Raw genomic sequence first — 57,671 nt, 5'->3', positions numbered from 1 at the left:
GAAAATTTTCATAGTGCAACTACCAGTGCTGACACCGTATTCATTACAAAGTTAAACCCAGATGGCTCCAAGATCGTGTATTCCACTTTTTTAGGTGGCAATGGTGATGATCAAGCCAATAGGATTGTAGTAGATAAAATGGGCAATGCCTATGTTGGAGGAGAAACCACATCCTCAGATTTTCCTGTTACACGAGGAGCTTTTCAAGAAGATTTTAGAGCCGATGGGGATGCTGGATTTGTTACAAAACTAAATCCAGATGGCACTGCCCTAATTTACTCAACATTTTTAAATGGTAACGATGGCGATAATGAAGTTCAAGGTATTGCTGTGGATGATATGGGTAACGCCTATGTGGCAGGATTTAGTGATTCTCCGGATTTTCCTGTTACATCAGGAGCTTTTCAGGAAGATTACCAAGGAGCAGCTGATTCAGAAACTAAAGATGTTTTTGTAGCAAAGCTAAATCCCGATGGTTCTATTCTCCTTTACTCTACCTTCCTTGGAGGAAGTGAAGATGATATAGCACGGGATATAGCTATTGATGAAGAAGGTAATGCTTATGTAATAGGCTATACGAATTCTTCGAATTTCCCCATTACATTAGGAGCTTTTGATGTGGATTTCAAGGGAAATAATATCTTGTTTGATACTTTTGTAGCTAAGATAACGCCTGATGCTACACCATAAATGAGACATTGATTACGCTAAATAACCCCTTCTAAATCATAGAAGGGGTTAAATATGTTGCCAATTATATTTAATGGTTAGCATTTTTTTACTGTACAACAATCCGTACATTCTTGCAGAGCAAATCCGCTCATACTAGCTTTTGTAACCCTCGCTTCTTCAACATTTATAAAATCTGAGGTTGTAAAAAGATTAAATTCATCATCCGCTACTTGTTCAAACAGCGGTTCAGAGGTTGAAGTAGCAGTAACGGTTACAGCATATTCACAACAATCGCAGTCGCAACGAATTAGGGATTCGCAGTGTACAACTGAAAATGGCACTGAAATGGTTCTTTCATTTACAATATTGGATATACCATCAAGTAATCTAAAACTCTTTTCATATTCCCATGTGCGTACGGTTTCTTCTGGTCCATTGTCACACTTTCGAGTCAATATAAATTTCAATCTAATTCTAAACAAACCTGCAGCTTGAGGTAAATCAACTGTTGGCTCTGTCTGCACATTGAAAAAGATTTGACTTGAAAACTCAATAAAGACGAAGGGTCTTACTAATCGTCTTGCATCAATGAGAACATTGCCTAGGGGAAAGTTCTCAACGATTCTTTGACTTTCTGGAACGTCTGTAGGATCGGAAAAAGATACTTGTACGGGTTCTAATATTTCAAATACAGCTTCTTGGGGAGCGCTATCACATTCAAATATTATCTTTTTAGGATTTGGATGCTTTGTGTCTTTTCGGCAGCTACATCCTTTTTTATGAAATTTATCTGTCATAAGATTATTTTCCTCCTTATTTATATTTTTGTGATTCTAAATCAATGGTTATAAGCCTAATTAATGACAATTTCTACCTTGTGCAAAAGCACCTAGGCTAAGATTGTTGACTTCTGCTGTTCCAAGGTTTGCAAAATTAACAGGATTTCCAGATACCTCCATGATATACTCACAACATCCAGGACAAACGAGGCATTCACAGAAAGAAATCGTAAAGGGTTCACTGCTAATAATTTCCTCAACAATGTTATCCGATAGTTGCGTTTCTTTTTTATACACCCTTGTCAGCACGGTTTCAATTTCTCCATTATTGCAGCTTCTTTTCAATCTAAATGTGAGTTCAATGGTTGTACCAGTTGAATTACCAGGACTCGACTGAAAAAAAACAATGCTGGAAAACTCAATCTTAACTTCTGGCTTGTTTAGACAGCTGGTATCCACAATGACACGACCTAAAGTAAATGTTTGTTCCGTAGTACTTGATAAATCAAATCTAGCAGACTCAAGATTTTGTCCACACTCTAACAGTATCTTTTTTGGTTCACAATCCGTCATCTTGGTACAGCAGTCTAGACCATTATCTTGGTATTCTTTATCACAATTACGTGCTTTCCTATTACTACTCATAATATTAAACATTCTCCTTTCAATAATTTTAAGCCATATACCCTATAAAATCCCATAAGCTTGACTCAAATGATTAATCGCAGCATACACCTTTTGCAAATGCACTCATGCTCGCATCATTATTTGGATTCACAGATGCTGACATAATATTGACAAAATCAGTAGATGGATTTGCGGTTACTACAAAAGAATATTTACAGCAGCCTGGGCATTGTAGGGGTTCGCAGAATGAAATGGTAAATGGTTCACTAACAGATCTTGTGGTAAAAGTAAAATTCTCCAAATCAAAGCTATTCGTGTATTCCCATTCACGTATTGTTACTTCTAGACCATCATCACACTGTCGTTTTAAAGCAAATGTCATGTTAAGATTAACAGGGTCTACATTAGTGCGAGATGCAAATGTAACGAGAGTAGAAAATTCAATTTTAACTTGGGGTCTGCATAAGCAACTGCTATCCACAAAAACCCTAGCTAACGTAAATGTCTGTGAAACTCTTGAAGTTGTTGAAAAATTTGCTGCTTCAATGGATTCACCACATTCAAATATGATTTCTTTTGGGTCAGCTATCTTTTTTTTAAAATCATTATTCTTGCAATCAGAACCATTTTTTATATAACCTGTCATGATAATGAATTTCTCCCTTCCTTTTTTTAAAATCCGATGATATATAAAATTAAAAATGGACTAATTATATATCTTGCCTATCTATATATATTATTCTAAAAAGGACGAGAATGTTAAAGAATATAGCATAGAATCACAGTTCATTTACTTTTAATTTAGTCATTGCGTAACTTAATTAACATGAACTCATGGGTTATCATTTGAAGAAAGTGGTAATAGGCTAAGGTTGGACAAAATGACAATATATATAAAAGAGATAGCGAGAGGGTAATATAGATATAAAAAAAGTGAGTGAAGAAAGTATATGGATTTATGGTGAAGGAATTGGGCAAAAAGTGAAAGGGTTAGAAGAGGTATTGGTTCAAAAGATAGCCTTAAAATGATTAAAGAATTAGCTGATATCATGGGCACATCCATAGGGGGATTATTACATGGAACATGGTAAATGTTTTTTAAGTTCTGGTAGTGAGGCTGTTAATGATTTTTAATAGGATATAAACGCCCTGCGAGACTGTTCAGGTTCTATCCACCTCTTATAATTGAAACAGAAGTTATTGATGTCATGGTCAATGCATTGGATAGATTGATTGCAAATAATAGGTTTTAGTTTGTAAATAGATTCCCTCACCCTAGTAATAACAATAACTTTGTCTTTTAAACAAACAAAACAATTATTAGCCTGATTCAAGAGACCTTAATTTTTACAATTTTGTCTTTTGATATTAACAACATTGTAAAAATCTTTTATCTTTAAGAGGTCAATATGCCGTAGTTCGTTGCATGACACATAGCTATCTGAACACACAGATATGGTGTAGTCGTTCTTGGGAAAAATACTAAATTTACAAGAATACAAGTCAAAATAATTGGCTTCATACTTGGAGAAATCCAGATCAAATATTTGACGATTAATACCGGTTCCATGGTATTTCACATAGCTTTCTTTTAAACTCCATAGACGTGTAAAATACAGTTCTGGGTTGGCAGCGGATGTCACCCGTTTTTTTTCGCCTTTACTGCATACATAATCAATTAAACCTTCGTCGTAAGATACTGTATTTTGAATATCAATCCCAACTGCTGTGTTTTTTTGTATGGCACAAACCACACCCTTTTCGCAATGGCTCATATTAAAATTCACGTGAGGATGTTCTTTTAGACAAGGCTTACCATGTGCGTTTTTTACAAAGGTGTCATGTGGCGATAGTACAATACCATGTTCAAGATAAAGCCCATAGGTCAATAAGGCATAGGCAGTTAATGACATGATTTGATCAATCGTTCTTTTATAACGCTTAGCTTTCTCGCATCGCTCTATGGAAACCTGTTGACATAAATAATCTATATCATCAGGATTAACTGCAGAAAAATCTTCAAAAATATAAACCATATACTTACCTCTTTTCTCGCACCATAAGTCTTATGATGTTATCCATAAATCATCTATTATTATGCCATAAGATTATCTGTTTTTAAATAGTTAATGCAAAATTTTAAGATTGGAAACTATTTTAAAGTTAGTTAGTACCTTTTATGTTTGCAACATATACTTGGTCCTATAATAAAATAACCATGTTGGTATGAGGTATCATCTGTTCTTTAGGAATGATACATGGGAAAGTAGGCATAGAATAGTATAAAATAAAAGGATGAGGTATATGATGGGTAAAAAGAACAAGGCAATCAATATTCAATTTGTTTTCCCGGAAGGAAAAGAGGTAGAGACAAAAGAAGAGATGATTCAAGTATTAAAAGAAAGTTACTTAAGGGCTGTTGCTAAAGGCAAGAAGAAGCAAGAAAATAAAAAGGCTAATGATACATGACATAGGATGGGGTACTATTCATTGACGGATAATATCTAATCTCTTATAATGAACTGTATGAACATTAAATCATCTTAGAAAATCTCATGAGGAAATTCATGTTTGATTCATAAGGGGGATCATTAATGGATTATACGATAATACTAATAGTTTTAGTTATAATAGGGTGGATTATATGGATATGGAAGAATCCAAAAACCTGGTTTTTTAGAATTCCTTTTTGGGGTATACTTATAGCACTTTTAAGTAATTATGTCATAACATATACAGATTCAACACAGGATGTGATGATGATTGTTATCTATACGATGATTGCACTAGGCACTGCATTTGGATTGGATTACATCATCAAACGGAAAAACATCACATGGCGATATATATCCATGGTGGTTGTTTTTCCATTAGTTTTAGGTTATTTGTATCTCATAAGTCGCTATTTCTTAATGGCAATGGGCTATCAGATGCTCTTATATTTTGCAGTAGGTTACGTATTTATGGCCATAAAAGAGAAGAATAGCATGTATGCAGCATGCGGTTTAATGGGTGTGGTTATAGCGATTATACTTTTTTTAATATTGGATGAGCCTTTTAGTGGCGTGGCGAAACAAGAACGTGTCGTGAAACAATATATGATAGAAGTGGAAGGCTATCAAGAAGATGATATTCTATACATGACAACACTGACTTCTTATCCCAGAGACAGCAAAAAAAAGACTGTTTTTGTAAAAACGAAACAGTCAGGACCAGGATCACTTATGTATGAATATGCCTCAGGGAATGTCATTGATGTCATTGAGTCCAACGTGGATTAGTGGGGTTAGAGCAAGGCTACCATAATTTGACACAATACCCATAATATTATACAATGATGCAGTAGGATAAGGTCTAAAAAGGTGAGACTCGATTTAACATCATGGGTAAAACACAACAACCATCAAATAATATACTTATCAGGGATATTAAGGGATTTGTTTGGTTTTAAAGGAGGAGAAAGCGGTTGATAAAAAGGATAGTTATACTATGTATGACCATTATCATGTTAACGGCTTGTACGAAGGGTACAGAAAGCAAAAATACAGATGAAGGAAAATATAAAACTTTATATGAAGAATTGTTAGCACAACAACCACCTACAATCGAGCGTATAACCATAGAGGATGCAGCAGGTAATGTGATTGTTCAAGATGAATCAGGTTGGTATGCTATATCAAATAATACTAAAATGATTGCAAAAGTTAAAGGGTCTGCAACAGAAGCAGAGGTCTATTTTGTGCCTAGTGGTACAGAGACAGGAAAGTATCAGCAATTAATTGCTTCAAGTGTTGTAGAAGGTGACCAAGTGCAGTTTACGTTTACCACGGATCAATTTACAGATGGGTTGGGCTATTTATGGATGGTTATCTATCATGAGGACTTAGGTAGAAAATCCGATGAACTACGCCTGATTATTTCTGAAGAATAGTCATACGATGAGGAGGTTATGTGTATGAAAAAAGGTTATTTATTAATTGATTATATCTTTGATTTTATTGATGACCAAGGTGTTTTATCTTTGGGACAGAGAGGTCAAGCCATAGCTTCCAATATTTTAAAGGTCATTCATAAAGCAAAAGACGATCAAGATGCGCTGTTTATTTGCAGCGATAATCATGAGGAAGAGGTCTATGCGCTATCCCCTGAGGCCAATTTGTTTCCACTTCATTGTTGTGAAGATGGGCATTGCTTGGTGCTGGATGAGACAGCTTTTGAACAGGCCAAACCAGACATGACATTTTCCATAGATAAACATATGTATTCAAGTTTTAATGGAACTAGATTAGAATTACTACTAAGACAATTAGATATTAAAGAAGTCATTATTATGGGCGTATGTACAGATATATGTGTTTTACATACGGCTATTGATGCTTATAATCGTGGGTTTAAGCTTGTTATATTAAGTGACTGCTGTTGTGGATTGACAGATGAAGGTCATGCCTTTGCACTGAACCATTTTAAACATACTCTTGGTGCAGAAGTAATGACCAGTGATACGTGGTTAGCAAGATAATCAGCATGATACTGGAGGACGTAATAGATGAAAAATTTTAAGGATTTTTGGTCGAATGATGAGGGGTTCTCTTATGTAGAAGTAATCATTATATGCGTGTTAATAGCAGTCATATTGTTTTTGACAATTCCTAGTCAGATTAAGAAGATGAACGAGGCAAAGTGGGAAATAGACAGGAATCATGCCAATATTATAGGCAACGCTATCAATAATCTTTTAATCACAGATGAATCCTTTAGAGACTATACGGTTGAGCGGTTAAATCTTAATGAAGATCCACCAAGCCATACCATGGATCGGACATTTTTATCATCCGTAAAACAAGAACTTAAGCTATTTCATATTGAGCGTATACCAAAGGTAAGCTATAAAAAAGGTACATACAAGTATTTCAGTGTTACAGTAACGGAAAGTAACGTGTATGTCTATGTAGATAGTGGTGGGGATAAGGTGCTACAACTTTATCCAACGGATGCAGTAACCAATTGAGAAATAAGGGGGAACACACCCCTTTTCTTTTTTGTCTTATAAGATCGCTTGTTTTACGTATGCTAAAAAGGAAAAACCTTGTATTGTAACCCTTTAATTGATATAATCATAATGATATGATGCCTAATATATAAGCTGGTATCAAATAATGCAAAGGTGAGATTATGCTAAAAAGATTATTTCCATCCATATATGTGAATTCTATTTACGACATTAAGTTTGAGGAACTCTATAATGAAGGGTATCGTGGCATTATATTTGATATCGATAATACCCTTGTTTCATACGATACAAAGCATCCAGATGAACGTATTGTAACACTTATGGAGATGTTAAAAGGTGTTGGTTTTAATGTAGCTTTGGTTTCCAATAACAATCGTATACGTGTACAAACCTTCAATGAAAAATTGCAGTTAAAGGCTTATCATAAAGCATTAAAACCCATGACGCGGAAAATTAAAATAGCCATGCAGGCTATTAGCACAGATAGGTCCAATACGATTTTAGTTGGTGATCAGATATTTACAGATATTTATGGTGGAAATCGTTTGGGACTAAAAACCATTCTGGTTATACCCATATCTGAAAAAGAAGAATGGATAACAAAAATCAAACGCAACACAGAGAAGAAAATAATAAAAGCTTATTTAAAGAGGGTAAATAAAAATGCAGCAAAACATTAATGGAAAAACCCAAGTACTCGGTGTCATTGGGAATCCAATTGAACACACCATATCACCAATTATCCATAATACACTAGCCAAGTTACTCCAGATGAACTTAGTCTATGTACCTTTTAAAGTGGAACAAAATGGTCTTGATAAAGCCATTGAAGGGGCAAAAGCTTTGGGTATTGTTGGCCTTAATGTAACAGTACCCCACAAGGAAAAAGTCATAGCCACTTTATATGATATAAACCCTTTAGCCAAGCAGATAGGTGCAGTGAATACCTTAAAACTTACTGAAAAAGGTTATGTTGGCTATAATACAGATGCAGATGGTCTATTTAGATCCCTTAACAAGCATGCTATTAGACTAAGAGGCAGTGATATTGTTATTATAGGTGCTGGTGGAGCGGCAAGAGCTGTTGCTATGTTATGTGCTAGGGAAAAGGCCAATAAAATAACCATTATGAATAGGACACTAGCGAAAGCTAAGGAACTTGCACATCAAGTTAGGCAACATTATCAGACACAAGTAGAAGTCATAGGCTTTCAAGAGACAGAAGGGATAGATACCTTTGATGTAGCCATTCAAACAACACCTATTGGCATGTTTCCTAATATACGTGATAATCCCATGACTGACGATAGCTTTTATGACAAATTTCATACTGCTGTAGACTTAATATACAATCCCGGAAAGACTGCATTCTTAAAAAAAGCTGAAGAAAAAGGCATCCAGATTTTAAACGGCTTCGAAATGTTGCTTTATCAAGGTATTAAAGCATACGAGATATGGCATAATCTAGAAATATCCGATAATGCACTGGAAGAGGTCATTGGACAAATTAAGCATCAAAATGGATAAAGGAGTGTGTCAATGATTGATAATATTTTATTGATAGGATTTATGGGAAGTGGTAAATCAACTGTTGGGAAAGAGCTGTCAAAAGCTTTGGATTGTAAATTTATTGATATGGATTATGAAATCGAACATAAAGAAAATCGAAGCATATGCGATATATTCAATACAGATGGTGAAGATCATTTTAGAAAACTGGAAACACATTATTTACAATCCTTGTTAAAGACGGATAATGCCATTATTTCAACAGGCGGCGGCGTGGTGTTAAAAGAAGGAAATCGAAAACTATTAAAGGCAATAGGAAAGGTTATTTTCCTGCATGCAGATGTAGAACATATTGTTAAAAATGTAAAAGATGATACGACAAGACCCCTGTTACAATCGGATGATTATATGAAGACGATCACAGATATGTTGGAATCACGTGAAGATAAATATCTGAGTTCAGCAGACATTATTATACAAACATCTGGAAAAAGTGTGGCCTGTATCGTAGATGAAATCATGACGTTATTATAGAATTTTGAGGTATATATATGAAGAAAATAGTTGTCATTAATGGACCGAATTTGAATTTCTTAGGTATCCGTGAAAAAAGTGTTTATGGACAAAAAAATTATAAGGATCTCGTAAAAATGATTGAGCATAAAGCCCAAGAGAAACAGGTTGCTATAGACGTTTATCAGTCCAATCATGAAGGGCATATTATTGACCGTATTCAACAGTGTTACGAGGACCAAGTAGATGCTATTATTATTAATCCTGGGGCTTATACCCACTATAGCTACGCTATTCGGGATGCTATAGCTTCTGTCAATATTAAAACGATAGAAGTACATATTTCCAATATTTACGAACGAGAACCTTTTCGCCATGTATCTGTTATTAAACCTGTTTGCTGCAAACAAATATACGGCAAAGGGTTAGAGGGCTATTTATTAGCCATTGATGATGCCATGTGCTTATAAAGGTTCTTATTATTGTGATATTATCATATAAGATAAGAAATAACCAGATATATATAAGATATAAAGAGGGTATAACCATACCTTAAAAGAAGGAGAAAGTGATATGAAAAGATTAGAAAAGTTGTTAGACAAACTAAGTACCATGGGTTTAGATGCTGTGATCATCCATGGAGAGTATAACCGAAGATATTTAAGCGGCTTTACAGGTTCCAATGCCTATCTATACATATCGAAGAAACATACCAAGTTATTAACTGATTTTCGCTACATTGAACAAGCAACAGGACAGTGCCCAGACTTTGAAGTGGTAGATTATTTAAAAGGTGGCGTTACATTAAATGACACCTTGAATAAAACCATTGAAGCAGATGGTGTAAAAATCATTGGATTTGAAGACAGTGTTCTAACCTATAAAGCCTATCAAACATTTCAACATGGATTGGATGGTGTTGAACTTAAGCCAATAGGTGATATGGTTGAGCAGATACGTATGATTAAAGATTCGGGAGAGTTAGAAGCCATAAAAAAGGCAGCTTCCATTGGTGATAAAGCTTTTTCACATATTTTGACATACATCAAACCCGGTGTAACTGAAATTGAAGTTGCACTAGAACTTGAGCGTTTTATGAAGCAAAATGGTGCCAGTAAATTATCCTTTGACTCCATTGTTGCCTCAGGCACACATTCTTCCTTACCTCATGCAAGACCAACAGACAAAGAAATTGCAGTAGGTGATTTTGTAACCCTTGATTATGGTTGTGTGTATCAAGGTTATTGTTCGGATATGACCAGAACAATTTTTGTTGGTAAAGCAAGTGATCAACAAAAAGAAATCTATAACACAGTTCTTGAGGCGCAATTAAAATCCCTTGAAGCTCTAAAAGAAGGCTGTGTAGGTAAAGAAGTGGATAAGGTGGCAAGAGATATTATTACAGATAAAGGTTACGGCGATTATTTTGGCCATGGTCTAGGACACAGTGTTGGTTTATTTATACACGAAGAACCACGTCTTTCGCCAAAAGATGATAGCGTGTTTACAGAAAATATGGTTGTAACCGTTGAACCAGGTATCTATGTTCCTGATTTTGGTGGTGTTCGCATTGAAGATCTTGTATGCGTCACAAAAGAGGGTATTATTAATTTCAATACTTCGTCAAAAGAGTTAATTGAGCTGGTATAACCCAAAGCAGAAATATCCATAATAAATAATAAAACTATTGAAAAAATACCATTATTAGTTTACACTATAGAAGATAAAAGTTAGGGAGGAAATAGATATGGTATCAGCTGGAGATTTTAGAAACGGTTTAACGATTAAATATGAAAATCAAATCTACGTGATTCTTGAGTTCCAACATGTTAAACCAGGTAAAGGCGCTGCTTTTGTAAGAACAAAAATCAAAAATTTAAAAACAGGTTCAGTTGTTGAAAAAACATTTAGACCAAATGAAAAAATGCCAAAAGCGCATATCGAAAGAAAAGATATGCAATATTTATATAATGATGGAGAACTCTATCACTTCATGGATGTGGAAACATATGATCAGATTGCCATTAATAAAGATCAGATTGGTGATACATTAAAATTTGTAAAGGAAAATGATATGGTTAAAATCCTTAGTCATGAAGGTGCTGTATTCGGTATTGAGCCACCTCTATTTGCTGAATTAGACATTATTCATACAGAGCCTGGTGTAAAAGGTGATACAGCTACTGGTGCGACTAAGCCAGCAGAGGTTGAAACTGGCGCTAGTGTTAACGTACCTTTATTTGTTAATATTGGTGATAAAATTAAAATCGACACACGAACAGGTGAATATCTGTCTAGAGTTTAAAAATAGTTATTATTAAATAAAAAATAGTTAAAACAACCCGTTTATTCCTAGAATGTAACGGGTTTTTGTATTGTATACAGTAGCAAAAACTTAATAAAACGAAGTTTATAACAACCGTCCATTCATACGTCTTCTATTAAAGTTCGTCTCTTTCTTACATAAAGAGATAAATGCAATGGAGGTAAGAGGAATACTAAGAACTAAACCAATGCTACCACACAGTGCTCGCAAGATTTCACCGGCTACATGATCAGAGTTGATAAACTGTACAAATGAGCGGTCATATAAAAAGAAGACAAGAATCATACTGATGGAATTACCAGCGTAAGCAAGAATTAGGGTATTGGACATGGTGCCCATAATGTCTTTTCCAATGTGCATACCTGAACGAAGCAACTGTTTCTTTGTAATCCGTGGGTAATTTCTTTGAATCTCATCCATAGATGAAGCTATGGACATGCTCACATCCATGATGGCACCTAATGCGCCAATGATGATGGCTGCATATAACAAGTCTCTAAAATTCAATTTACAGCCTTTAGGAAAATAGGACAAGAGTTCCACATTGTCATCACCAATCCCTTGAATATGGGTTAATGCCCCAAACCAAAACGTTAATATACCCGCTGTGACTACACCGCCTATGGTGCCAATAATGGCAGCCAAGGTTTTTTTATTGTAACCACCAATAAACGTTAAGGTTACCAGTGTTGCTACAACACTAATGATGCTTACCACGACGATGGGGTTAATGGACTTAAGAATAAGGGGAAAGAACACAAATAAAATCAAGCATACACTTATGGTAAGGCTGATAATGGAATAAAAACCATTTTTACCACCTATAAGTATCAGTACTCCCATGAATAATAGGAGTAAGTAAAGTAAGTATTTATCTCGACCATAAGAGTAGATGCGTCCATTTTCCAGCTTATTATTGACTTCATTCACCACAATGATCACATCATCACCAGGTTTTACAATAATTTTATAAATCGTTGCAATATTAATGGTATTTTCCACTTCTAACTCACCTGACATCTGAGGCTCTGTTAATTCTACCATGACTTTTTGATAACGCATGTAATTTTCCTCATCAACTGTATCCGATAGGATGGATGTTACCCGAGCATGGATATATTTCCAATTACGAATGCCATCATCTGAGGCTGCCAGACCCCTAGTCCCTATGATTAACATAAATATAATGCATACGTATATTTTTCTCATGTGAAAATCTCCCATCCTATAGCTAAAATAAATCAGTTACTGATACAGCTTATTCATTTTAGGACAAGATTATGATTAAGATTATGTCCCTAATATCATGGTCTATTTAGGCAAAATTTATTGCATAATTCATCATGGACAATCATATATTGTTTTAAAGAAAGGTGGACAAGAGATGAAGAAAGAATCCATTGAAAAGATATTACCAGCCCCTTTAAGAGACTGGTTCCAAACAATGAAAAAGAGAGACATTAAAGGCTTACAGGAAATTCGATTAAGAGTAGGTAAGCCAGTCATTATCTATATGCATAACCAAGAATATTATGTGTCTGAAAATGAACTTGTATCATGGGGAAAAAACCGGTACGTGGTAACCGATAAAGATATAAAAGAAACCATGGAATTCATTAGTAATTACTCCTTATACGCCTTTGAAGATGAAGTTCGTCATGGGTATATCACCATAGAAGGTGGGCATCGTGTCGGTTTATCAGGGAAAGTAATCGTTGAAAACCGTCAGGTAAAAACCATTAAATACATATCCTGCATTAACATTCGCATATCCCATGAAATCAAAGGGTGTTCAGACAGCATTATGACTTACTTATTTGAGGACCATCAAGTGCTTCATACCCTTATCATTTCACCGCCAAAATGTGGTAAGACCACTTTATTAAGAGATATTATTCGACAACTATCCAATGGTTACGAAGACCAAGAAGGCATCACTGTTGGTGTAGTGGATGAACGTTCAGAATTAGGTGGTTGTTATCGGGGTGTTCCTCAAAACGATATTGGTATGCGGACGGATATTCTGGATGGCTGCCCTAAAACAGAAGGTATGTTGATGTTAATTCGCTCTATGTCACCTGCTGTTATTGCTGTGGATGAAATAGGGAGTAGTGAAGACATCGACGCCATTGATTTTGTCATGAACGCTGGCAGTAAAATCATCTGTACCGTTCATGGTGCTAATGTAAATGAAGTCAAGGACAAACCTATCTTGGGTAAGCTCATGGATAAAGGTGTGATTGAACGTTTCATTGTATTAGAGAATAAGAATGGCATTGGCGATATGAAGAAAGTTTATGATAAGCAATATAAATTAATTGGTATGGTTGTAGAACCTACAACAAACAAGCACTAGGAGGTATGTCCATGTTTGCTAAAATATTAGGCTCATCCTTAATTTTACTATCATCATCCTTTCTAGGCTTTTACTATAGTAAAGGTTTTCAAAGAAGGATTGATGATCTTAGGGTACTAAAAAAGGCACTCATTTTATTAAGAGGTGAAGTGAACTATGCATTGTCGCCTATGCCAGAAGCCTTAGAGAACGTCAGTGAACGTTTTGATCATGAAATCGCTCATTTTTTTAAATCCATAGCTGATGAACTGAATCTTAACCAAGGGAAAACGCTGACACAAGTATGGAAAAAACATGCCGTAGAGGTTCTTGAGAAGACATATCTGAACGGATTGGACATTAAGAATCTCATCATGTTTAGTGAAAATATTGGTTACTTAGATAAAGAGATGCAAAACAACAACATACACCTCTTATTGGAGCAATTAGATGAAGAGATAAAAACAGCTATAGAGAATGATGCAAAGTACAATAAGCTGTATCGGAGTTTAGGTGTATTGGCTGGTATATTTATTATAGTTGTTATGTTGTAAAGGTTTAATAAATCAAAATACCTGTGTTTGAGAGGAGGCGCTACATGGATATAAACATCGTTTTTAAAATAGCAGCAGTTGGTATTGTTGTTGCTGTATTAAATCAATTATTAAAGAAAGCTGGAAAAGATGAACAAGCCATGTTAACAACCTTGGCAGGTTTAGTCGTTGTACTCTATTGGATCGTAGAGTACATTAATAAATTGTTCAATACAATTCAGACATTATTTCAGTTATAGGATGAAGGGAATGTTTGTATGGAGGTTGTACAAGTTGTTATTATTGGAATCGTATCATCCATATTAATCGTTGTATTAAAAAAGAATAATGCAGAATTCGGTATATACATAGGTATTGCTGCCAGTGTTGTCATTTTTTTTATCATACTGGATAAGCTTGGTGTGATTCTGGACTTGCTGTCTACGCTCACCAATCTCATCAATGTCAGTGATATATACCTTAAGATTTTACTGCAAATTATAGGCATCGGATTCATTACAGAGTTTGGTGCCCAGTTATGTAACGATGCTGGGCAAAAAGCCATAGCCAGTAAAATTGAAATGGTAGGCAAAATCATGATATTAGTAATCTCCATGCCCGTTATTTTGTCTATTGTTAATCTGATAACAGATATATTAATATTCTAGTAAACGTCGTTATGCTGTCATAACGCATTAATATGATCATGTTTACTTTATTAGAAAGATTAAGTTAAACGTAACAAGATAAAAAAGGTTTAATAGAGGGGACATAAGGATGAAAATAATAAAAGGGTTCATAGGCATGATGATCGTGGGCTACCTATTGACAATACATACATATGCCTCCGACATAGACCAAGTGATATCTGCACAAGAAAAAGTGATCGCTTATGATGATATTCAGCATACAATGGACGAGCTTTTAAGAGACAGTCAAGTGACGATTGATTTTAGAGAAACCCTCCATCAGATTATAAAAGGCGAATTAGCCATGGACGCTAATGAGCTCCTTGAAATTTTAATGAAAAGTATCTTTAATGAAGTAAAGGTGAATTTCCACCTTATTGTACAACTCATAGCCATTGCTTTAGTAGCTGCCATCTTCACGAATTTCACCAATGCATTTAAGCAGCAGTATGTTGGTGATGTGGGTTATTTTGTGGTGTTTTTACTCATGTCAACCATTATCATGAAGTCCTACCAGATATTAAGTCAGGTAACAGTTGATGTGCTAATTAGCCTTCAGAATTTTATTCGTACGTTAATGCCCAGCCTTTTTGCAGCGGCTACATTATCAGGGAATTATACATCGTCTTTGCTGTTTAGCCAGATTATACTTGTTATTATTAGTATTGTGGATAACATCATCATTCGATATGTGATTCCTTTTGTGTATATCATCATTGTATTAGAGATTATTAATAGTATTACTGAAGAAAGCATTCTATCAAAGATGGTAGAACTATTCAAAAGTATTGTAAGTATGAGTATCAAAGTGTTAATGATTATCTTCGTTGGTGCTTTGACCATGCAGAGCTTTACCACCCCAGTGATTGATGGTATTGCTAATAAATCGGTGAAAGTTGCCGTATCAGCCATACCTTTTGTAGGGGCTACCCTTAGTGGTGTTGCAGACACGGTCCTTGGGTGTGCGGTGCTCATTAAAAATGGTATTGGCGTGGTAGCCCTTATTGTCATTGTCATCATATGTCTGATACCCATTATTAAAATTGTCATCGTGACTTTGTTATATAAGTTTGCTGCTGCCATTATTCAACCGATATCTGATAAACGTTTAGTCACCTGCTTATCCAGTGTAGGTGATGTGTGTTTTATACTCCTTGGGATTGTGGTCATCACAGCCTTTTTATTTATCATAGCCATAACCATTACGTTGAGTGCAACGAATGTGGCAGCCTATATGCGTTAACCATTTTGTTATATACGTTATCAAGAAACTATATATTTTAGACACCTGTAGTCGTGATTATATGGATTTACTGAAAACATGATGGGGATGAAAAGATGGACGTTATTTATAGTGTGATTAAGAGTGTTGTAATTTTTTTACTACTCACTAAAATTTTAGAGCTCCTTATGCCCGACGGCAACATGAAAAAGTACATGCGTTTGTTTTCGGGTATTGTTTTGATGCTTATTATGTTAGGTCCCATTATTAAGTATAGTGGATTATTGCCACACATGAATTTTGAAATTATAAAGAAGGAGTTTGAAATCAGTTCAATGGGAGAGGGTATCGATTATGGGGATTATGCGACATTACGTGAAGACATGACCCTTAACATTTATAAAGATAAACTGGCAAAACATATAGAGTCTTTACTCATAAGTGATGATATTCACGTCAAAAAGACCCGTGTTCTTGTAGAAGAAGATACTCAGAGTGACACATATGGCATGATTAAAGAAGTGTATTTGACAATAGGACAAGAAAAAGCAGATGAACATGTGGAAAAAAGCCATGTGGATATTGTAAAAATAGATAGAGTAGCCATTGGTGAGCAACAATCAGAGATGACGGTTAAATCAGCTGATGCTATTATGATGGAAAAAAAAATAAAAAAAATAATGAAAAACTTCTATAATTTGTCCTCGGATAATATACATATAACTATAGAGACATGTTAACAGGTTTAATGGTCAAAATGAACACTAAATCAAAGGATATAGTGTACAACACGCAGGAAAAAATGAAGTGTACAGGAGGATAAAGATGAAATTTGATTTTTTTACAAAAGGTAATATGACAAGTAAGGATAAAAGAACATTCAACCTTCTCCTTATTGTGTTTTTGGTTGGGCTATTGTTGCTTATATTGTCCAAATCTTTTATAGGTCCTCCTAACACACCAAAGGTAGAGCCAATTATTGCGCCAAATACATATAAAAACAGTAATCCCCAGTCTTACGAAGAAAAGCTTGAAAAGAGATTTGAGAGGGAATTTGCTAAGATTGAGGGTGTTGGGGAAGTTGAAGTGATTATTATGCTTAAGACAAGCGGCGAGATTGTCATTAATAAAGACATTCCTATATCACAATCACAAACAGACGAAGTGGACAGTGCAGGCGGAACAAGGCAAAGCGTGGAATCAGATTCAAATGAAGCTACCGTGTTAATTAGCAACGCAGATGGTTCCACAAAACCCATTATAGTGAAAGAAATGGAACCAGAAATAAGTGGCGTTGTTATAATTGCTGAAGGCGGTGATGATATAGTTGTTAAGCAAAACTTAATGAAGGCAGCTAAGGTATTATTAGACGTTGACGCGCATAGAATTGAAGTAATGAAAATGGTTGAGAATAAGGGGGAATGAGAATGCAAACATTCAAAAAGAATCAAATCATCATTACTGCTCTCGTTATAATGATTGCAATAGCAGGTTATCTTAACTTCACAGATAAAGGGGTAGATGGTACAAGAGAGGCACTTAATCAGCAGGAAAAGAATAAGGATGAGCAAGAGACAACACCAACAGCACTGGTGCCTAATAGCGAGAAGGCAGATGATGCCACCATGGACAAAGAGGGGGCACAAACAACCACTGATCCAGGTGAAACAGCTCCACCAGCTGAAGGCGATAAAACAGCTGAGGCAACTACAGAAACTCAAGACGCTAATGATAAAACAAAAGAAACCACAAGTGATGAAACAGAAGGTAATGCTGGTGAAGCAGTATTTACCAGTACAAATAGTGTAGAAGCAAATCATTTCCTAAAAGCAAAGATTACACGAGAGCAAAATTATGCCATGTTAAAAGATGGTTATTTGGCATTAATTGATAACAAAAATCTTAAAGATGAACAAAAAGTTGATGCCGTTAAAGAAATGATTGATTTACAAGATCGGATTGAAAAAGAGGCAGCTGCAGAGAGTTTACTGGAGACAAAAGGCTTTAAAGATGTTTTTGTCAGAATGCTCGACGGTAAAGTGGATGTGGTGATTAATGCAAAAGAATTATCTCAGGCTGAATTCGCACAAGTGGAAGATATTGTGAGAAGGCAGACAGGTGTAGATGCTGAAAGCATCGTTATTACGTTATTAGATGTAAATAAGGCCAAGTAATGATGTGAGCTATCTCCATAAGAGGTAGCTCTCATTTGATATCTGGACACTTAAACAAGTGACTGTTTTTTTATTTTGTGTCCATATGACAGATGACACCCATGTTTTTAACGAAACTTTAACAAATGGTGTTAAAAACAATTTGCAAAAAATGTGAGATTTGTTATAATAAACCTATGTAAGGTGAATTTAATATGCGTGTCAATACAACATTTATTAAATGACACTTTGCTTTTTGGGATTTAACTGGATTTTTTGTATAAAATAAATAGATAGGGCATTAATATAATAAATAGACAGGAGGCATTGTAATGGATCGTCAAACGTATAAAATTCATGAAAAAGATAAAGTTGGTGAAGTTCACATTGCAGATGAAGTCATAGCAATCATTGCGGGTTTAGCAGCGACTGAAGTCGAAGGTGTAGCAGGTATGGTAGGCAACTTTACAGGTGACCTTGTAGAAATGCTGGGGAAGAAAAACCTTGCAAAAGGTGTTAACGTAGAGGTGGGAGACAAAGATGTATCACTTGATCTTGCCATCATTGTTGATTTTGGAAGTAGCATACCCGATGTAACCGTAACTGTACAAGATAAGGTTAAAAATGCGGTAGAAACCATGACAGGATTAGAAGTGGATGAAATCAATATTCGTGTTGCAGGTGTGAATGTAGAGAAATAGGACAATAATTATAATATTCGCTTGTACATTAGATTAAATATAGTATAATAAAGATACCCTTAAATAATGATAATTTAAGGGTATTAGAATGTAATCAATCATTTCAGATTGACCAATATATAGAATACCAGGAGGTACACCATGAACAGAAGAACCATGAGAGAGCATATTTTTAAGGCTATCTTTTCAATAGAATTTAATGATGAAGCATTTGAAGAGCGAATGGAAGTTTATCTAGGTCATTTAGAAGCAGATGAAGATGCTAAGACCTACATTCGACATAAAGGGTTAAATATCTCCAATAAGTTAAGTGATATTGATCAGGTGATTAGCCAGCATGCAACAAAATGGTCCATTGATAGAATGGCCAAAGTAGATGTGAGTATCTTACGGTTAGCTGTTTATGAAATTAGGTATGATGAAGATATCCCAACCAATGTTGCCATTAATGAAGCCGTAGAGATTGCAAAAAAATATGGCGGTGATCATTCAGCTTCCTTTGTAAATGGTATATTAGCAAAAGTAGTTAATTAAACATGTTAATCGCTAATATGAACTGTTAAACGATATAGGGATAGCCAATATTGGAGGTGAATTTCATGCCAAAAAGTATTTTTTCTGTTTCACAAGTCAATGCTTATATTAAGAAGATATTTTCAGATGATTTTGTCATCAATGATTTATGGATTAAAGGTGAAGTATCCAATTGTAAAATACATCGTTCGGGGCATATCTATTTTACATTAAAAGATATGAATAGCGCTATATCGTGTGTTGTTTTTAAAAATTATCGGGATTTTGTTGCTTGTGATTTGAGAGATGGTATCAAAATTACAGCAAGAGGGTATGTGTCCGTATATGAACGAGCTGGTACCTATCAAGTATATGTCCAGCAAATAAAGCCAGATGGTATAGGGGATCTGTACCAACGTTTTGAAGCTCTGAAACAAGAGTTAGAAAAGAAGGGATACTTCAATTCTTCTCTTAAAAAACCCATACCCACTTATCCAAGAAAAGTAGGTGTTATTACTTCTGATACAGGAGCAGCCATTCGAGATATTATGAATGTATCCAAGCGGCGTAATCCATATATTGGGTTGGTATTATACCCATCACTTGTACAAGGGGATGGTGCAGCAGCTAATATTGTCAAAGGCATTAACTACTTAGATGCCATGGATGAAGTAGATGTTATAATTGTAGGACGTGGAGGCGGGTCCATTGAAGACCTTTGGGCATTTAATGAAAAAGCAGTTGCTAAAGCCATCTATCAGGCACATACACCAATTATATCTGCTGTGGGCCATGAAACAGATTTTACAATAGCAGATTTTATCTCAGACCTTAGAGCACCTACACCTTCAGCTGGAGCAGAATTAGCTATTCCAGTCCTTGATGATTTAGAAGCTTTATTAGATAAATACAGAGACAAGCTAAACCAGCACTTGAAGCAAAAGCTGGACTTCTTTCGAAGTACCATGGAACTAAATCGTATAAAACTAGACTTTAATAGTCCTGCACTAAGGGCCCAGAAGGAACGTCAGTACCTGCACGAGTTGGAAGAACGATTAAGTCGAGCGATAGAAAGCCGTTTAAATAACATTAAGCATCATATCAGCCTAGTTGGAGAAAAACTACATGTGTTATCACCTCTAAAAAATTTAGAAAAAGGTTTTGCTTATGTGGAAACAGAAACAGGTATTGTAAAAAGTGTTAAGGATGTAGTAGCCGGTCAGACCCTGTATATTCAGCTGCAAGATGGAAAAATCAGCGCCGATATAACACGTATTGAAAAAGGGAGAGGTATGGATCATGAGTGATAAAACAACGTTTCAAGATAATTTGAACCATCTGGAAAACATTGTAGAGCAATTAGAATCAGGAGAAGCATCCCTTGAAGATAGCTTCAAATTGTATAAAGAAGGCATGAAGGCTCTCAAAACCTGTCATGACCATATTGATAAAATCGAAAAAGAAATGGAAGTTATTAAACATGATGCAGTAACGCAATAAGAGGCTAATCTATAAGCATGACCTTGATATGTCCAGGAAGGAATTGAAAGACAGTGGATTTTAATCAAAAACGACTAGAAAAACAACAGTACGTTGATGACATCTTAAAGCAATATATGGCATCAAGTGATTATAAGTACGATCAAATCATATATGAAGCAATGAGTTATAGTTTAATGGCTGGTGGTAAGCGGGTAAGACCTATTCTTATGCTGACAGCTTATGAAATAAGTGGTGGTCAGAATACGACAGAAGTAGAAGCCTTCATGGCAGCTATGGAAATGATTCACACCTATTCGCTTATACATGATGATTTACCAGCTATGGATGATGATGATTATCGAAGAGGTAGGTTAACTTGTCATAAGAAATTTGGTGAAGATATAGCCATATTAGCAGGTGACGCCCTATTGAATCATGCGTATGAAATCATGACTGAAGCTTGTATCCATAGAGAGCCTTCTCTTATCGTAAAGGCTCTATTAGCCATGAAAGAGATAGCAACTGCTGCAGGCACCCAAGGCATGATTGGTGGACAAGTTGTTGATATGGTGGATAAAAGCAACATAAATCTTAATATGATTGAATTCATTCATTTGCATAAGACATCAGCTATTATTGAGGCTTCATTAACGGCTGGAGCTTACCTTGCTGGAGCTTCTGAAGAAGAAGTGGAGCATTTTCGTTCTATTGGTCGATGTATCGGCTTAGCTTTTCAGATTCAAGATGATATATTAGATATTACCAGTACCACGGAAGTATTAGGCAAACAAGTAGGTAGTGACCACAAGAATGGAAAAGCCACTTATGTAGCCTTAAAAGGATTAGAGGCATCTAAAAGTGAGGTTGCACACTTAATGAAAAAAGCACTTGAAGAGCTTCAGCAACTACAAGGTGACCGAAAAGAATTTTTAAAAGCATTCATTCTGTACCTTAGAAACAGAAAAAAATGAGGTGTGTAATACGTGGAGAACTTTTATACAATTACAGAAAATAAAGTGCTGCTAGCGGCAGTTATTGCTTGGTGTATGTCTCAAGCCATTAAGTTTTTTACTTGCTTGATAAAAACCAAGAAAATGCACATGGACCGGATCATGGGATCTGGGGGTATGCCCAGTTCCCATTCCGCATCTGTTATGGCAGCAACAATTTCATTAGGCGAAATAAATGGCTATGGGCATCCATTTTTTGGTGCGTTTTTAATATTTGCATTTATCGTCATGTATGATGCAGCAGGTGTTCGAAGGGCAGCTGGAAAGCATGCAAAAGCCATTAATCATATCGTTGAAACCTTAGAAACTTATTCTTTGGAAATCGATGAGCGACTAAAAGAATTATTAGGTCATACATATTTAGAAGTTATTGTTGGTGCTGCATTAGGTGTTGTCATAGCACTGATTATTAATTAGCCATGTAACGATGATAACACCATGGTAAAACATAGGAGAATGCTTAATGATTTGTGAAAATAGAACATGAACAAACATGGTACATCCTATCTATTTTATCAAAGAATGGATAAAATAGCATAAATGAACGTTATAATTTATAAAAACAAGGAAAATATGTTGAATTATTACATATTAGTAAAAGATTAATTCATCATATACTCTTGATTTATTTTAGAATATGATATAATATGGGAGTACTAAAGATGCAGTATTCTAGTTGGTATTGTTAATCTTGAAGACGGGCCTAAAAATCCGTTAAAGGGCATATCGATGAAGTTCCTGGTGTTGGCTGGTGACGCCCAGTTGCGGGCTTATGCTGGGAGTTAAGACTTAAGGGCGATCCACAATGGCATGTGGGCGTGGACCCTTTAGTCGTGGAGACCTGCGTATGTGGGCACTGTGAGATACAGTTGCTTACGGCGCGGGAGTAAACCTGTCATGCGGCGAAAGCTGTGGTCAGTGTAGCCTGCCTTGCGTGAAGTTAAGGGGATAGCAATTTAAGAGCAAAGCTTTTGGCCAAAAGCGATGAGGATATTGTTGCTTGAAACTTATTTTCGCTAAAGAGGCTAGGGATTATGCAATATCATTGGGGAAAACCCCTAGACTGTTCGATTAGAAGCTTATTTAGGATTACGGTGTGGTTATAAGGTGATCCAGCTCTACTTATGGTGACGTAGTAGGTTTTGATTTAAAGGGGAACCGCTCTATTGGCGACAACAGAGTATCAATTCGGGAAAACCTGCTGGACTATAAGCCGCAAAATTTACTAAATGAGCTATCTTTAGTACTAATTCATTACTCGAGAAAAAATGAGGTTACGATATTGGGTAAACACAAACCAAAAGTTAAATTTAGAAGTATTTATACACATAAAAAGGTAAATAAAAAATGGATTATAACAATAACCATTGTTACATTAATAATGGCTATATTGCTTGGATATATATCCGATATCTTTATGGATAAGGTCATTTTATGGGGTGCTGCACTTATTGTATTTTTAATTGTGTTAATGGGCATCTTTTTTGATTTATTGGGTATTGCCGTAACGGCAGCCGAAGAGACGCCTTTTCATTCCATGGCAGCTTCACGTGTAAGGGGAGCAAAAGAAAGTATTTTAATTATTAGAAATGCAGGAGCAGTAGCCAATTTCTTTAACGATGTGATTGGTGATATTGCAGGTATTATCTCTGGTGTAGCTGGAGGAGCTATTGTTGCAATGGTAGTCAAATACGGTCTTGACAAAACCGTTGTGACCATTAGTCTAACAGGAATCATTGCTGCCATTACCGTTGGAGGCAAGGCAATAGGTAAGGAAATTGCGCTTCGTCATGCCAATTTAATTGTCTATCGCCTAGGTGTTATCTATAGTTATATGAGAAAACAAAACAACAAATAGACTTCGTACGCGTTAGAAAACTATACTAACGGACAAATCCCCTTGGCGAAACGAGGCACAGCCCCTTTTGCCAGGAACCAAAGCAAGTACAAATGATGTGTAAAGGTGTTGAAATTTGTGAGTAAATTATTAGATGGTATTCATAGTCCTGGTGATATCAAGGGTTTGAATGTGAACCAACTGAATCAATTATCAAAAGAACTTCGAGAATATTTAATCAGTGTAGTCAGTGATACTGGCGGACACTTAAGTTCCAATCTAGGTGTCGTTGAATTAACTTTAGCACTTCATTACTGTTTCCAATCACCGTATGATAAATTGATCTGGGATGTGGGACATCAAACATATATCCATAAGATTTTAACGGGAAGAAAAGAAGAGATTAAAACCATAAGAAAATATAAAGGGTTAAGTGGTTTTCCTAAAAGGTCAGAAAGTAAACATGATGTATTTGAAACAGGTCATAGTACCACGTCACTTTCAGCTGCCCTTGGATTCGCTAAATCAAGAGAAATACTTCAAGAAAATAATTATGTAGTACCCATCATTGGTGATGGTTCCATGACAGGTGGTATGGCTTTTGAAGCCATGAATAATGCCAGTCGGTTACACGCTAATTTTATTGCCATCCTTAATGATAATCAGATGTCTATATCTAAAAATGTAGGGGGCTTATCCACCTATTTGGACTCTATACGAACGGGTACTGTTTACAAAGAAATGAAAGAAGAAGTGGAAAAAACATTGATTAAAATACCAAAAATAGGTAGAGATGTGGTCCGGGTCATTCGGGATGTAAAATCCGGTATTAAACAGCTCTTAATTCCTGGTATGTTGTTTGAGGAATTAGGGTTTACCTATTTAGGTCCTATAGATGGGCATAATATATCTGCCCTTATCCGTACTTTAAATCAAGCAAAACGTATGAATGAACCGGTATTGATTCATGTGAATACAACCAAAGGGAAAGGTTTTAAACCTGCTGAACAGAATCCTACTAAATTTCACAGCATGAAACCCTTTCATATTAAAAATGGAAAATGCAAAAATAAACCTTGTCGAGAAAGCTATTCTCAAGTCTTTGGAGACAAGCTTGTTAGTATGGCCAAAAATAATGACCGTTTGGTAGCCATATCCGCAGCTATGCCAGAGGGAACAGGTCTTAGTGAATTTGCTAAGAAATTCCCTAATCGTTTCTTTGATGTAGGTATCGCTGAGCAGCATGCTGTTACGTTTGCAGCAGGACTTGCTTCTAATGGTATTAAACCAGTTGTAGCACTCTATTCATCGTTTTTACAAAGGGCTTATGACCAGATTATTCATGATGTTTGCATGCAGAAGCTGCCAGTTGTATTTGCTATTGACCGAGCTGGATTAGTAGGTGAAGATGGTGAAACCCATCAAGGCGTATTTGATGCCTCTTTCTTAAATCATATACCAAGTATGACCATTGTTGCTCCAAAAAACGGACAAGAATTAGAAGCCATGTTAGAATTTGCTGTGGCCTATGACGGTCCTATTGCAATACGCTATCCAAAGGGCAAGGCATCAGGTATGGCAGATCATCCACAAACACCTATTGCTTATGGTCAATGTGAATGGATTAGAAAAGGTGAACATGTAGCCCTTATCAGTATCGGAACCATCACAGAAACTGCTGTTAAAGTGGCAGAGCGATTGGATAAGCAACATATACATTGTTCAGTGATTAATGCAAGATTTATAAAACCTATGGATAAACAGATGGTTGAGGATGTGGCAAAAGCGCATAATGTGGTTATTATAATAGAAGAGAATGTTTTAACAGGTGGATATGGTAGTCGTTTCCTTCAACATGTGTCTGATTTACAATTAGATACACGCGTTGTTAATTTGGGTATCGAAGATGCCTTTATTGAGCATGGTACAAGAGCGCAGCAGTTAGAGCTATGCCGGCTTGATGAGAAAGGGCTCTATGAGCAGATTATACCCCATGTCCGTGGATTAAAACATCAGAAAAATGCCTAGGAATAGTTAATGGAAGGAAAGATACAGTATGGCTGGTAAAGAAAGACTGGATGTATTACTTGTCGATAGAGGATTAGCGCCTTCTAGGGAAAAAGCAAAGGCTATTATTATGTCAGGTAATGTTTTTGTAGATGGAGAAAGAGAAGATAAGCCAGGCACGAAACTTAATATAGAAAAAGAAATCATCATAAAATCCAATCCGAATCCTTACGTCAGTCGTGGAGGTCTAAAATTAGATAAAGCCATGAAAGCATTTGATTTAACCCTTGAAGGGAAGATTTGTATGGACGTTGGGGCTTCTACTGGCGGTTTTACGGATTGTATGCTTCAAAATGGGGCTGTAAAAGTCTATGCTATTGATGTAGGTTATGGACAATTTGCTTGGAAACTCCGTCAAGATAAACGGGTGGTATGCATGGAAAAAACCAATATTCGTTATGTAACACCTGATAGGATAGACGACCTTGTGGATTTTGTCTCCATTGATGTATCGTTTATTTCACTAAGAAAGGTACTGGAGCCCGTAAGGAAGTTAATGCAAGAGGATGCTGAAATCGTATGTCTAATCAAACCTCAATTCGAAGCCGGACGAGAAAAAGTAGGGAAAAAAGGTGTTGTAAGAGATAGAACTGTGCATGAAGAAGTGATCTGGGGCATTATGCAGTATGTGCAGACCATTTCATTCTATATAAAGGGCCTTAGTTTTTCGCCTATAAAAGGTCCAGAAGGTAATATTGAATACCTCTTATACATGACGAAAGTAGAACAAGAAAAGTTAGACGATGACACCCTTCATGACATGACCAAAACAGTTGTTGATAAAGCCCATGAAAAACTATAAAATAAAAGTAGGATATTGCTAAAGTTAAGCTTAAACTTAGCAATAGAGGATGATAGGATGAAGCGATTTGTAATTCTACCGAATGTATCAAAAGATAATCAATTGTCGACATCAAGGCTCATTATAGATTGGCTTGAACGGCACCATTGTCAAGTGTATTTACCTGAGGATGTGGCATGTCAATTAAATAAAGAAACCTATGGTCTGAAAGGAAAAGCTTTATATGAGCATGCCGATTGTGCAATTGTACTAGGTGGGGATGGAACAATCCTGTATACAGCAAGACAGATCGCAGCATATGATTTGCCTATTCTAGGTGTTAATCTTGGGAACTTGGGGTTTTTAGCAGAAGTAGAGAAAAAAGATGCCATTGTAACGTTAAAAAAAATAATTGACGGTGATTACTATATCCAAAAACGTATGATGCTTAATGTATCAAAAACCATGACCAATCAAGAAGAAAAAGTTGGTTTAGCTCTCAATGATATTGTCATAGCCAGGTCATCCATTTCCCGTATGATGAAATACAGTTTATGTGTGAATGAAGGACATGTTAATGACTATTCAGCTGATGGTTTGATTGTTTCCACACCTACAGGCTCTACGGCTTACAATTTATCAGCTGGGGGACCTATTCTGGACCCAGCCAATGAAATGATGGTTATTACACCCATATGCCCTCATACACTTATGTCAAGAAGTATTGTCTTATCCCAAAATGACGAAGTCAGAATATCCCTTAAGGATAATCGAAAGAGTTGGAATAAAGATATTATACTTACAATAGATGGTCAAGAGAATTTTAAGATTGACCAAGAAGATGAAATTATTGTTTCTAAGTCGGAACACAGTGCACAATTAATTACGTGTAATAAGAATGGGTTTTATAGAATACTCAAGAAAAAACTGGGTAATCGATAAGGTATAAGTATATCTTTTAGGAGGAGTGTACATGAAAATTGAGCGTCAGACTAAAATTCTTCAATTAATTAATGCATACGATATTGAGACCCAAGAGGATTTAGCCAATAAACTAATTGAAGAAGGATTTATAGTAACTCAAGCTACCATTTCAAGGGACATTCGTGAACTTCGTTTAACGAAGATTGCTACAGCAGATGGTAAGCAAAAATATGTGGTTCTTCAAAACAAAGAGACGAAAATGAATGAAAAATTTATTCGTGTTTTTCGAGATGGTTTTTCGTCCATGGACAGAGCTGGTAATTTAATTGTGCTTAAAACTTTAAATGGCATGGCTATGGCAGTTGCGGCAGCTATTGATTCTCTTCAATATGATGATGTAGTGGGTTGCATTGCTGGCGATGATACTATCTTCTGTGCAGTGAGAACTGAACATGATGCCATCAAAATAATGGAGAAATTCAGTAAGTTGGCTAATCATCATTTATAACATTAGCCTTAAAAAAATGGAGGAATGATTATGTTAATGCATCTTCATGTGAAAAACATTGCTTTAATTGATGAGATGAATGTGGACTTTAATCATAACTTGAATATTATGACTGGTGAAACTGGAGCAGGAAAATCCATTATCATAGGATCCATCAATGCTGTTTTAGGCGAAAAAGTGAGTAAGGACATCATAAGAACAGGTTGTGATAACGCACTCATAGAATTATTATTCCATGTGAATAATAAGACAGTCATGGACAAGTTACATGGGTATGACATTAACATAGACGACAGCAAGGAATTACTGATTACCCGTAAGATAGGCAGTAATGGTAGAAGTGTTTTTAGAATGAATGGCCAAGTGGTGACAACGGCCATCGTCAAAGATGTATCAGCGAAACTCATTGATATTCATGGTCAGCATGCCCATCAGTCTTTGTTAAATCGCAAAAACCACCTCCGGTTACTGGATACATTTTGCGGTGAAGATATTCTTGTCATTAAAGATAAACTAAAAATCAAATATCAACGATATCAGGAATTATGTAAACAAGTAGACCATTCCTTGTTAGATGAACAAAAACGTAAACAAGAAATTTCTTTTTTAGAGTTTGAAATCAATGAAATTGAATCTGCCAATCTAAAAACAGGTGAAGATAATCGTTTAGAAGAAGATTATAAACGTTTGTCTAATGGGAAAAAGATTGCCAGAACCTTATCCCATGTGTTAACGTCCATCAGTGGGGATGATTCCGCCATAAAAGGAGGGGCTGATTTAATTGGGGAAGGTGTACACATACTTGGAGAGATCAAGCATTTTGACACATCCATCGATACCTTTCACCGTCAATTATTGAACATTGAAATGCTCATGAGTGATTGTAGTCGTGACATGCATGATTATCTGAATGACTTTGAATTGGATGAATCACAGTTTGAAGAAGTTGAAAATCGAATGGACCAATTAAATCATCTAAAAATGAAATATGGTCAGTCTATACAGGAAATAATAGCTTATAAGCAAGATAAAGAAAAACGTCTTGATGAACTGGTTCATTTTGAGGCACATTTACATAAAATCAACCTAGAAATTGATAAAATCAAAAAAGAAATCGAAGAATATTGTGAACGTTTATCCCAGATTAGAAAAGAACGAGCAAAATATGTTAGCAAAAGTATTGTACAAGCCCTGAAAGATATTAATCTTCAAAATACAGATTTTGTGATTAACGTGGATAAATCAGATGCATTTAACAGTACAGGCTGGGATGATGTGGAGTTTCTTATATCAACCAATGTAGGTGAACCACCAAAGTCCTTAGACAAGGTTGCTTCAGGTGGTGAGTTATCACGAATCATGTTAGCCATCAAATCCATCTTGGCCAATAGTGATGATATTAATACACTTATATTTGATGAAATTGATACTGGTATAAGCGGTATGACGGCAGGTATGGTAGCTGAGAAGCTGGCACACATATCCAAAAGACATCAAGTTATCTGTATCACCCATTTACCTCAGATTGCAGCTATGGGTGATACCCATTATATGATAAAAAAAATTGTTGAAAAAAACAATACGCTAACAACCATTAATCCATTAAACAAGGAATATGCCATAAAAGAATTAGCCAGGTTATTAGGCGGTGTACAGATTACGGATGCTACCATGGCTAATGCAGAAGAAATGATCAATTTTGCTGAAGAATTAAAGCGAGGAATTATATAACCCTAATAAGGATAAACTAATCAAGAATTTAATAAAAATTTTATTCTTGATTTTTTTATCTTCAAAAAAGATTTCTATGCATCAAAAAATCTTGGTTTTATAGGAATCTATACCATAGTAATTATTTCATATATTGATTCTATTTACTAGCATAATAAAAAATGTCAAAGGGAAATTTAATAGTACATAAAGGAGATGAATTTTCCCTTAAGTTTAGTAAATAGGATGTGAAAGAATGAGAACCAAACGATGCAGACTTAGAATACTTCTTCTCATATGTCTCTTAATTTTTTTTGCAATGAATGTTGGAGCGAATCTATTAATCAGCAGGTATTTACCCGATGAAATCAAAATTTTAGTCAACGAAGAAAGGAACTTCCTATTTAATGTCCCACTAAACGCTCAGATTAATGGTGATGACATAAAAGGTGTTGTAACAGTTAATCAAGAGCCTGTTAAAGAAAATCTCATGTTAGATTTACAGGAATCCTTTACGATTCATTCAAACAAAACAGGTGTTATTGATGTCGAACTAAAATTATTCGGTATTTTACCGATAAAAAGAGTGAGGGTTGATGTCATACCTGACCAAAAAATCGTTCCTGTTGGAAGAACCATTGGTGTTACCGTCTATACACAAGGTATATTGGTATTGGGAACAGGTTTGGTATATGGGGAAGATGGTAAGAAACACAATCCAGCAAAAGGTAAGCTCTACACAGGTGATTATATTAAAGAAGTTAATGGGACACCTGTAACGAGGAAAAAAGAGCTCATTGAGATCATTAAAGAAAATCAAGGTGATGAGATAACATTTCTCGTTACACGAAATGGCAAAGATGAAACAGTTTCCATTACACCCGTCAAAACATTAGAAAATGAAGCGTATCGTGTGGGAATATGGGTAAGGGATGATACACAAGGTATTGGTACTATGACGTATATGAATTTGGACAAAAAAACTTTCGGGGCATTAGGACATGGTATAACAGATGTTGACACGAAGCAATTAATACATGTGGGCACTGGTGAAGTTGTGAATACCATGATTACAACCATTAAAAAAGGACAAAATGGTTCCCCAGGTGAGATATCAGGTATTATTGTTGGTGGAGAAGGAAATAGTTATGGTGATATAAAAAAGAATACCCATAACGGTATTTTTGGCTATATATCCCCTGACGGGTTGGCACAAGTACCCAGTGATCAAGTTCTCCCATTAGGTTTTCGTTATGATATTAAAGTAGGGAAAGCAGTTATAAGAAGTGATGTTAGTGGGGAATTAAAGGATTATGACATTCAGATTAAGAAAATCTATCTAGGAGATGAAGCCAATAAAGGCATGATTATTGAAGTGGTTGATAAAGAACTTATTCAGACCACTAATGGTATCATACAAGGCATGAGTGGTAGTCCAATTATTCAAAATGGGAAACTAATTGGCGCGGTTACCCATGTATTTGTTCAAGATTCTAGAAAAGGCTATGGGGCATTTATTGAGAATATGTTGATTGAAGAAAAAGATTTGTAAGGTTATCTTTTAATTATCATGTCGAAATATGCGAATATTATTTATTGAATTAATATATAGATAGTATTATAATTAAATCATGTCATATGGTAGCGTATTCTCTAATTATATGATTAACCGTGTTAGCCTATGATAAAACAATGAAACGGGCGAGTCGTTTCTGGGAAAAAGAAGGGGGAAAAAGGTTGAGCGATACAATCAAAGTTTTAATTTCAGATGATAGTGTTAAAATGTGTTCTATCCTATCTGAATATCTGAATCAAAAGGAAGATATCACTGTTATTGGTATTGCAAATAATGGTGAGGATGCATGTAGGCAGATTAAGGAAAAGGAACCGGATGTTGTTTTACTGGATATCATTATGCCTCAATTAGATGGGCTAGGTGTACTCGAGCGTATGTTTGAGGATAAAGATGTACAGAAGATTCCAATGTTTATTATGCTTACAGCAGTAGGGCAAGAAAAGATTACTTCCAGTGCACTTAATCTTGGAGCCGAATACTACATCATGAAGCCTTTTGATAACGAGACAATCGTAAAACGTATTAGACAGTTAAAAGGTAAGATGCAATTGGTAAAACGTGACCGTCGTCATGATTTTGTTCATGAAACCAATTCCAATTACTCTGCTAGAAGTTTAGAAGCGGAAGTAACGAATATTATTCATGAAATAGGCGTACCAGCACATATCAAAGGTTATCAATATCTTAGAGATGCAATCATTATGGCAATTAACGATATGGATATTTTGAACTCAATTACAAAACTTCTGTATCCATCCATAGCAAAGAAATTCAATACAACACCGAGCAGAGTTGAGAGGGCTATACGACATGCCATCGAAGTAGCCTGGGGTAGAGGAAAGATGGATACAATTGATAAACTATTTGGCTATACAATCAACCATGGTAAAGGTAAGCCAACCAATTCTGAGTTCATAGCACTTATAGCGGATAAATTACGATTAGAACTTCGAGTAGGATAGATGTAAGAAAAAAGCGAAAATAAACCTTTAAAGAGTAATACTTCAGTTTGGAGTATTACTTTTTTTAGTCTATGCAGTATAATAGTTAATAAAAAGACTAAAGACAGTAATTCGTTTAGTGTGTCTTTGAATGTTATTTGTTGTTTGAACAAAAAAACAAGGTTTTGGTTATCATTTATTGTTTTTGTGGATAATGCATATTTTAATTATATAAATTATACTTATATTTATGGTGAAGCATAAAAACCTTGTTGAAAAGACATGAATATAAAATGTGTGAATGTGTTATTTTGTTGAAAATGTCCGAAATAACAAGCGTGTTCTTTTCATACTTCCAAAAAAGAAAGGAGGGAGTAAGTGAGATTTACAATTACGACTTTAATTGAGAATTCAAAAGGTGAACATTTAGGATTATTGAATGAACATGGTCTATCATTTTTGATTGAAACAACCAATAGAACCATGCTATTTGATACTGGAAAAAGTGATGGCTATCTACATAATGCGGTCCAATTAGGTAAAGACCTTAGTAACATTGATACCGTTGTTATCAGTCACGGCCATTACGACCATACGGGGGGCTTTACAAGTCTTGTTGATCACATTACCTCTAATTTTAAATTGTATATCCATAAAAATGCCTTACAGAAAAAATATAGCTTTGATGGAACACATTACAAGTATCTAGGAAATAGTTTTAATAATACTTATTTAGCGGATAATAAGATAGAAACACACTTTATACATGAAGACATATTAGAGATAGATAAAGGTATATACATTGTATCAAATTTTGAGCGTGTAACACCTTTTGAAAAAGCCGACCCAAGATTTTGCGTTGAAAAAAGTAAACATAAACATGTTTTAGATGGATTTGAAGATGAAATGATATTAGCAATAGACACACCTGATGGTTTAGTTGTCGTCTTAGGCTGTTCTCATCCAGGAGTCATTAATATGCTTCACACTATAATGAAGCGTACAGGGAAAAGTATTCATACGATTATTGGGGGAACACATTTAGTTCACGCAGATGATGAAAGAATTCGTCAAACCATTGAAAGTTTTAAAAAGTTGGACATACAAAGGTTTGGAATTTCACACTGCACGGGAGAAAATGCTATGCATCAAATAAAAGAAGCATTTGGTGATAAGTATTTTCATAATACAACTGGAACAGTTTTATTTTTTTAAAAAATGAAAAGGCTGGAGATGGGTATGTATATAAGAGACATTGCACAGAAAATTGTTAATTTAATGATGGAAGTTATTGATAACCGAAACATTAACATTATGGATTGTGAAGGTTTTATTCTGGCATCGGGTGAACCCAATAGAATAGCAACATATCATAAAGGCGCTGATGATGTGATTAAATCCGGCAAGGCAATCGAAATATTTCCTGAGGATATAGGACAATTTCCAGGTGCTAAACAAGGTGTTAATCTACCCATTAATATAGAGGGTAAAATTATTGGCGTTGTAGGTGTTTTTGGGCATCCAGATGAAGTTCGTATGGTTGCTAGGCTAGTAAAAAATTCAGTAGAATTAGCCCTTGAGCAATACCTTATATCCGAGCAAGTCAACCTTGTCAAAGACCTAAAGAATCAATTGATCAGAAAGCTCATTTTTAATCCGATAATTGAATCAGAAGAAGAGATATTATGCTTATCAAAAGTGGCACATGTGGATCTTAAAATCAAAAGATGTGCTGTAGTGATTAAATTGGATAACTTTACAAATGAAGAGATTTATGAATCCATGAATGCTATGGGACAAATTGAAAAAAATCTATATGAAAAAAATCTGATAACAAAAAATGATTTCTTTGGTGTAATTAATCATTATTTTATTATATTTAAAGCCATAGACGATAGCAAAAGAATTTGCTATAGAAATAGTATACAGTATATATTTGAAGATCAACAATGCTATCATGTGAAAATAGGTTTTGGCAATTCTTACAAGGATTTATATGGTTATAAAAAATCTTTTAATGAAGCTGTAGAGCTTATTTCAATCAGCAAAAAAGAACCCCTTGATATAAAAGATTTTGAAACCCAATCAAAATACCTTCTCCATAAGATACAAACAGATGTATCAGAGCCATTAATCAAAGAATTATATGCTTTAATATTGGATGAAAACAATAAAGTTCCAGAATGGTTCTACAAAACATTAGAAGCATTATTTGAGCATAATCTAAACTTGAATGAAACAGCAGGACATCTCTTTGTTCATAAGAATACCCTTGTTTATCGTGTGAAAAAAATTGAGCAAATAACAGGTTTGTCAATAAATAACTTTTATCATGGAGTACTTTTATACTGTTTATATGCTTTTATCAACAAGCATAATAGTGGGGGTTGATTCATCTCATATAAGCCAAAATGGTGACATGTATTGCCTTATTAATCAAAATTAATCGGAGACATTTAGGAGGAGATTATATGACTAGTGGCATAGGGCTTTTTCTTATTGTTATAATAGCAATTGTAGGTACAATTTTTTTGATTTCAAAGTTTAAAATGCACCCTTTCATCGTTTTATTATTGGCATCCTATTTCATTGGATTATGTACAAAGATGCCTGTTGAAGATATTATTTCAACGATAAAAAGTGGTTTTGGCGGCATATTGGGTAACATTGGTATTGTGATCATTGCTGGAACAATTATTGGTACAATACTTGAAAAAACGGGGGCTGCTTTAACAATGGCCAATACCATATTAAGGCTTGTTGGAAAAAAAAGAGCTGCCTTAACAATGAGTTTGACTGGCTATGTAGCAAGTATTCCAGTATTCTGTGATTCTGGCTTTGTCATACTATCGCCTATTAATCGAGCACTAGCGGAAAAATCAAAGGTATCCTTAGCTGTTATGGCTACTGCTCTTAGTTCAGGGTTATATGCAACCCATTGTCTTGTACCTCCTACGCCAGGGCCTATTGCAATGGCTGGAACATTAGGAGCTAACTTAGGGCTGGTTATTTTAGTAGGCTTGTTGGTGTCCATTCCTGTAATGATAGCTGGTTATTTTTATGCAATAAAAGTAGGCTCACGCTATCAAATAGATCCTAATCCAGATACAACAGTGGAAGAGTTAATGGAAAAATATGGCCAATTACCCAGCGCATTTAAGTCATTTGCTCCAATTATACTTCCCATTATACTCATCGCATTTAAATCCATTGCTGACTTTCCATCCGCACCTTTTGGACAAGGGGTTATCAAATCATTCTTTGATTTTATGGGTAATCCGGTTACGGCACTAATATTGGGTATTTTTCTTGCCATGACACTAATACCTAAAAAAGAAAAGGAAAATAGTTTTAAATGGATAGGTAATGGTATTGTTAATTCTGCATCCATACTTGCTATTACAGGTGCTGGAGGCGCCCTTGGTGCTATATTACGTGAACTACCCCTTGCAGATGCATTAAGTGATTCATTGCTTAAATATAATATAGGATTATTACTACCATTCATCATTGCTATGTTATTGAAAACGGCAATGGGTGCATCGACAGTTGCCATGATCATCACATCAGCTATGGTAGCACCTCTCATGGCCGAAATGGGAATGACTGGAGAAATGGCAAAAGTGTTAGTTGTTCTCGCTATCGGTGCTGGTTCAATGACTGTGTCTCATGCCAATGATAGCTATTTTTGGGTTGTCTCTCAATTCAGTGATATGGATACATCAACGGCTTACAAATGCCAAACGGGTGTTACACTTGTACAAGGTATTATCGCCATTATAACCATCATGCTATTGGGTTTATTCTTTATATAACCAGTTGAAGTGTGTAGAGTAGTATATTGGATAAATTCCATGTTAGTAAGGAGTGAGCATCTATGAAAAAAATTGTTATTGCATCAGATTCCTTCAAAGGTACTTTGAGTTCTATAGAGGTATGTCATATAATAAAAGAAGGTATAAAAAAGATTAGGCCTGAAATACATACTTATGAGGTTCCCATCGCAGATGGGGGAGAAGGGACATTAGAAGCATTTTTAAATGCTGTTGGGGGTAAAAAAGTTGTAAAAACAGTAACGGGACCGCTTTTTGATAAAGTTGAGGCAAGCTATGCACTATTATCGGATGGTTCAGCTGTTATTGAGATGGCACAGGCATCAGGATTACTCTTAGTAGAAGGTAAAGAAAACCCATTGGAAACGACGACTTATGGTACTGGAGAATTAATATGCGATGCCATTGAAAAAGGCTGCAGAAAAATCATTATTGGTATAGGTGGTAGTGCTACGAATGATGGCGGTGTTGGTATGGCTACTGCATTAGGTGTAAAATTTCTAATGGCAAATGACGAACAAATCGTACCTACTGGTGAGGGTTTAGCAATGCTGGATAGAATTGATGTACAATCACTCAATAAAAAGATAGCTGATTGTGAATTTATTGTAGCCTGTGATGTTGATAACCCGCTTTATGGTGAAAATGGAGCAGCATATATTTATGCACCGCAAAAAGGTGCAAATGAAAAAATGGTGAAAATCTTAGATGAAAACCTAAAACATTTTGCTGGTATTGTTCATAGGGATTTAGGTATCAACTTACAACAATATAAAGGTGCTGGTGCAGCAGGAGGATTAGGTGCTGGTTTGGTTGCTTTTGTGAATGCAAAATTAAAATCAGGTATTAATATTCTTTTGGACACTGTAGATTTTGATCATCTTATCATGGATGCTGATTTAATCATAACGGGTGAAGGCAAAATTGATGGGCAAAGTCTAAGAGGTAAAGTACCTATAGGCATAGCTGATAGGGCTGTTAGACATCATAAACCGGTTATTGCAGTAGTTGGGTCAATTGGTGACGAAACAGAGGCGTTATATGAGAGAGGTATACACGCAATCTTCAGTATTAATCAAAGACCAGAATCCTTTGATATAGCAAAAAAATACTCAAAAGATAATTTGTTTAAAACTGTTGAATCCATTATGCGTTTAATTTCTGTAATAGAGTAATAGATGCCAATAGATAAGAGATCGAAGATCGTGTTAAATATTGCTAACTATTCACTTGCATAGGACATGACTTACATGGACACTATAATATTATGAAATTAATTTATTTAATTTCATGCTGACTTATAAGTGAGGTGTGAGACCATTGTACATTTAAAGGTGTTATTTCAGGATAACGTATTAGATGTAGTCGGTTAATCAACATTTATAAGTACAAAACTAGTAGCTGCACAAGCTACTAGTTTTTTTGCTTAATTTTTATCAACAGCCAACATTTCGCCATATACTGCTTGACTGAATCGTTCTTCTGCAGTTGGAATATCAAGTCCAACGATATGCATCTGTTTAATATCTGTGACACCCATTTTCAGTTGATCGCATAGATGAAGGTATTGGATGGCTTCTGGTTTGAAACCTAATAAGCGTGCTCCAATGGTATCTACTGAAATAGGGTCTGTACCGCAGATGACTAGACCGGTGTGGCGAGAAAGACCCTTAGTAGGTCCCGTACCAATCATCACAGGGTTGCAGCTGAGTATAGCAATATCAATGGGGACGACGTCAGCCATTGCTGCGATAAACGTATGCAGATGATCATGGATCCCCAGGGCTTTTTTTGGAAAACCGTGTATACTTGCAGGAGGCCAACTTAAAGCGATGTTTTTAATACATGCTGACATGGTAGCGGATTCATGGTGTTTTAACTGGGTAAAGGATATTAAAACGGTGGTTTCTTCAAGAAGCTTATTGATTTTAGTTGTAAAAGGTCTCTTGTTTTGTAAGGGTACCGTAATAAATGGACCTTCATTCAAGTCAACAAATTCCACACCTTCACTTTGAATCACTTGATCATAACCAACGCCTGTCATCACTTGTGGTGTAGGCTGGCCACCAGAGCCTGTGGCAATGACGATTCTTTTTGGTTTTAGACCCTTAACATATTGAATAACCATACGTAAACTGTCTTGACCAACGACCACAGCAGATTCTGGATGTGGTTTGCTCAGGTTAACCCAGTTAGGCGTTATGACCACAACATCATTTGGTCCAATCAATTGATTTGTAGCGATATTGTTAAGTCCGTCCATGATAGCTTGTCGTTCGTCGTTATTGTGGGTGATAGAGATGTCAGAAGACATCCTTTTTCTTTGTCTCAAAATGATGCACCTCTTTTTTTTTGGATTAAGTTTACTTTTAGCACTTTTGCAAGGAATTATACACCATTTGACAATTTGAATACAGCTCATGCAAAATAACTGTCATGCTTTTGTAATGGTAACTTAATTTGACTCTTTTTTAATGTTTTAATACAATAAGAAGTGGATAATTTTGTCTGATACCCTATAGGAAGTTCAAATAAAGATAAAAGATAGAACCTATAGTGTATGTAAATCGGGAAGAATGGCAATTTATCTGTAAAAATATGCATAAATGAAGGGATATTCGCATATATGTTATAGCAATTAACAGGGTTTGATGAAGGGTGAATAACAATTAATGGTACATAAAAATAAAATACTTTGGGGGTGTGTATGGCATGAATAGCGACAAATATAATCAGATGATTGACTTAATTAATGCCCATGGGCTACTGCTATTAAATAGTACAAAGGAATTTTATAATGTAATGGATTCAGGTGGCGATTGGTTTACCATGATTCGTCTCATTGAAGATCGACAAGTGTATGTAAGTAAAATATACAAAGGAAAGACAACGTATTTATCGAAAGAATTATACTATGCCTTAAGAGGATGTAAAAATGACCATAAGATGATGACAGAGCATGAAAAAAGGGTATATGATTTTTTATCCAGTTGCACCAATGTGGATATGGACTTGCTTAAAGTTGCATTAAATATGGATCGGAAAGTATTAAGAAAAACATTGGATACCATGATGAAAAAACTCTTAATTACAGTATTATCTGGGGGAAAAAAGATTACCGATAGCTGGAGCAGTTATTATTTTGGTACCTATGAACAATGGGAAAGCAGTGATCAATCGTCAATCTATATGGACGAGATTACAGCTCGAGAGAAGGTTAATGGATATCTTAGTAAGATTATGACCGATAAACAAATTGAGAACTTATTAAAATAGTTAAGCAACGGGATACGATATATAGATCGATTTGAAAAACATATGATGACAATTTATCCAATGGATACATATTAATCAAAGAATCTTACCAAACTATAGATATGTGCTGAATGATGATGACATCATTGCATACAGCTAATAAACATGAATAACGGTTAGAGGAGGTTCTTGTATGTCTAAAGAAAGATCAAAAGATAAAGGTGGCACCAATGCTGGTTTATCCAAAAGCTTCAACAATAATCGAAGTGTCAACGGAAAATTAAAGCGTTCAGAAGATACCACCAATACCAATGCGGACAAACGAAGTCATGATGATTAATGATAAGCATAAAGGTGCTGTTTTAACGGCATCTTTGTTTTGTCCCATATAAGATATAATTTTTTTAAGGAGGGTTACATAAAATGAAGCCAGTATTTAGACAAACACAGCTTTACACATTTTTGTTGTATACCAATGGGAAAGGACTGGAAAAAAAGATATTGGACTTAGGAGCAGGAGGAAATCTGCCGCCTTTAGCCATCTTCAACGATCAGGGTTATGAAACTTATGGTATTGATATCAGTGATGAGCAAATTCAGCGAGCAAAAGAGTTTGAAAAAAAACAGGGCATATCGCTAAACATCATGAAGGGTGATATGACACAATTACCCTTTGATAACGATGCCATGCCTTACATCTATTCCTACAACTCTATTTTTCATATGTCAAAAAAAGAGATTGGTGAAGCCATAAAAGAAATTCATCGTGTATTATCTGTAGGTGGATTGGCCTTTCTTAATTTTCCCACAATAAATGATGCCCATGCTACTCATGGTGAAAAAGTGGGTGAAGGGGAATACTTGCAAGAAGAGTATGGCGAAAAAGTGCTTCATAGTTATTTTGACATTGAAGAGCCTGAGAAGCTCTATTTTGAAGGATTTGAAGTCATCTATAAGGAAAATCGTATACGCAACGGCTTTATGCGAGATGGGACAAGGGTTACAAGAGGTTTTGTCGACTATATCCTTGAAAAAAAATAATATAAAGCATTAATGGGCATAGGGAGTAATTTCTAAAATCTCTGCAGGATAGTTATACTCAATAAATGCAATAATATCCTGAAAAATTTTATCACAGATACCCATTTGATTACCTACAATGGCTATACCCAAATCAGCTTGGTTGTGGAGGTCATGATGGTCTACTTCTGCAATACTCACGTTATATTTATTGTGTACTTTATGGATGATACTCTTGAGTACACTGCGTTTATCTTTAAGGGAGTAAGCATTGAAAATACGCAATGTTACTAAATCTGATTTAACGTACATGTTCTCACCTCTATATGGAATATTCGTAATAACTGGATGTAGTATACTACAATTTGAGAGAATAAACAAGACTTATAACTGCTAACCATTTATAATTTGTTTTGAATAAGTGAATTGTTCAAAAATAAGTACAAAAAATCTCTTTATGAAAATCCATTATTATGATAATATTAAGAGTATTATAGAATATGTATTCACCAAAAAAAGATACATGTATTGAGTATTGGAGGAGTCAACATGCAAAGTCATCTGCTTCATAAAGAAGACGAACTCTTGTTTGATAATGAAGTGAAAGTCAACCTTTACATATCCAAAGTACTGTTTCATCTTGCCATTATTGTTATTCCATTGATTATTATATTACAGGTTGTTGGTGTATTTATATATTATATGACAGATGCCATTGGAGACATTGTAACTGCTTTTATTTTATTGATTATGCCAAGGTTATTGACGTTGGTACAAGCCCATGAAAAAAAATGGTTTAAATATATTCTCATCGTTCTTGTGATCATGACCTTACCCCTTATTTATCTGGAGTATGATTACATGGTATTAATATTGTGGATATTCCCATTGCTGATTAGCAGTATGTATTTTTCCAATCGATTCAATGTCATTACTGTGATTATGAATGTGATTGTGTTGGGTTTTACAAGCTATTATCGATCTTATTTGCGGTTACAAAATAACCTTATTTCAGAGCGTATAGGGGGCTTGTTCAATGATTTTATTATCAGTTACATTACCTATGCCATTTTAGTCATTTTATCTTTTGCGATTCTATTTATTTTAACCAATAAGACCAATGGTTTATTACGTGAGATGGTTAAGAAAAAACAATATGAAATTCTATCCATTACAGATTCCATGACAGGTTTATACAATCATCGTTTCTTAATGAAAGAGCTGGAAGATAAGAAATTGATATTTGATCGAGATAATACGCCTTTTTGTACTATTTTATTTGATGTTGATCATTTTAAGCATATTAATGATACCTTTGGTCATGTAGAAGGTGATGAAGTGCTAAAAGCTATTGCAAAATGCCTCCAAAATAATATACGATCGGAAGACATTCTTGGTCGTTATGGTGGGGAAGAATTCATGGTTATCTTCCCAAAAACCAAGTTGCATGATGCTTGTCATATTGCAGAACGTTGCCGAGAAAATGTTGCCAAGATTGTCATCGATGAAGTAACCATGTCATTGACTATAAGTGGTGGAGTAGACGAGTATACTGGCGATAGTATTCTTGAGTACATACGCTGCATAGATGAAAAAATGTATAAAGCTAAAGAGAATGGAAGAAACAAAATCATTGCTTAAAAGCAATTTAGACATATCATGAGCAAAAAGACTAAGTTAGGATACACAGACGTTCAAAACTTAGTCTTATTTATGTTTATCTAAAAGATAATGATATAAATTGTACCCATTAATCATAAGTGATATAATCGTATAAGATTAGTCCCAGTAAATGAGATGATAAAAGGTAGGAGAATCATAATGAATACAGAAGTTACACGACTATTTATTACACGACATGGTGAAACAGAATGGAACCTGGAAAGACGTGTCCAAGGCAGTAGAGATTCTAAGTTAACAAAGAAAGGCATCATGCAAGCTAAAAAACTGGGTAAATACCTCGCTGATACACCGATAGATATTATATATACCAGTACCAGTGGCAGAGCCGTGGATACAACGAAGCTCATTACAGGTAAACGCTCTATAGACATTGTTCCAATGGAGCAGTTGCAAGAAATGAACATGGGTATATGGGAAGGACTAACTTTTGATGAGATCGGTAGGAAATATGAAGACATGTATGACACGTTTTGGCAGACACCTCACTTATTAAAAGAGCATCCAGGAGAATCCTTTAATAGCCTAAAAGAACGTGTTCTAGGAGCCTTATTGAAGATTATTCAAGCAAACGAAGGAAAAAATATTCTTATCGTAGCACATGGTATCGTTTTAAATGTTATGATGAGTTACTTTGAAAAACGTCCTCTTGAAAAGTTATTTCATGAACCCCATATGTTATCCACTTGTTTAAATGAAGTGGAGGTGCAGGGTGATAACCATAACATTATACACTATGCCATAACAGACCATTATGCTTTGGATGTTTAATAGACTCAGTGATATAAGCAAGTAAACAGATAGGAGAGTGCACGTGAATAAATCATACGATATCATTGTTATTGGTGCCGGCCCTGCTGGTACAATGGCAGCCTATAATCTTGCGAAACATTTTAAAGTACTTATTGTAGAAGCCTATCCATTACCAAGAAACAAATCATGTTCTGGTGTGTTAATAAAAAAATCTGTGGATATCCTTGAAACGTATTTTGGTCCTATTCCGGGTAATGTAAAGACCACACCTTGGACAACCAATGGTATCACCATAGTTGATGCATCCATGAAGGGGCAAGATTATATAGATGAAGGGATGAATGTTCGAAGAGATTACTTTGACTATTGGCTAACCCAGCATGCCATTCAAGCAGGAGCTGACTTAATCGATAATGCAAGGGTAATCAAGATTCAAGATAATCGAACAGATGTGTCAGTAACAATCAAAGGGAAACAAACGCATCATATAAACACTAAAATAGTTATTGCCTGTGATGGTGTGAATGGTACATCAAGGATGCTAACCCAAACACCTCAACAAGACAAGGTGGTTACCTATCAGAACTTCTACCAAGGAAGGGCTTCCATAGATCAGTCAAAATTCTACGCCTATATTTCAAAAGATTTCTCGGAATATGATGCATGGATTAATACGAAAGATAATCTTATTGTTATAGGTACTATCGCTAAAACCCTAACAAAAGCTGTTGATTTCCATGAGCAATTTGTGAATTTCTTAAAAAAAGACATATCTCTTCACATAGAAAAAGAAATTAAAAGTGAAGCTTGGTGTCTTCCATTAGTGATACCTGATTTGCCCGTGGTTTTACGAAACAAAAGGGTTTTTTTTGCTGGGGAAGCAGCAGGATTATTAAATCCTTTTGGAGAAGGTATTTCCATCGCACTGATGAGTGGGCTAAGTATAGCAGATGCCTGTAGCCATCAGAAATCCTCTGAATTAATGGACTGTAAAGATATTGAAGAAAAATACCGAATGAACATGGCTGACGAGTTAGTACGGATGAAAAGGCAATGGGATTTTCTGAAAAATTTTCATCCTTATTTCTGGGAAAACACCCTAAAATGTACCAGATAGGAGTCTAAGTCAGCCCGCTGAAAATTACCATGTACTTTTCAAAAGGTGTAAGGAGCAGCTATCACAATAAAAGTCAATATTGTATTAGTATTGGTCAATTGAATCACTGGTTGTTGCAAGAAAAACATACTATAATATGACTATAATTCATTCATAAGGTCATGGTTGTATTTCATGTTTCACTTTATATTTTCTATTAATTCAAAAAAATACACAAAAGACTATGTGGATGATAGAATTTGATATATAATAAATACATGTAAACAGATAATATAAGATTATACATGCTAATAAGGGAGGTTTACAAATGATTGACGCAAAGAAATCCGAGCAATCAGACATAACGTTACATTATGGTATGGTAGGCGGCGGTGAAGGTTCTTTTATTGGAGATGTTCATCGTAAAGCAGCTGCATTTGATGGCAAATGCAGACTGGTGGCAGGGTGTTTTTCTAGAACTTATAGTAAGACACTGGCTACAGGAGAAAAATTGGACATAAGCAAAGAACGCTTATACGAAAATTATCAGCAAATGGCCCAAATGGAAAGTGAACGGGAAGATGGCATTGACTTTGTTTCCATTGTAGCCCAAAACTACATACACTATGATGTAGCAAAAGCATTTCTGCAAGCTGGGATTCATGTGGTATGTGAAAAACCGTTATGTTTTGAAATTGAGCAGGCAAAAGAATTAAAGCAATTGGCAGAAGACAACAATCTGTTATTCATGGTTACCTATTCCTATTCAGGGTATCCCATGGTTGAAGAAGCAAGGCACATCGTTCAATCTGGACAAATTGGCGAGATTAGAACCATTATGGGGGAATACCCACAGGATTGGTTAACCAATTTGGAAGAAGAAACCGATAACCAGCAAGCACAGTGGCGAACAGACCCCAAAATAGCTGGTATATCCAATTGTTTAGGTGATATAGGAAGCCATATTGAAAACACAGTCCATTACATAACAGGTTTAAACATCAAAAGAGTATGTGCAAAACTGGAGTGTATTCCACCTAAGCGTCCATTAGATACCAATGCACAAGTTCTTGTAGAATTTGAAAACGGAGCCAGTGGTATGTATTGGAGTTCACAAATTGCAGTAGGTCATGAAAATGGATTAAGGGTTAGGATATATGGGACAAAGGGAAGCATTGAATGGAGTCAAGAGACACCTAATGCTCTAAAGGTATGTGCTATAGGTGAGCCTGTTCAGATTTATTCCAGAAGTCAAGGCTATATCGGTCACAAAGCACAACAACTTACCAGGCTTCCAGCAGGTCATCCTGAAGCTTATTATGAAGCCTTTGCAAATATCTATGTAAAATTTGCTCAAGTTTTAGTAAAGACATTACACAATCAAGAGCTATCCCATGAGGACTTAAAGTTTACAGATGTGACCGATGGATTAAACGGGGTACTATTTATTCACAAATGTGTAGAGAGCAGTAAAAAAGGCAGTATATGGGTTAATGTAGAATAATCAAGGAGGTCAACAAATGGCAAGAAAGGTAACGATTTTCACAGGACAATGGGCAGATATGCCTTTTGAAGAACTATGCAAAAAAATGAGTCAAATGGGTTATGATGGATTAGAAATTGCATGCTGGGGAGACCATTTAGATGCTTTTAAAGCAGCAGAAGACATGGACTATGTCAATGAAAAAAAAGCCATACTAGAAAAATACGGTTTAACGTGCTGGGCTCTTGGCAACCATCTTGCAGGTCAGTGTGTTGGTGACCTATACGATAAACGATTAGATGGTTTCGCACCTGCTGACATGGCAGGAAATCCAGAGAAAATACGTCAATGGGGTATCGATTATACCATGGCAGCAGCAAAAGCCGCTAAAAATATGGGGTGTAAAGTTGTTACAGGGTTTATGGGGTCGCCTATTTGGAAATATTGGTATTCATTCCCTCAGACCTCTCAAGAAATGGTTGATGCAGGATTTGATGAAATCGTAACCTTATGGACACCAATTTTACAAGAATACGAGAAAAATGGCATTAAGTTTGCCCTTGAAGTTCATCCTACAGAAATAGCATTTGACTATTATACCACTAAGAAATTGTTCCAGAAATTTAATAACTGTGATACCTTAGGTATTAATTTTGATCCAAGTCATTTATTATGGCAAGGCATGGAGCCACATATGTTAATTCGTGATTTTCCTGATAAGATATACCATGTACATATGAAAGATGTAGCGGTGACATTAGATGGGCGAACAGGCATTCTAGGTTCCCATATTGAGTTCGGAGATGCCAGAAGAGGATGGAATTTCCGTTCACTTGGTCATGGTGATGTCAATTTTGAAGAAATCATTCGAGCCCTTAATGATATAGACTATAGTGGTCCATTATCAGTGGAGTGGGAAGATAGTGGCATGGAAAGAGAATTTGGAGCCAAAGAAGCTTGTGAATTTGTTAAAACAGTAGATTTTGCACCATCAACCATTGCATTCGATGACGCCATTAAAACAGATTAATTGGCCATATATTCATTAAAACAGACGATATGTCATGAATTAGATGAAAGAAACAAACCCCTTACAACGAAGAAGAGAGTATATACTCTCTTTTTCATATGTAAAAATATATTTCTAATATAAGCCTATAATTAATAGACCAGTAGATAAAATAAACTTTTGTCTGAATAGGAAGAATTTATTTAAATTTAATGTTGAAAAAATTTATTTAATATTGTATAATAATATATAATAACAGAATTATTAGATTATAACGTAAAAATGTCTCTTGCATAAACAGGTTATTTTATCATTTTATTTAATGTATAAAGTTTAGATCACGGAGGAGGTTTCTTATACAAACGATGATTATGGATTAAATACAAATGAAAAATAAATAAAAATAAAGGAGAGCTTTATATGAGAAAAAGCAAGAATTTTTTAAGTATTTTTATGGGGATATTTTTACTCGTTTCTAGCACAACAACAGTAATGGCTGCAACTTATCCATCGGATATACTTGATTTAACAAATTGGAAGATAACACTTCCTATTGCAGGTTCAAATGGTAATGCTATGGAAGTTAAGCAACCAGCACTAGACTCTTATGAGCACAGTTCTTATTTCGTAGACAGTGGAAGTGGGGTTCGCTTTAAAGCACATTGTGGAGGCGCTACGACATCTGGTTCATCGTATCCTCGAAGTGAATTAAGAGAGATGAAAAATAACGGTAAGGATAAAGCAAGCTGGTCAACAACTTCGGGAACACATATCATGGAAATTAGACAGAAAATAACCCATCTACCAGTTGTTAAGCCACATGTTGTGGTGGGACAGATTCATGATTCAAATGATGATGTGATTGTTATACGGTTAGAAGGCAACAAATTATTTGTTGATGAGAATGGGGATGATGGTCCTGTATTAACAAACAACTATCAATTAGGTACTATTTTTAAAGTTAAATTTGTAGCTAAAAATGGTGGTGTACAAATCTATTATAACGATAACTATGTCTATACTTATAAAGTATCAACATCAGGATGCTATTTTAAGGCAGGTATGTATACCCAGTCCAACACAAGCAAAGGCGATAGTTATTACGCTTATGGCTGCTGTATCATTTATGATTTAAATGTGACACATTACTAAAATTTACATATATGGGGCTGTTAGCATAATAAGTCCCCGCTAATGAAAAAGAGAGCAAATAATATTTGCTCTCTTTTTCGTATACCTATTTGGCATTGAATTGGTAACAATATGAGCGAAATGTCACAAAAATACTATGTAGTGTGTGTTTTTTTTCATCCCCATGCTATATAGTGTATTAAATCCATGACGAATTATAAGCGTCAGGGAATGCTTTTGTATAGATATATAGAATAATGTAAATATATTATATAAAATGTAAATTGTATTATATGTGCATTAAAAAAGAAACAAACAAAGAATATTGTAACAAAAACGGTATGTTTATAAAGAATTATAGATGTTATAATTTCAATGTATTTTATATCATTAACCATGATGAAAGGAGAAAAGTAATGAAAATGTATACGGCACACTTGAAGAAGGTAATAAGTTATGCTGTCATGTTGACAATGCTTTTTACGACAGCTGTATCAGAGATTCATGTACTAGCTCAACCGATTGGAGAAATTAACAACTATCACAACATGTTTGAAGATGTGAATGACTTGGATGGTTTTAACCCAACAAGCTCAGGACCTAAGATTTTCAGGGATAACACCCGTTCTCACAGTGGTGTAAGTGGTGTTAAAATTGAAAATGGCAGTGATAGTAAGTTCGGTGTAGCAAAACATTTTGGACAACTTCAAATGAACAAAGTCATACACCTTTGGGTATATGATGATATGTTAGAAGGCACTCGCGTGATGGTTAAAGCTTTAGAAAGTACAGCAGTGGGACAACAAGGTGAAGAACATAACTTGGGGAACATTTATAATAAATATGGACGCTCAGGATTACTCATAAGTGATCCTCATTATTATAGCTGGAGAGGCGATGACACCTATGATCAATCAGGTGTAACCAATATACCCAGATCCAAGGGGTGGCATAAGTTCACATGGGATTACACCGATGGTCAAACAGTAACCATGTACATTGATGACCAGATGGTTGCAACCCGTCCAGCAAAAGGATTTGATTATCTTGTTTTTGAAAATTATTGGCAGACGGTGGATATACCTTTCTACTTTGATGATTTATCCATTACAGATTCAATAGATAACTTTATTCATGTTGAAAAAGCGCCTACAGAGCCTATCATAGACGATAGTAACGATACCTTTGGATGGACAAGCGTTCCAGGATATGACAGCATCGATCATTATGAGTACAGCTTGGATTATGGTCATAGCTTTATACCCTGTACAGCTAACCCACAGTCAGTAGGCAATGAAACATATGCTGTCAATCAAGTGATGGTGCGATTGAAAGCATCTGGCGATCTTCCAGGACAAGTGTTACGCAATCATGAAGCATTCACGGTAAAAGTGGATGAAAACTATGAAAAGCTGGCAAAACGTGTGGCATTTGCTAAGACCTTTTATTCATTGGATTACGAAACATCAGCTTGGGAGGCATTCAGTTTAGCCCTTGGTGCTGCAGAACAAGCACTAGTAGACCAAGTGGATATGTTAGGTAAATTAGATGGTCTTAATGGGGCAATCCATAGCTTAATCCCCCTATTGGATGATCAAATACATGTTGACTTTGAAGAGGATGGCATTAATCCTTTTACCATCTTAGAAGGTGAAAGAGATTTTGATGAATTTAAAACCATAAGTATTCATGGTAAAAAAGGTTTATTCATAAACACGTTACTGGTGAATGGGGATCAGATGCTAAATGCTGCTTACAGCTTTGCTAAACCTGTTAAAGACAAAGTCGTATCCCTTGAAGTGAAGGATTATGCCAATACACCTAATTCACTACAATTTATATTAAGTGATGATAAGGGAAATGGTTTAGGGATTGAATTCCAGCCAGAGAGAATTGATGGGAATTATTGTTTTCATACCTATAAGGTTCTTAATGGGGTGAAACAAGACAGCACGTCATCTAGAATACGACGACTGAACTCATGGCATACCATTTCATGGGATTTAGCCAACCAAGATGGTGCGAAGGTGTATCTTGATGGTCGTTATATTGATGAGTTAGAGACATTAAAGGATTTTAGCACCATAGCCGTAAAGACAGCAGGTGGGTATAATGCAGATTCAGAAAAGGTACTGATAGACAGCCTCAGAATAACGGAAAAGAATCCTGTAACCAGTTTAAAGATTAAAGAAAATTCAGCTTCTATAGGGTATTTTGATACATATGAAATCTGTCCGCCTGTTTTAGAGATTGAAACTGCGAAAGCCTATGCCACAACTGATTTCTTTACATTTGCATCATCAGATGAAACCATACTGAATGTAACAACAGAAGGATCTATTGAAGGTATGAAATTTGGTCAGGCTACGGCAACGGTTACTTCTTCTAGTGGAAAAAGTGATACCATAACGATTGACGTGGTAGACCGTAAGGTTGAATCACTCTTTATCACGGACAGCTTATACGTGGATATAGCTGCCATGGGTCAAGAAGGCATTGATATTCAGCCACTATCGTCCTTTACGTTAGAAATAGGTCAAAGTAAGGTATTAAATGCTGTTCTATTACCAAAAGGTGTAACAGATAGGCAGGTAGAATGGACAAGTAGTGATGACAATGTGGCTGTTGTAAAAGATGGTTTAGTCACAGCTATAGCTAATGGTACAACAACCATTACAGCAACAACCCGTGATGGCAATAAAGTGGCAACATGTGATATGACGGTACAAGAGAAGCAACATGTATATGGGAGAGAAATCTTTGTAGCAAACGATGGTGATGACCAGCAAGGTGATGGTAGTCTAGAAAAACCTTTTGCTACGCTAGAGAAAGCTAGAGATGCAATTAGGGGTATGACCTTACCTGAAGGAGGCGTTGTTGTCTATTTCAGAGAAGGTATCTATACCATTAAGAAGGGTATTGTGTTTGATGATAGGGACTCAGGCACAGCAGACAAACCCGTTGTGTATACCACTTATCAAGATGAAAAGGTTACATTTAGAGGTTCAGAAGACCTGATAACAGAACAATTTGTAAAAGTAGATAGTTCCCATGCCCTGTATTCCCGATTACCTATGCATGTTCAAGATAAAGTATACGCGTTGGATTTATCACAACATGGAATAAATGAAGCAAGGTCACTGCAATATGTTGGACACAGCATTGGAAACCTCCCATGGCTAAGAGATGAAGGCAAAAATCTGGATAGGGCTTATCATACACTGGTACTGAATGGTCAAGAAATGACTTTAGCAAGATGGCCAAATGAGGATTATACAAAAGTATCTACTGTGGTTCATGAAGGTGCAAAACCAAGATTATGGAAAGATGATATTAAAGGTTCAGCTTCATGGGTACCTCCAGAGGAAAGAGACCAGGAGGATGTCTTTATTATTGAAGCGCTAAACGCTGATGCTAATAAAGTCTCCAATTGGAGCAACTCGGTACGTCCACATGATGGTACTGGAGCATGGATGATTGGTTACTGGGGTAACAACTGGTCAGATCAGTCCGTACCCGTTAGAAGCATTAATGGCAAACAAATTACAGCAGATGAGCCAAGCTCATATGGTGTGGATAAAAATGCAAGATTCTATGTCTATAATCTTATTGAGGAGCTTGATATACCAGGGGAATGGTACATAGACCAAGAAAACTTTGTACTCTATTTTTATCCGCCAAATGGTGTGGACATACAAAAAGAACAATTGCTTCAAATCCCTCGTCTAGAAGAAATCATGTTCACGTTTAATAATACCAATTACATGACCATTGACGGCATAGGCATGGAAGTAACTGTTGGCGATGCTGTTGAAATTAACGGAGGGTCACATAACCTCATCACCAACTGTAAGATTAATGACATTAATGGTACAGTTGGGAAAATACAACCTTATGATGACGGCACAGGTAATACGGTTAACCCGACTTATAATGGTTTTTCATATTGTGACATCTTAAATATTAATGGTGGTATTCGCATAATGAGTGGCGAACCCAAAACCCTTGAGAGAGGTTACAACTTTGTAGAAGGCTGTTTATTTAAGAACTTTGGTCTCAAGAAGACCACCTATAACCCTGCAGTGAGCCTTGGAGGAATAGGTGACCGGGTATCTTTCTGTGAAATAACAGAAAATGCCCATAATGCACTTATGTTCGCAGGTAATGAGAATCTCATCGAATTTACGGAGTTTTATAACGTTGTTCGAGATGCTGATGACCAAGCAGCCATTTATTGTGGCCGAAGCACGCTATCGCGAGGTACGGTTATTCGAAATAACTACTTCCATGATATTGTTGGACATGCAGGCGGAGCAGGCAGAGCAGGCGTGTATCTTGATGATGGTTTTGCAGGTACAACAATCATTGATAATATTTTTGAAAACACGTCGCAAGGGATTATTGTAGGTGGTGGACGTGATAATACCATTATTGGTAATACTTTTGTGAATGTAGAGCATGGTATCTGCACAGCTATTGGTGGTTTTATCTATTTGAATAACTGGTTTACCCATAACTTAGGTTTATCCCATTCCGCGCATGACCCTAATGTGGTATTTGATGTGCCTTGGGATGACCCTGATAGTCCCTATGGTCGATTCAAGCATTTATATTATGCCCTTGACGATAACCTTAAAAGTGCTAAATACAATAGACTCATTGATAATACATTTATTAATGTAGACGACTCTTTTTGGACGAAAGATTGGTATTTAGGTACTTATGAAAAGCAGTATGAGGTTTTGCACGATTGTTTCTATGAAAAGAACAATCATGAAGAAGTTGGTCCAGGTAAACTCTATTCGATTAATACAACGGCTAACCCTGGGCTTGGCGGTAAGGTTAAAGGAGCAAGAACCAATATACTTGAAGGTTATCAACATAAAGTATCAGCAGTCCCGGAGCAAGACTACACTTTTGTCAATTGGACAGAGAATGGAGAAGTGGTTAGTGAGTTCCCCATCTATATTTTTGACATAAAAGACAATAGACATTTGATTGCAAACTTCAAAAAGAACAATGGCGGTACAGAGATTCTTCAAAATATGTTTGAGACAGAAGATGATCTTAATGGTTTTAACACCACGAGTACAGGACCAAAAGTTATTTTGGATAGTACCCATTCCCGCAGTGGTGTACGTGGGGTGAAGATTGAAAATGGCAGTGATAATAAGTTCGGTGTAGTAAAACATTTTGGAGAACTTCATACAAACAAAGTCATGAACCTATGGGTCTATGATGATATGTTAGAAGATACCCGGGTGTTGGTTAGAAATTTAGAAAGTACAGCACTGGGGCAACAAGGTGAAATCCATAATGGAGCTACCCTCTATAATAAGTATGGAAGCTCATCATTAGGTATCACCAGCGCTAATTATTATAGCTGGCGAGGCGATGACAAGTATGATCAAGCTGGTGTAACTAAGATTCCAAGGTCAAAAGGCTGGCATAAGTTTACATGGGATTATACCGATGGTCAGACGGTTACCATGTACATTGACGATCAGATGGTAGCAACACGACCAGCCAAAGGATTTGATTACCTTCTCTTCGAGAACTATTGGCAGACGAAGGATATACCATTCTACTTCGATGATTTATCCATCGCAAGTACCATGGGTAACCCTATTCAAGTTGAAGCAGCACCTACAGCACCTATTGTTAATGATGAGGAGAATACATTTAGCTGGACAAATGTACCAGGTTACGACAACATCGCGGATTATGAATACAGCTTAGATTTTGGTAATAGTTTTATCACATGTACAGCTAAACCACTAGTTGTAGGAAATAACACCTATGCTGTTAATCAGATTATGGTTCGGTTAAAAGCGTCAGGAGGTCTACCAGGACAAGTTATACGTAATAACGAACCTTTTGAGAGCATTGCCAATGAGCAGTACACAGCACTCTTGAAACGTATTGAATTTGCAAATGGTTTTTATAAAAAAGATTATACATCGGATATCGACGATGATGATGACGATGAAGATGATGACGACGATGATGAAGATGACGACGACGATGATGATAACGATGATGATGACGATGATGACGAGTTAAGTGATTGGACAGCATTTCAAACAGTCTTGAACGAAGCAAAAGCGGCAAAGCCTGAAGATCATGATTTAGTTGAAAAGCTTAATGCATTAAACAATGCAATCACCAAGTTAAGGCCAATCCTTAAAGACTACACACACTATAATTTCTTAGATGATGAAACACCATTTAATATTCAATGGGGAACAAAGGTGACAGATGACAGCAATATTACATCCATTGATGGCAAAGGGTTTATGGTTAACACGGAAGAGGTTAATGATGTGCATAAGGCATATGCCACCTATACCTTTGCAAAACCTTTGTATAAAAAATCCGTGTCATTTTGGTTTAGAAACTTCCGCTACGATGCCAGTGATGTAAAATTCATCATAGGGGATGAAAAAAATGCAGTGGTATTCTGGGCTAAAAGCAATGGTAATTCGGAAGGTCGATATTACATCTATGAGATCATAGAAGGTGTCGTACAACCTGAACAAGATACAAAAATCAGAAGGCTTAGTGACTGGCATCAGTTGGAATTTGACCTTGCATCTCAAGATGGTTTAAAAGTATATATGGATAATCGTTTGCTTATTGCCAGTGACCATGTAAAAGCATTCGATACCATTACTGTTGACTATGAACATGCATCAAAAAGTGCCTATTTTATTATTGATGAATTCAAAATCTTGGAGAAGAACCCAGTTAAGAAAATAAAACTACCTAAGAACAAGGCAACATTAGGCTATTATGATACCCATGTTATAAGTCCAGCTAGGCTATCTTATACAGCTGAAAAATCTTCCTATCCAACCACTGATAAGTTTAGCTACTCCGTGAGTGATACCAATATTCTGCAGGTATCCCGAGGCGGTTCTGTAAAAGGTGGAGCAGAATATGGGAAAGCCAATGCAACGGTTACAGCCAGTAGCGGTGCTAATGCTACCGTGGCCATTGACTACAAAGAGATCCAGGCAAAAAGCATTAAGATTAGTGATAAGATGATAACGGATCAACCTAAAAAAGTAAAATCAATCCAGCTAAAACCAACCGAGATAAAAGTGCTCAATGCCATTATTACTCCAGAAGGTGTAACAGATCGTTTAGCCGTATGGTCTTCTAGTGATGAAAGTGTTGCTACTGTTGATAAAGGTTTGGTTACAGCAATGGGGATGGGTACAGCAGTTATTACAGCTATGACCCAAGATGGAAAACGAAAAACCACCTGTAAAGTTATCGTGAAAGATAACCACCGCTATGGAAAAGAAATTTATGTTGCAACAGATGGTGACGATGAAAATGGAGATGGCAGCTCATTAAAGCCATTTGCAACCATCCAAAGAGCAAGAGACGAAATTAGAACCCTAAATAAGTTACCTAAAGACGGCATTGTGGTGTATGTAAAAGAAGGTATTTATAACGTAACAGAAGGCATTGTCTTTGATAAGAAGGATTCAGGCACACGTAACAAACCAATCACTTACAAAGCTTATGAAGACGATAATGTTACATTAAGAGGTTCTATTGACTTAGATACGAAGAAGTTTAGTAAAGTGAATGCTGAGTCACCCATGTATAGCAAGCTTCAAGAGGATGTACGTGATAAGGTGTATGTCATTGACTTAGGACAATATGGTATAAATACCTATAAGAAACTCCAGCATTTTGGTCATAGTACAAGTATTTTGACAACCATTCATGAACACGGTGTGTATGATCAGAATGGTGAAAACTTTGATGTACCCTATTATTCAGTCATCTTTAATAATCAAGACATGACATTGGCTAGATACCCCAATACAGGTAATACCAAGATTACAGAGGTTGTGCATATGGGAGCTATCCCTAGGATGTGGAAAGATGATATCATTGGTCGACCAGGCTATGTACCTCCAGAAGGTCGTGAACCTTATGATGGCTTCAAAATAAAAAGTAGCCCCATGGGTGACCGTTATAAAAAATGGAGAGGTGTAGAGGACATATGGATGCTTGGTTACTGGCAAAATGAGTTTTCAGACCAATCCATACCTATAAAAGACATTGCAGAAGATGGTACCATTGAATCACGAGTTCCAAGTGCTTATGGTGTACGAAATGGGAAATCCTTCTACGTATACAATCTCATTGAAGAACTGGATGCACCAGGTGAATGGTATATTGATCAAAAGAACTTTGATCTCTACTTCTACCCACCAACAGATGCAGATATGCAGGCAGATAACTTAATGCAGATTCCTTATCTTGAGGACGATATGTTCACATTTAACAGTACATCTTATCTGACAATTGATGGGATTCGCATGGAAGTGATGATGGGTCAAGCAGTTGCAATTCATGGTGGACATGATAATCGCATCAGCAATTGCTATATCAGCGGTACACGAGAAAAAGCAGGCTCCATAGAAAATGCAACCATTGGCGATAAAGTGGATTATGCTAAAAACAACGGTTTTTCTAACTGTATCCTATACCAAGTTAATGGTGGTATCAATCTAGGCGGCGGTGACCAAGCGACACTTGAAAGAGGGGACAACTATGTTGAGGGGTGTCGATTTGAGACCTTTGCAACGGTGAAAAAAACTTATAACCCTGCAGTGAACATGGGTGGTGTAGGTAATAGGGTTTCAGCCTGTGAGATATCCGATGGTCCACATAATGCACTCATGTATAGTGGAAACGACCATGTCATTGAATTTACAGAGTTCTATGATGTCGTACTTGATGCAGGTGATCAGTCTGCAATCTATACAGGTAGAAACGTATTAACCAGGGGAACAGTTATAAGAAATAACTATTTCCACGATATTGGTAACCAAACAACACATGTGGATAACTCCGCTATCTATTTAGACGACTTAATGGCTGGCACACATATCTACGATAACGTTATTGAGAATGTCCATTGGGGTATTTTCATAAATGGTGGTCGTGATAACGTTGTCATTGGTAATACATTTAAAAATGTAGATGATGGTGTAACCATAACCAATTGGGGATATACAGGTGTTAATAACTGGAATGTTCATGGTTATGGAACCCATAGGGACCCTATATCCATGGAACCCATAACCATTGATTGGTTTAGTAAAAAAAGCCCTTACAATAAATACCCTAATCTAAAGAATATACTTATTGATGAGCCATGTGCAGGCAAATATGGTAAAGCAATTGATAACACAGGTATTCATGTTAAAGGCGATTTAATCAACGTATTAAACAGAGGTGTTGGTCCTGACGCCGTGAATTGGGTTAAGGATTGGTATTATCTAAAAGGTAATGTAACCCAATAATCATCACATCATGATACAAGTGGGCTGTATAAAAGTAAGGTATGTCTTTTATACAGCCTTATTTTGTCTAAAAATAGCAATAAAACAAGTATTTAGTCAAATAATAATCAACCAAATGGGTTATAAGCGTAACTAAATACGAATAAAGTAACTAAAAATGAATAAAGTAACAACCTTGTCCTATACAGCCTTTTAAAATAGTAATACAATGAAAAAAGAAAAGATAAATGTGATAGTTTTGAATTAAAATTACTTTTGCATCAATTCATTAAATTGAGTTACTTCATATGTGTTCTAAGTAAGGCCTACTTTTAACAATAAATTTATTTAGGAGGTTTTCTTATGAGATGTTTAAGGGTAAAGAATAAAACGCTTGCGCTTATTGCCATGGTTGTCTTACTGACAACCATTATGTTACCTTTGTATGGTATAACCGTACGTGCAGCTGGCACAACTTATTATGTGGCAACCACAGGAAATGATTCAAACAACGGGACAACTCCCAGTACCCCTTTTAAGACCATTCAAAAAGCAGCAAGTGTCATGACAGCAGGTGATACATGTTATGTACGTGGGGGCGTTTATCGAGAAACAGTCACACCTGCCCATTCAGGAACAACAACCAATCCTATTCTATTTAAACAATATAATAACGAAGAA

Annotated in this window: 56 protein-coding genes (2 of these 56 running past the window's edge); 49 read left to right on the top strand and 7 right to left on the bottom strand. The window is 35.9% G+C overall.

Annotated elements, in window-relative coordinates:
* Positions 1 to 690, top strand: the end of a protein-coding gene (locus tag HZI73_RS16705; protein ID WP_212694517.1) for a DUF7948 domain-containing protein. It extends 1,512 nt beyond the left edge of the window; the window shows 690 of its 2,202 coding nt (coding positions 1,513–2,202); its start codon lies off the left edge, out of view; its stop codon occupies positions 688 to 690.
* Positions 691 to 767: 77 nt separating this feature from the next.
* Here the strand turns inward: HZI73_RS16705 and HZI73_RS16700 are convergent, their stop codons facing one another.
* The 4 genes from HZI73_RS16700 to HZI73_RS16685 all read right to left on the bottom strand — a co-directional run bounded on the left by HZI73_RS16700 (position 768) and on the right by HZI73_RS16685 (position 4,114).
* Entirely contained in the window at positions 768 to 1,469 is a 702-nt protein-coding gene (locus HZI73_RS16700; protein ID WP_212694516.1) for a DUF4489 domain-containing protein, read from the bottom strand.
* A 60-nt stretch (positions 1,470 to 1,529) separates the two neighbouring features.
* Positions 1,530 to 2,096, bottom strand: a complete 567-nt coding sequence (locus HZI73_RS16695) for a DUF4489 domain-containing protein (protein ID WP_212694515.1) — start codon at positions 2,094 to 2,096, stop codon at positions 1,530 to 1,532.
* A gap of 73 nt (positions 2,097 to 2,169) precedes the next feature.
* Positions 2,170 to 2,724: a DUF4489 domain-containing protein gene (locus tag HZI73_RS16690; RefSeq protein ID WP_212694514.1), complete on the bottom strand. Its 555-nt coding sequence runs from the start codon at positions 2,722 to 2,724 to the stop codon at positions 2,170 to 2,172.
* Between the two features lie 694 nt (positions 2,725 to 3,418).
* Complete coding sequence (locus HZI73_RS16685; protein ID WP_212694513.1) at positions 3,419 to 4,114, bottom strand: 4'-phosphopantetheinyl transferase family protein; 696 nt, start codon at positions 4,112 to 4,114, stop codon at positions 3,419 to 3,421.
* A 268-nt stretch (positions 4,115 to 4,382) separates the two neighbouring features.
* On the opposite strand from HZI73_RS16685, the gene HZI73_RS16680 reads away from it, so the two are divergent.
* The 11 genes from HZI73_RS16680 to efp all read left to right on the top strand — a co-directional run bounded on the left by HZI73_RS16680 (position 4,383) and on the right by efp (position 11,416).
* On the top strand, positions 4,383 to 4,547 hold the full coding sequence (locus tag HZI73_RS16680) for a hypothetical protein (protein WP_212694512.1): 165 nt from the start codon (positions 4,383 to 4,385) through the stop codon (positions 4,545 to 4,547).
* A gap of 125 nt (positions 4,548 to 4,672) precedes the next feature.
* The gene (locus tag HZI73_RS16675) at positions 4,673 to 5,359 is read left to right on the top strand and encodes a hypothetical protein (RefSeq protein ID WP_212694511.1); all 687 of its coding nucleotides are present in this window, start codon (positions 4,673 to 4,675) and stop codon (positions 5,357 to 5,359) included.
* Between the two features lie 185 nt (positions 5,360 to 5,544).
* Entirely contained in the window at positions 5,545 to 6,009 is a 465-nt protein-coding gene (locus HZI73_RS16670; protein ID WP_212694510.1) for a hypothetical protein, read from the top strand.
* Positions 6,010 to 6,033: 24 nt separating this feature from the next.
* Complete coding sequence (locus HZI73_RS16665) at positions 6,034 to 6,597, top strand: cysteine hydrolase family protein (protein ID WP_212694509.1); 564 nt, start codon at positions 6,034 to 6,036, stop codon at positions 6,595 to 6,597.
* Between the two features lie 27 nt (positions 6,598 to 6,624).
* Positions 6,625 to 7,086 carry a type II secretion system protein gene (locus HZI73_RS16660; RefSeq protein WP_212694508.1) on the top strand — a complete coding sequence of 154 codons (462 nt, stop codon included), beginning with the start codon at positions 6,625 to 6,627 and terminating at the stop codon, positions 7,084 to 7,086.
* 164 nt (positions 7,087 to 7,250) lie between these two features.
* Positions 7,251 to 7,769, top strand: a complete 519-nt coding sequence (locus tag HZI73_RS16655) for a YqeG family HAD IIIA-type phosphatase (protein ID WP_212694507.1) — start codon at positions 7,251 to 7,253, stop codon at positions 7,767 to 7,769.
* Positions 7,753 to 8,616: a shikimate dehydrogenase gene (gene aroE / locus HZI73_RS16650; RefSeq protein WP_212694506.1), complete on the top strand. Its 864-nt coding sequence runs from the start codon at positions 7,753 to 7,755 to the stop codon at positions 8,614 to 8,616. Before HZI73_RS16655 ends, aroE begins: the two co-directional genes overlap by 17 nt.
* Positions 8,617 to 8,628: 12 nt before the next feature.
* Complete coding sequence (locus HZI73_RS16645; protein WP_212694505.1) at positions 8,629 to 9,132, top strand: shikimate kinase; 504 nt, start codon at positions 8,629 to 8,631, stop codon at positions 9,130 to 9,132.
* Between the two features lie 17 nt (positions 9,133 to 9,149).
* Positions 9,150 to 9,581 (top strand): type II 3-dehydroquinate dehydratase, encoded by a 432-nt coding sequence (gene aroQ / locus HZI73_RS16640; RefSeq protein WP_212694504.1) that lies wholly within the window; start codon positions 9,150 to 9,152, stop codon positions 9,579 to 9,581.
* A 103-nt stretch (positions 9,582 to 9,684) separates the two neighbouring features.
* On the top strand, positions 9,685 to 10,761 hold the full coding sequence (locus HZI73_RS16635; RefSeq protein ID WP_212694503.1) for a M24 family metallopeptidase: 1,077 nt from the start codon (positions 9,685 to 9,687) through the stop codon (positions 10,759 to 10,761).
* Positions 10,762 to 10,858: 97 nt separating this feature from the next.
* A complete protein-coding gene (efp, locus tag HZI73_RS16630; protein WP_212694502.1) occupies positions 10,859 to 11,416 on the top strand; it encodes an elongation factor P in 558 nt (185 codons plus the stop codon).
* A gap of 105 nt (positions 11,417 to 11,521) precedes the next feature.
* On the opposite strand, the gene HZI73_RS16625 is transcribed toward efp, so the two are convergent.
* Positions 11,522 to 12,646: a YibE/F family protein gene (locus HZI73_RS16625; protein ID WP_212694501.1), complete on the bottom strand. Its 1,125-nt coding sequence runs from the start codon at positions 12,644 to 12,646 to the stop codon at positions 11,522 to 11,524.
* Positions 12,647 to 12,821: 175 nt separating this feature from the next.
* Here HZI73_RS16625 and spoIIIAA point away from each other — a divergent pair, with 175 nt between their 5' ends.
* The 26 genes from spoIIIAA to HZI73_RS16495 all read left to right on the top strand — a co-directional run bounded on the left by spoIIIAA (position 12,822) and on the right by HZI73_RS16495 (position 37,427).
* Positions 12,822 to 13,793: a stage III sporulation protein AA gene (gene spoIIIAA / locus HZI73_RS16620; protein ID WP_212694500.1), complete on the top strand. Its 972-nt coding sequence runs from the start codon at positions 12,822 to 12,824 to the stop codon at positions 13,791 to 13,793.
* 11 nt (positions 13,794 to 13,804) lie between these two features.
* Positions 13,805 to 14,326, top strand: a complete 522-nt coding sequence (locus HZI73_RS16615) for a stage III sporulation protein AB (RefSeq protein ID WP_212694499.1) — start codon at positions 13,805 to 13,807, stop codon at positions 14,324 to 14,326.
* Positions 14,327 to 14,370: 44 nt separating this feature from the next.
* Positions 14,371 to 14,565: a stage III sporulation protein AC gene (gene spoIIIAC / locus HZI73_RS16610; RefSeq protein ID WP_212694498.1), complete on the top strand. Its 195-nt coding sequence runs from the start codon at positions 14,371 to 14,373 to the stop codon at positions 14,563 to 14,565.
* Between the two features lie 18 nt (positions 14,566 to 14,583).
* The gene (spoIIIAD, locus tag HZI73_RS16605) at positions 14,584 to 14,973 is read left to right on the top strand and encodes a stage III sporulation protein AD (RefSeq protein WP_212694497.1); all 390 of its coding nucleotides are present in this window, start codon (positions 14,584 to 14,586) and stop codon (positions 14,971 to 14,973) included.
* A gap of 109 nt (positions 14,974 to 15,082) precedes the next feature.
* Entirely contained in the window at positions 15,083 to 16,237 is a 1,155-nt protein-coding gene (locus HZI73_RS16600; RefSeq protein ID WP_212694496.1) for a stage III sporulation protein AE, read from the top strand.
* Positions 16,238 to 16,332: 95 nt separating this feature from the next.
* Entirely contained in the window at positions 16,333 to 16,956 is a 624-nt protein-coding gene (locus HZI73_RS16595; RefSeq protein WP_212694495.1) for a stage III sporulation protein AF, read from the top strand.
* A gap of 85 nt (positions 16,957 to 17,041) precedes the next feature.
* A complete protein-coding gene (locus HZI73_RS16590; RefSeq protein ID WP_212694494.1) occupies positions 17,042 to 17,641 on the top strand; it encodes a stage III sporulation protein AG in 600 nt (199 codons plus the stop codon).
* 2 nt (positions 17,642 to 17,643) lie between these two features.
* A complete protein-coding gene (locus tag HZI73_RS16585; RefSeq protein WP_212694493.1) occupies positions 17,644 to 18,390 on the top strand; it encodes a SpoIIIAH-like family protein in 747 nt (248 codons plus the stop codon).
* Positions 18,391 to 18,701: 311 nt separating this feature from the next.
* Positions 18,702 to 19,070: an Asp23/Gls24 family envelope stress response protein gene (locus HZI73_RS16580; protein ID WP_212694492.1), complete on the top strand. Its 369-nt coding sequence runs from the start codon at positions 18,702 to 18,704 to the stop codon at positions 19,068 to 19,070.
* A gap of 141 nt (positions 19,071 to 19,211) precedes the next feature.
* The gene (gene nusB, locus HZI73_RS16575; protein ID WP_212694491.1) at positions 19,212 to 19,604 is read left to right on the top strand and encodes a transcription antitermination factor NusB; all 393 of its coding nucleotides are present in this window, start codon (positions 19,212 to 19,214) and stop codon (positions 19,602 to 19,604) included.
* Positions 19,605 to 19,669: 65 nt separating this feature from the next.
* On the top strand, positions 19,670 to 20,890 hold the full coding sequence (xseA, locus tag HZI73_RS16570) for an exodeoxyribonuclease VII large subunit (protein WP_212694490.1): 1,221 nt from the start codon (positions 19,670 to 19,672) through the stop codon (positions 20,888 to 20,890).
* Positions 20,883 to 21,083 carry an exodeoxyribonuclease VII small subunit gene (gene xseB, locus HZI73_RS16565; protein WP_212694489.1) on the top strand — a complete coding sequence of 67 codons (201 nt, stop codon included), beginning with the start codon at positions 20,883 to 20,885 and terminating at the stop codon, positions 21,081 to 21,083. The genes xseA and xseB overlap by 8 nt, the downstream gene beginning before the upstream one ends.
* 53 nt (positions 21,084 to 21,136) lie before the next feature.
* On the top strand, positions 21,137 to 22,036 hold the full coding sequence (locus tag HZI73_RS16560) for a polyprenyl synthetase family protein (RefSeq protein WP_212694488.1): 900 nt from the start codon (positions 21,137 to 21,139) through the stop codon (positions 22,034 to 22,036).
* A gap of 12 nt (positions 22,037 to 22,048) precedes the next feature.
* The gene (locus HZI73_RS16555; RefSeq protein ID WP_246552188.1) at positions 22,049 to 22,492 is read left to right on the top strand and encodes a divergent PAP2 family protein; all 444 of its coding nucleotides are present in this window, start codon (positions 22,049 to 22,051) and stop codon (positions 22,490 to 22,492) included.
* Positions 22,493 to 23,357: 865 nt separating this feature from the next.
* Positions 23,358 to 23,933: an Mg2+ and Co2+ transporter CorB gene (locus HZI73_RS16550; RefSeq protein ID WP_212694487.1), complete on the top strand. Its 576-nt coding sequence runs from the start codon at positions 23,358 to 23,360 to the stop codon at positions 23,931 to 23,933.
* Between the two features lie 117 nt (positions 23,934 to 24,050).
* A complete protein-coding gene (gene dxs, locus HZI73_RS16545; RefSeq protein ID WP_212694486.1) occupies positions 24,051 to 25,940 on the top strand; it encodes a 1-deoxy-D-xylulose-5-phosphate synthase in 1,890 nt (629 codons plus the stop codon).
* A gap of 28 nt (positions 25,941 to 25,968) precedes the next feature.
* A complete protein-coding gene (locus HZI73_RS16540) occupies positions 25,969 to 26,781 on the top strand; it encodes a TlyA family RNA methyltransferase (protein ID WP_212694485.1) in 813 nt (270 codons plus the stop codon).
* A 57-nt stretch (positions 26,782 to 26,838) separates the two neighbouring features.
* Complete coding sequence (locus HZI73_RS16535; RefSeq protein WP_212694484.1) at positions 26,839 to 27,702, top strand: NAD(+)/NADH kinase; 864 nt, start codon at positions 26,839 to 26,841, stop codon at positions 27,700 to 27,702.
* A 31-nt stretch (positions 27,703 to 27,733) separates the two neighbouring features.
* Positions 27,734 to 28,192: an arginine repressor gene (argR, locus tag HZI73_RS16530; protein ID WP_212694483.1), complete on the top strand. Its 459-nt coding sequence runs from the start codon at positions 27,734 to 27,736 to the stop codon at positions 28,190 to 28,192.
* Between the two features lie 30 nt (positions 28,193 to 28,222).
* On the top strand, positions 28,223 to 29,923 hold the full coding sequence (recN, locus tag HZI73_RS16525) for a DNA repair protein RecN (RefSeq protein ID WP_212694482.1): 1,701 nt from the start codon (positions 28,223 to 28,225) through the stop codon (positions 29,921 to 29,923).
* Between the two features lie 235 nt (positions 29,924 to 30,158).
* Positions 30,159 to 31,454 (top strand): SpoIVB peptidase, encoded by a 1,296-nt coding sequence (gene spoIVB, locus HZI73_RS16520; RefSeq protein WP_212694481.1) that lies wholly within the window; start codon positions 30,159 to 30,161, stop codon positions 31,452 to 31,454.
* A 140-nt stretch (positions 31,455 to 31,594) separates the two neighbouring features.
* Positions 31,595 to 32,440, top strand: a complete 846-nt coding sequence (gene spo0A / locus HZI73_RS16515; protein WP_212694480.1) for a sporulation transcription factor Spo0A — start codon at positions 31,595 to 31,597, stop codon at positions 32,438 to 32,440.
* A gap of 357 nt (positions 32,441 to 32,797) precedes the next feature.
* Positions 32,798 to 33,634, top strand: coding sequence for an MBL fold metallo-hydrolase (locus HZI73_RS16510; RefSeq protein ID WP_212694479.1), 837 nt, complete (start codon positions 32,798 to 32,800; stop codon positions 33,632 to 33,634).
* A gap of 24 nt (positions 33,635 to 33,658) precedes the next feature.
* Positions 33,659 to 34,810 carry a CdaR family transcriptional regulator gene (locus tag HZI73_RS16505; RefSeq protein ID WP_212694478.1) on the top strand — a complete coding sequence of 384 codons (1,152 nt, stop codon included), beginning with the start codon at positions 33,659 to 33,661 and terminating at the stop codon, positions 34,808 to 34,810.
* A gap of 80 nt (positions 34,811 to 34,890) precedes the next feature.
* A complete protein-coding gene (locus tag HZI73_RS16500; protein WP_212694477.1) occupies positions 34,891 to 36,234 on the top strand; it encodes a GntP family permease in 1,344 nt (447 codons plus the stop codon).
* A gap of 62 nt (positions 36,235 to 36,296) precedes the next feature.
* Positions 36,297 to 37,427, top strand: a complete 1,131-nt coding sequence (locus HZI73_RS16495; protein WP_212694476.1) for a glycerate kinase — start codon at positions 36,297 to 36,299, stop codon at positions 37,425 to 37,427.
* Between the two features lie 251 nt (positions 37,428 to 37,678).
* On the opposite strand, the gene HZI73_RS16490 is transcribed toward HZI73_RS16495, so the two are convergent.
* Positions 37,679 to 38,584: a DUF362 domain-containing protein gene (locus HZI73_RS16490; protein WP_330619553.1), complete on the bottom strand. Its 906-nt coding sequence runs from the start codon at positions 38,582 to 38,584 to the stop codon at positions 37,679 to 37,681.
* Positions 38,585 to 38,964: 380 nt separating this feature from the next.
* On the opposite strand from HZI73_RS16490, the gene HZI73_RS16485 reads away from it, so the two are divergent.
* From HZI73_RS16485 to HZI73_RS16475, 3 genes are all read left to right on the top strand, one after another.
* A complete protein-coding gene (locus tag HZI73_RS16485; protein WP_212694475.1) occupies positions 38,965 to 39,528 on the top strand; it encodes an AlkZ-related protein in 564 nt (187 codons plus the stop codon).
* A 172-nt stretch (positions 39,529 to 39,700) separates the two neighbouring features.
* Positions 39,701 to 39,847, top strand: a complete 147-nt coding sequence (locus HZI73_RS16480; RefSeq protein ID WP_212694474.1) for a hypothetical protein — start codon at positions 39,701 to 39,703, stop codon at positions 39,845 to 39,847.
* Between the two features lie 83 nt (positions 39,848 to 39,930).
* Positions 39,931 to 40,548, top strand: a complete 618-nt coding sequence (locus HZI73_RS16475) for a class I SAM-dependent methyltransferase (protein WP_212694473.1) — start codon at positions 39,931 to 39,933, stop codon at positions 40,546 to 40,548.
* Between the two features lie 9 nt (positions 40,549 to 40,557).
* Here HZI73_RS16475 and HZI73_RS16470 read toward each other — a convergent pair whose 3' ends face one another.
* On the bottom strand, positions 40,558 to 40,839 hold the full coding sequence (locus tag HZI73_RS16470) for a DUF503 domain-containing protein (RefSeq protein WP_212694472.1): 282 nt from the start codon (positions 40,837 to 40,839) through the stop codon (positions 40,558 to 40,560).
* A gap of 237 nt (positions 40,840 to 41,076) precedes the next feature.
* On the opposite strand from HZI73_RS16470, the gene HZI73_RS16465 reads away from it, so the two are divergent.
* The 8 genes from HZI73_RS16465 to HZI73_RS16430 form a co-directional block, all read left to right on the top strand.
* Positions 41,077 to 42,168 (top strand): GGDEF domain-containing protein, encoded by a 1,092-nt coding sequence (locus HZI73_RS16465; protein WP_212694471.1) that lies wholly within the window; start codon positions 41,077 to 41,079, stop codon positions 42,166 to 42,168.
* A 180-nt stretch (positions 42,169 to 42,348) separates the two neighbouring features.
* Positions 42,349 to 42,978, top strand: coding sequence for a histidine phosphatase family protein (locus HZI73_RS16460; protein WP_212694470.1), 630 nt, complete (start codon positions 42,349 to 42,351; stop codon positions 42,976 to 42,978).
* Positions 42,979 to 43,021: 43 nt separating this feature from the next.
* Positions 43,022 to 44,077, top strand: coding sequence for an FAD-dependent monooxygenase (locus HZI73_RS16455; protein WP_212694469.1), 1,056 nt, complete (start codon positions 43,022 to 43,024; stop codon positions 44,075 to 44,077).
* Positions 44,078 to 44,384: 307 nt separating this feature from the next.
* On the top strand, positions 44,385 to 45,560 hold the full coding sequence (locus HZI73_RS16450) for a Gfo/Idh/MocA family protein (RefSeq protein ID WP_212694468.1): 1,176 nt from the start codon (positions 44,385 to 44,387) through the stop codon (positions 45,558 to 45,560).
* A 16-nt stretch (positions 45,561 to 45,576) separates the two neighbouring features.
* The gene (locus tag HZI73_RS16445) at positions 45,577 to 46,569 is read left to right on the top strand and encodes a sugar phosphate isomerase/epimerase family protein (protein WP_212694467.1); all 993 of its coding nucleotides are present in this window, start codon (positions 45,577 to 45,579) and stop codon (positions 46,567 to 46,569) included.
* A gap of 399 nt (positions 46,570 to 46,968) precedes the next feature.
* Complete coding sequence (locus HZI73_RS16440) at positions 46,969 to 47,700, top strand: polysaccharide lyase family 7 protein (protein ID WP_212694466.1); 732 nt, start codon at positions 46,969 to 46,971, stop codon at positions 47,698 to 47,700.
* Positions 47,701 to 48,095: 395 nt separating this feature from the next.
* Entirely contained in the window at positions 48,096 to 57,011 is an 8,916-nt protein-coding gene (locus HZI73_RS16435; RefSeq protein ID WP_212694465.1) for an Ig-like domain-containing protein, read from the top strand.
* Positions 57,012 to 57,353: 342 nt separating this feature from the next.
* Positions 57,354 to 57,671: the 5' portion of a carbohydrate-binding protein gene (locus HZI73_RS16430; RefSeq protein ID WP_212694464.1), read on the top strand. It continues 3,486 nt past the right edge of the window; the window shows 318 of its 3,804 coding nt (coding positions 1–318); its start codon is at positions 57,354 to 57,356; the stop codon falls past the right edge of the window.

The sequence above is a fragment of the Vallitalea pronyensis genome, assembly GCF_018141445.1.
GTDB classification, from domain to species: domain Bacteria; phylum Bacillota; class Clostridia; order Lachnospirales; family Vallitaleaceae; genus Vallitalea; species Vallitalea pronyensis.
This window is presented reverse-complemented; position numbering and strand designations above follow the sequence as displayed.

Bases quoted from the DNA above. Each gene is read 5' to 3' on its own strand.
- nusB (WP_212694491.1), top strand. From the start codon at position 19,212: ATGAACAGAAGAACCATGAGAGAGCATATTTTTAAGGCTATCTTTTCA.
- HZI73_RS16445 (WP_212694467.1), top strand. From the start codon at position 45,577: ATGGCAAGAAAGGTAACGATTTTCACAGGACAATGGGCAGATATGCCT.
- spo0A (WP_212694480.1), top strand. From the start codon at position 31,595: ATGAAACGGGCGAGTCGTTTCTGGGAAAAAGAAGGGGGAAAAAGGTTG.
- HZI73_RS16440 (WP_212694466.1), top strand. From the start codon at position 46,969: ATGAGAAAAAGCAAGAATTTTTTAAGTATTTTTATGGGGATATTTTTA.
- HZI73_RS16665 (WP_212694509.1), top strand. From the start codon at position 6,034: ATGAAAAAAGGTTATTTATTAATTGATTATATCTTTGATTTTATTGAT.
- HZI73_RS16600 (WP_212694496.1), top strand. From the start codon at position 15,083: ATGAAAATAATAAAAGGGTTCATAGGCATGATGATCGTGGGCTACCTA.
- HZI73_RS16460 (WP_212694470.1), top strand. From the start codon at position 42,349: ATGAATACAGAAGTTACACGACTATTTATTACACGACATGGTGAAACA.
- HZI73_RS16475 (WP_212694473.1), top strand. From the start codon at position 39,931: ATGAAGCCAGTATTTAGACAAACACAGCTTTACACATTTTTGTTGTAT.
- xseB (WP_212694489.1), top strand. From the start codon at position 20,883: ATGAGTGATAAAACAACGTTTCAAGATAATTTGAACCATCTGGAAAAC.
- HZI73_RS16675 (WP_212694511.1), top strand. From the start codon at position 4,673: ATGGATTATACGATAATACTAATAGTTTTAGTTATAATAGGGTGGATT.
- HZI73_RS16540 (WP_212694485.1), top strand. From the start codon at position 25,969: ATGGCTGGTAAAGAAAGACTGGATGTATTACTTGTCGATAGAGGATTA.
- spoIIIAA (WP_212694500.1), top strand. From the start codon at position 12,822: ATGAAGAAAGAATCCATTGAAAAGATATTACCAGCCCCTTTAAGAGAC.
- HZI73_RS16465 (WP_212694471.1), top strand. From the start codon at position 41,077: ATGCAAAGTCATCTGCTTCATAAAGAAGACGAACTCTTGTTTGATAAT.
- HZI73_RS16435 (WP_212694465.1), top strand. From the start codon at position 48,096: ATGAAAATGTATACGGCACACTTGAAGAAGGTAATAAGTTATGCTGTC.
- xseA (WP_212694490.1), top strand. From the start codon at position 19,670: ATGCCAAAAAGTATTTTTTCTGTTTCACAAGTCAATGCTTATATTAAG.
- HZI73_RS16625 (WP_212694501.1), bottom strand. From the start codon at position 12,646: ATGAGAAAAATATACGTATGCATTATATTTATGTTAATCATAGGGACT.
- HZI73_RS16505 (WP_212694478.1), top strand. From the start codon at position 33,659: ATGTATATAAGAGACATTGCACAGAAAATTGTTAATTTAATGATGGAA.
- HZI73_RS16700 (WP_212694516.1), bottom strand. From the start codon at position 1,469: ATGACAGATAAATTTCATAAAAAAGGATGTAGCTGCCGAAAAGACACA.
- HZI73_RS16690 (WP_212694514.1), bottom strand. From the start codon at position 2,724: ATGACAGGTTATATAAAAAATGGTTCTGATTGCAAGAATAATGATTTT.
- spoIIIAD (WP_212694497.1), top strand. From the start codon at position 14,584: ATGGAGGTTGTACAAGTTGTTATTATTGGAATCGTATCATCCATATTA.
- HZI73_RS16695 (WP_212694515.1), bottom strand. From the start codon at position 2,096: ATGAGTAGTAATAGGAAAGCACGTAATTGTGATAAAGAATACCAAGAT.
- HZI73_RS16680 (WP_212694512.1), top strand. From the start codon at position 4,383: ATGATGGGTAAAAAGAACAAGGCAATCAATATTCAATTTGTTTTCCCG.
- spoIVB (WP_212694481.1), top strand. From the start codon at position 30,159: ATGAGAACCAAACGATGCAGACTTAGAATACTTCTTCTCATATGTCTC.
- HZI73_RS16655 (WP_212694507.1), top strand. From the start codon at position 7,251: ATGCTAAAAAGATTATTTCCATCCATATATGTGAATTCTATTTACGAC.
- HZI73_RS16660 (WP_212694508.1), top strand. From the start codon at position 6,625: ATGAAAAATTTTAAGGATTTTTGGTCGAATGATGAGGGGTTCTCTTAT.
- HZI73_RS16590 (WP_212694494.1), top strand. From the start codon at position 17,042: ATGAAATTTGATTTTTTTACAAAAGGTAATATGACAAGTAAGGATAAA.
- argR (WP_212694483.1), top strand. From the start codon at position 27,734: ATGAAAATTGAGCGTCAGACTAAAATTCTTCAATTAATTAATGCATAC.
- HZI73_RS16635 (WP_212694503.1), top strand. From the start codon at position 9,685: ATGAAAAGATTAGAAAAGTTGTTAGACAAACTAAGTACCATGGGTTTA.
- spoIIIAC (WP_212694498.1), top strand. From the start codon at position 14,371: ATGGATATAAACATCGTTTTTAAAATAGCAGCAGTTGGTATTGTTGTT.
- HZI73_RS16500 (WP_212694477.1), top strand. From the start codon at position 34,891: ATGACTAGTGGCATAGGGCTTTTTCTTATTGTTATAATAGCAATTGTA.
- HZI73_RS16595 (WP_212694495.1), top strand. From the start codon at position 16,333: ATGGACGTTATTTATAGTGTGATTAAGAGTGTTGTAATTTTTTTACTA.
- HZI73_RS16495 (WP_212694476.1), top strand. From the start codon at position 36,297: ATGAAAAAAATTGTTATTGCATCAGATTCCTTCAAAGGTACTTTGAGT.
- aroQ (WP_212694504.1), top strand. From the start codon at position 9,150: ATGAAGAAAATAGTTGTCATTAATGGACCGAATTTGAATTTCTTAGGT.
- HZI73_RS16480 (WP_212694474.1), top strand. From the start codon at position 39,701: ATGTCTAAAGAAAGATCAAAAGATAAAGGTGGCACCAATGCTGGTTTA.
- HZI73_RS16535 (WP_212694484.1), top strand. From the start codon at position 26,839: ATGAAGCGATTTGTAATTCTACCGAATGTATCAAAAGATAATCAATTG.
- aroE (WP_212694506.1), top strand. From the start codon at position 7,753: ATGCAGCAAAACATTAATGGAAAAACCCAAGTACTCGGTGTCATTGGG.
- HZI73_RS16450 (WP_212694468.1), top strand. From the start codon at position 44,385: ATGATTGACGCAAAGAAATCCGAGCAATCAGACATAACGTTACATTAT.
- HZI73_RS16585 (WP_212694493.1), top strand. From the start codon at position 17,644: ATGCAAACATTCAAAAAGAATCAAATCATCATTACTGCTCTCGTTATA.
- HZI73_RS16615 (WP_212694499.1), top strand. From the start codon at position 13,805: ATGTTTGCTAAAATATTAGGCTCATCCTTAATTTTACTATCATCATCC.
- efp (WP_212694502.1), top strand. From the start codon at position 10,859: ATGGTATCAGCTGGAGATTTTAGAAACGGTTTAACGATTAAATATGAA.
- HZI73_RS16485 (WP_212694475.1), top strand. From the start codon at position 38,965: ATGAATAGCGACAAATATAATCAGATGATTGACTTAATTAATGCCCAT.
- HZI73_RS16470 (WP_212694472.1), bottom strand. From the start codon at position 40,839: ATGTACGTTAAATCAGATTTAGTAACATTGCGTATTTTCAATGCTTAC.
- HZI73_RS16645 (WP_212694505.1), top strand. From the start codon at position 8,629: ATGATTGATAATATTTTATTGATAGGATTTATGGGAAGTGGTAAATCA.
- HZI73_RS16580 (WP_212694492.1), top strand. From the start codon at position 18,702: ATGGATCGTCAAACGTATAAAATTCATGAAAAAGATAAAGTTGGTGAA.
- HZI73_RS16685 (WP_212694513.1), bottom strand. From the start codon at position 4,114: ATGGTTTATATTTTTGAAGATTTTTCTGCAGTTAATCCTGATGATATA.
- recN (WP_212694482.1), top strand. From the start codon at position 28,223: ATGTTAATGCATCTTCATGTGAAAAACATTGCTTTAATTGATGAGATG.